This is a genomic window from Cellulomonas cellasea (genome assembly GCF_030372105.1).
GTDB lineage: Bacteria > Actinomycetota > Actinomycetes > Actinomycetales > Cellulomonadaceae > Cellulomonas_A > Cellulomonas_A cellasea_A.
Window position 1 is genome coordinate 115,344 of the sequence record NZ_JAUDBQ010000001.1, and the last position, 57,671, is coordinate 173,014.

General features: G+C 74.3%; 45 protein-coding genes and 2 tRNA genes (2 of these 47 cut by a window edge). 22 read left to right on the forward strand and 25 right to left on the reverse strand.

Annotation, left to right across the window (positions count from 1 at the left end):
* A protein-coding gene (locus QUV83_RS00490; protein ID WP_289561623.1) for a glycosyltransferase crosses the window boundary here: on the reverse strand, positions 1-645 show its 5' portion. The gene continues 309 nt to the left of window position 1, outside the view; 645 of the gene's 954 nt are visible here — the first part of the coding sequence; the start codon lies at positions 643-645; the stop codon falls past the left edge of the window.
* Positions 646-883: 238 nt separating this feature from the next.
* On the opposite strand from QUV83_RS00490, the gene rfbF reads away from it, so the two are divergent.
* The 17 genes from rfbF (at position 884) to QUV83_RS00575 (ending at position 21,991) form a co-directional block, all read left to right on the forward strand.
* A complete protein-coding gene (gene rfbF, locus QUV83_RS00495; protein WP_289561624.1) occupies positions 884-1,690 on the forward strand; it encodes a glucose-1-phosphate cytidylyltransferase in 807 nt (268 codons plus the stop codon).
* Positions 1,678-2,721: an NAD-dependent epimerase/dehydratase family protein gene (locus tag QUV83_RS00500; protein WP_289561625.1), complete on the forward strand. Its 1,044-nt coding sequence runs from the start codon at positions 1,678-1,680 to the stop codon at positions 2,719-2,721. Before rfbF ends, QUV83_RS00500 begins: the two co-directional genes overlap by 13 nt.
* A gap of 17 nt (positions 2,722-2,738) precedes the next feature.
* Positions 2,739-3,260 carry a dTDP-4-dehydrorhamnose 3,5-epimerase family protein gene (locus QUV83_RS00505; RefSeq protein ID WP_289561626.1) on the forward strand — a complete coding sequence of 174 codons (522 nt, stop codon included), beginning with the start codon at positions 2,739-2,741 and terminating at the stop codon, positions 3,258-3,260.
* Positions 3,257-4,552 (forward strand): NAD(P)H-dependent oxidoreductase, encoded by a 1,296-nt coding sequence (locus tag QUV83_RS00510; RefSeq protein ID WP_289561627.1) that lies wholly within the window; start codon positions 3,257-3,259, stop codon positions 4,550-4,552. Before QUV83_RS00505 ends, QUV83_RS00510 begins: the two co-directional genes overlap by 4 nt.
* A complete protein-coding gene (locus QUV83_RS00515) occupies positions 4,549-5,637 on the forward strand; it encodes a glycosyltransferase WbsX family protein (protein WP_289561628.1) in 1,089 nt (362 codons plus the stop codon). Before QUV83_RS00510 ends, QUV83_RS00515 begins: the two co-directional genes overlap by 4 nt.
* Complete coding sequence (locus QUV83_RS00520; RefSeq protein WP_289561629.1) at positions 5,630-6,715, forward strand: glycosyltransferase family 4 protein; 1,086 nt, start codon at positions 5,630-5,632, stop codon at positions 6,713-6,715. Before QUV83_RS00515 ends, QUV83_RS00520 begins: the two co-directional genes overlap by 8 nt.
* The gene (locus QUV83_RS00525; RefSeq protein ID WP_289561630.1) at positions 6,712-7,593 is read left to right on the forward strand and encodes a hypothetical protein; all 882 of its coding nucleotides are present in this window, start codon (positions 6,712-6,714) and stop codon (positions 7,591-7,593) included. Before QUV83_RS00520 ends, QUV83_RS00525 begins: the two co-directional genes overlap by 4 nt.
* On the forward strand, positions 7,590-8,648 hold the full coding sequence (locus tag QUV83_RS00530) for a glycosyltransferase family 2 protein (RefSeq protein WP_289561631.1): 1,059 nt from the start codon (positions 7,590-7,592) through the stop codon (positions 8,646-8,648). Before QUV83_RS00525 ends, QUV83_RS00530 begins: the two co-directional genes overlap by 4 nt.
* On the forward strand, positions 8,645-9,877 hold the full coding sequence (locus tag QUV83_RS00535) for an ABC transporter ATP-binding protein (RefSeq protein ID WP_289561632.1): 1,233 nt from the start codon (positions 8,645-8,647) through the stop codon (positions 9,875-9,877). Before QUV83_RS00530 ends, QUV83_RS00535 begins: the two co-directional genes overlap by 4 nt.
* A 3-nt stretch (positions 9,878-9,880) precedes the next feature.
* A complete protein-coding gene (locus QUV83_RS00540; protein WP_289561633.1) occupies positions 9,881-10,702 on the forward strand; it encodes an ABC transporter permease in 822 nt (273 codons plus the stop codon).
* A gap of 1 nt (position 10,703) precedes the next feature.
* Positions 10,704-13,928 (forward strand): discoidin domain-containing protein, encoded by a 3,225-nt coding sequence (locus tag QUV83_RS00545; protein WP_289561634.1) that lies wholly within the window; start codon positions 10,704-10,706, stop codon positions 13,926-13,928.
* A 25-nt stretch (positions 13,929-13,953) separates the two neighbouring features.
* Positions 13,954-14,889, forward strand: coding sequence for a glycosyltransferase (locus tag QUV83_RS00550; protein WP_289561635.1), 936 nt, complete (start codon positions 13,954-13,956; stop codon positions 14,887-14,889).
* Positions 14,886-16,028, forward strand: a complete 1,143-nt coding sequence (locus QUV83_RS00555; protein ID WP_289561636.1) for a glycosyltransferase family 4 protein — start codon at positions 14,886-14,888, stop codon at positions 16,026-16,028. Before QUV83_RS00550 ends, QUV83_RS00555 begins: the two co-directional genes overlap by 4 nt.
* Before the next feature lie 95 nt (positions 16,029-16,123).
* A complete protein-coding gene (locus QUV83_RS00560; RefSeq protein WP_289561637.1) occupies positions 16,124-18,271 on the forward strand; it encodes a glycosyltransferase in 2,148 nt (715 codons plus the stop codon).
* On the forward strand, positions 18,268-19,683 hold the full coding sequence (locus QUV83_RS00565; RefSeq protein ID WP_289561638.1) for an O-antigen ligase family protein: 1,416 nt from the start codon (positions 18,268-18,270) through the stop codon (positions 19,681-19,683). The genes QUV83_RS00560 and QUV83_RS00565 overlap by 4 nt, the downstream gene beginning before the upstream one ends.
* On the forward strand, positions 19,680-20,702 hold the full coding sequence (locus QUV83_RS00570; RefSeq protein ID WP_289561639.1) for a glycosyltransferase family 4 protein: 1,023 nt from the start codon (positions 19,680-19,682) through the stop codon (positions 20,700-20,702). Before QUV83_RS00565 ends, QUV83_RS00570 begins: the two co-directional genes overlap by 4 nt.
* The gene (locus tag QUV83_RS00575) at positions 20,699-21,991 is read left to right on the forward strand and encodes a glycosyltransferase (RefSeq protein WP_289561640.1); all 1,293 of its coding nucleotides are present in this window, start codon (positions 20,699-20,701) and stop codon (positions 21,989-21,991) included. The genes QUV83_RS00570 and QUV83_RS00575 overlap by 4 nt, the downstream gene beginning before the upstream one ends.
* Here the strand turns inward: QUV83_RS00575 and QUV83_RS00580 are convergent.
* The 8 genes from QUV83_RS00580 to glmU form a co-directional block, all read right to left on the reverse strand.
* Entirely contained in the window at positions 21,948-23,132 is a 1,185-nt protein-coding gene (locus QUV83_RS00580) for a glycosyltransferase (RefSeq protein WP_289561641.1), read from the reverse strand. The two genes, QUV83_RS00575 and QUV83_RS00580, sit on opposite strands and share 44 nt — an antisense overlap.
* Positions 23,129-24,703, reverse strand: a complete 1,575-nt coding sequence (locus QUV83_RS00585) for a tyrosine-protein kinase domain-containing protein (RefSeq protein WP_289561642.1) — start codon at positions 24,701-24,703, stop codon at positions 23,129-23,131. Before QUV83_RS00585 ends, QUV83_RS00580 begins: the two co-directional genes overlap by 4 nt.
* 31 nt (positions 24,704-24,734) lie before the next feature.
* Positions 24,735-25,859, reverse strand: coding sequence for a glycosyltransferase (locus QUV83_RS00590; protein WP_289561643.1), 1,125 nt, complete (start codon positions 25,857-25,859; stop codon positions 24,735-24,737).
* Positions 25,849-27,390 (reverse strand): sugar transferase, encoded by a 1,542-nt coding sequence (locus tag QUV83_RS00595; RefSeq protein ID WP_289561644.1) that lies wholly within the window; start codon positions 27,388-27,390, stop codon positions 25,849-25,851. The genes QUV83_RS00590 and QUV83_RS00595 overlap by 11 nt, the downstream gene beginning before the upstream one ends.
* Positions 27,391-27,548: 158 nt before the next feature.
* Positions 27,549-28,166: an aminoacyl-tRNA hydrolase gene (gene pth, locus QUV83_RS00600; protein ID WP_289561645.1), complete on the reverse strand. Its 618-nt coding sequence runs from the start codon at positions 28,164-28,166 to the stop codon at positions 27,549-27,551.
* 121 nt (positions 28,167-28,287) lie between these two features.
* Positions 28,288-28,908, reverse strand: a complete 621-nt coding sequence (locus QUV83_RS00605; protein WP_289561646.1) for a 50S ribosomal protein L25/general stress protein Ctc — start codon at positions 28,906-28,908, stop codon at positions 28,288-28,290.
* Between the two features lie 272 nt (positions 28,909-29,180).
* Positions 29,181-30,164 (reverse strand): ribose-phosphate diphosphokinase, encoded by a 984-nt coding sequence (locus tag QUV83_RS00610; RefSeq protein WP_289561647.1) that lies wholly within the window; start codon positions 30,162-30,164, stop codon positions 29,181-29,183.
* Positions 30,161-31,810, reverse strand: coding sequence for a bifunctional UDP-N-acetylglucosamine diphosphorylase/glucosamine-1-phosphate N-acetyltransferase GlmU (gene glmU, locus QUV83_RS00615; RefSeq protein ID WP_289561648.1), 1,650 nt, complete (start codon positions 31,808-31,810; stop codon positions 30,161-30,163). Before glmU ends, QUV83_RS00610 begins: the two co-directional genes overlap by 4 nt.
* 443 nt (positions 31,811-32,253) lie before the next feature.
* Here glmU and QUV83_RS00620 point away from each other — a divergent pair, with 443 nt between their 5' ends.
* Complete coding sequence (locus tag QUV83_RS00620) at positions 32,254-35,628, forward strand: beta-glucosidase (RefSeq protein ID WP_289561649.1); 3,375 nt, start codon at positions 32,254-32,256, stop codon at positions 35,626-35,628.
* A gap of 70 nt (positions 35,629-35,698) precedes the next feature.
* On the opposite strand, the gene QUV83_RS00625 is transcribed toward QUV83_RS00620, so the two are convergent.
* Positions 35,699-35,770 (reverse strand) — tRNA-Gln (locus QUV83_RS00625).
* 119 nt (positions 35,771-35,889) lie between these two features.
* Between QUV83_RS00625 and QUV83_RS00630 the strand changes: the two genes are divergently transcribed.
* Both QUV83_RS00630 and QUV83_RS00635 read left to right on the forward strand, forming a co-directional pair.
* Positions 35,890-36,489: a TetR/AcrR family transcriptional regulator gene (locus tag QUV83_RS00630; RefSeq protein WP_289561650.1), complete on the forward strand. Its 600-nt coding sequence runs from the start codon at positions 35,890-35,892 to the stop codon at positions 36,487-36,489.
* A gap of 143 nt (positions 36,490-36,632) precedes the next feature.
* On the forward strand, positions 36,633-37,124 hold the full coding sequence (locus QUV83_RS00635; RefSeq protein WP_289562117.1) for a MarR family winged helix-turn-helix transcriptional regulator: 492 nt from the start codon (positions 36,633-36,635) through the stop codon (positions 37,122-37,124).
* Positions 37,125-37,164: 40 nt separating this feature from the next.
* Here QUV83_RS00635 and QUV83_RS00640 read toward each other — a convergent pair whose 3' ends face one another.
* The 9 genes from QUV83_RS00640 to QUV83_RS00680 all read right to left on the reverse strand — a co-directional run bounded on the left by QUV83_RS00640 (position 37,165) and on the right by QUV83_RS00680 (position 49,358).
* Positions 37,165-38,772, reverse strand: a complete 1,608-nt coding sequence (locus QUV83_RS00640) for a hypothetical protein (protein ID WP_289561651.1) — start codon at positions 38,770-38,772, stop codon at positions 37,165-37,167.
* Positions 38,742-40,574, reverse strand: coding sequence for an ABC-F family ATP-binding cassette domain-containing protein (locus QUV83_RS00645; RefSeq protein ID WP_289561652.1), 1,833 nt, complete (start codon positions 40,572-40,574; stop codon positions 38,742-38,744). Before QUV83_RS00645 ends, QUV83_RS00640 begins: the two co-directional genes overlap by 31 nt.
* Before the next feature lie 97 nt (positions 40,575-40,671).
* Positions 40,672-41,616 carry a 4-(cytidine 5'-diphospho)-2-C-methyl-D-erythritol kinase gene (locus QUV83_RS00650; RefSeq protein ID WP_289561653.1) on the reverse strand — a complete coding sequence of 315 codons (945 nt, stop codon included), beginning with the start codon at positions 41,614-41,616 and terminating at the stop codon, positions 40,672-40,674.
* The gene (rsmA, locus tag QUV83_RS00655; RefSeq protein WP_289561654.1) at positions 41,613-42,539 is read right to left on the reverse strand and encodes a 16S rRNA (adenine(1518)-N(6)/adenine(1519)-N(6))-dimethyltransferase RsmA; all 927 of its coding nucleotides are present in this window, start codon (positions 42,537-42,539) and stop codon (positions 41,613-41,615) included. The genes QUV83_RS00650 and rsmA overlap by 4 nt, the downstream gene beginning before the upstream one ends.
* A gap of 96 nt (positions 42,540-42,635) precedes the next feature.
* Entirely contained in the window at positions 42,636-43,739 is a 1,104-nt protein-coding gene (locus QUV83_RS00660; protein WP_289561655.1) for a resuscitation-promoting factor, read from the reverse strand.
* A gap of 387 nt (positions 43,740-44,126) precedes the next feature.
* Positions 44,127-45,281, reverse strand: coding sequence for a ubiquitin-like domain-containing protein (locus tag QUV83_RS00665; RefSeq protein ID WP_289562119.1), 1,155 nt, complete (start codon positions 45,279-45,281; stop codon positions 44,127-44,129).
* Positions 45,282-45,526: 245 nt separating this feature from the next.
* Complete coding sequence (locus tag QUV83_RS00670; RefSeq protein ID WP_289561656.1) at positions 45,527-46,471, reverse strand: TatD family hydrolase; 945 nt, start codon at positions 46,469-46,471, stop codon at positions 45,527-45,529.
* Entirely contained in the window at positions 46,468-48,096 is a 1,629-nt protein-coding gene (gene metG / locus QUV83_RS00675) for a methionine--tRNA ligase (RefSeq protein ID WP_289561657.1), read from the reverse strand. Before metG ends, QUV83_RS00670 begins: the two co-directional genes overlap by 4 nt.
* An 80-nt stretch (positions 48,097-48,176) precedes the next feature.
* Complete coding sequence (locus QUV83_RS00680) at positions 48,177-49,358, reverse strand: aminotransferase class I/II-fold pyridoxal phosphate-dependent enzyme (protein ID WP_289561658.1); 1,182 nt, start codon at positions 49,356-49,358, stop codon at positions 48,177-48,179.
* 141 nt (positions 49,359-49,499) lie between these two features.
* Between QUV83_RS00680 and QUV83_RS00685 the strand changes: the two genes are divergently transcribed.
* A complete protein-coding gene (locus QUV83_RS00685) occupies positions 49,500-50,108 on the forward strand; it encodes an isochorismatase family protein (protein WP_289561659.1) in 609 nt (202 codons plus the stop codon).
* 25 nt (positions 50,109-50,133) lie between these two features.
* Here the strand turns inward: QUV83_RS00685 and rsmI are convergent, their stop codons facing one another.
* Positions 50,134-51,033, reverse strand: a complete 900-nt coding sequence (gene rsmI, locus QUV83_RS00690; protein ID WP_436231856.1) for a 16S rRNA (cytidine(1402)-2'-O)-methyltransferase — start codon at positions 51,031-51,033, stop codon at positions 50,134-50,136.
* 151 nt (positions 51,034-51,184) lie between these two features.
* Between rsmI and QUV83_RS00695 the strand changes: the two genes are divergently transcribed.
* A complete protein-coding gene (locus tag QUV83_RS00695) occupies positions 51,185-52,987 on the forward strand; it encodes a dolichyl-phosphate-mannose--protein mannosyltransferase (protein ID WP_436231857.1) in 1,803 nt (600 codons plus the stop codon).
* Positions 52,988-53,020: 33 nt separating this feature from the next.
* On the opposite strand, the gene QUV83_RS00700 is transcribed toward QUV83_RS00695, so the two are convergent.
* The 5 genes from QUV83_RS00700 to QUV83_RS00720 form a co-directional block, all read right to left on the reverse strand.
* Complete coding sequence (locus QUV83_RS00700; protein ID WP_289561661.1) at positions 53,021-54,538, reverse strand: family 20 glycosylhydrolase; 1,518 nt, start codon at positions 54,536-54,538, stop codon at positions 53,021-53,023.
* 191 nt (positions 54,539-54,729) lie between these two features.
* Positions 54,730-54,805, reverse strand: a tRNA-Ala gene (locus QUV83_RS00705).
* A 51-nt stretch (positions 54,806-54,856) separates the two neighbouring features.
* A complete protein-coding gene (locus QUV83_RS00710) occupies positions 54,857-55,987 on the reverse strand; it encodes a hypothetical protein (protein WP_289561662.1) in 1,131 nt (376 codons plus the stop codon).
* Between the two features lie 102 nt (positions 55,988-56,089).
* Complete coding sequence (locus QUV83_RS00715; RefSeq protein ID WP_289561663.1) at positions 56,090-56,686, reverse strand: GNAT family N-acetyltransferase; 597 nt, start codon at positions 56,684-56,686, stop codon at positions 56,090-56,092.
* Positions 56,686-57,671: the 3' portion of a molybdopterin molybdotransferase MoeA gene (locus QUV83_RS00720; protein ID WP_289561664.1), read on the reverse strand. It continues 244 nt past the right edge of the window; the window shows 986 of its 1,230 coding nt (coding positions 245-1,230); its start codon lies off the right edge, out of view; its stop codon occupies positions 56,686-56,688. Before QUV83_RS00720 ends, QUV83_RS00715 begins: the two co-directional genes overlap by 1 nt.

Sequence of the window (57,671 nt, forward strand, 5' to 3'; positions counted from 1 at the left end):
GAGCCCAGCGCGGAGCCGGACGTGCACCAGCGCCTCGTCGGCGTAGGCCAACGGCACGCCGCTCAACTGGATCCGCCAGCACAGGTCGGTGTCCTCGAGGCAGCGCAGCGCCTCGTCGAACCCGCCCACGCGGCGGAACAGGTCCGCCCGCACCCCCATGTTGCCGGCCCCGGCATGCCGTAGGCCCGGCAGCAGCGTCGACTCCTGCAGGCCGTCGGACTGCGGCAGGACGCGCGACGCGAGCACGTCGGGTGTGTTCAGCCGGGTGCCGTCGAGGCGGCCGGCGACGAAGCCGTGCCGGGCCAGCGCGTCGAACATCGACTGCACCCAGCCGTCCGCGACCACGTCGTCGGCGTCGCAGAAGGCCAGGCTCCGGCCGCGTGCCGCCTGGGCGCCCGTGTTGCGGGCGGCCGCCGCGCCGCGCCGCGCCGACGCGTCCACGACCCGCAGTCCGGGCAGCCGGCCAGCGAAGGCCCGCGCGACGTCGACGGTGTCGTCATGCGAGCCGTTGTCCGCGAGGACGACCTCCCACGCGCAGGTCGCGCGCTGCCCCGCCAAGGCGGCGAGTTGTGCCGGCAGGGTGGCGGCGGCGTCGTAGGCGGCGATCACCACCGACAGGTCGACACCGTCGTCTGACACACCCATCGCCATCCCCCCGGACGTCACACGGCTGCCCACCCGCGTCAGGGGGCGGCCGTCGGGTCATTCTGCGCACAAGACTCCCCCGCAGCGCCACTAACGCGACACCTCGGACACTGCCGGTCGCGCGGCCACCCACTTCCCGACGCGCCCGATTTCAGACTGTCAGGCATGGTTTGATGGCAATCGCCCGGATACCCTCGAGCAGATGCGCGATCCGCCCACCCTGCTCCTAGGAGGCCACATGAGCGCCGATCCCGCCCAGATCCCCGTCGTCATCCTGTGCGGCGGCATGGGCACCCGCCTGCGCGAGGCGAGCGAGAAGCTGCCCAAGCCACTCGTCGACATCGGCGGCCGCCCCATCCTCTGGCACATCATGAAGGCCTACGGGAACCACGGCTTCCGCCGGTTCGTGCTGGCCCTCGGGTACAAGAGCGACCTGATCAAGCAGTACTTCCTCGACTACCACCACCTCACCTCGGACTTCACGCTGAACCTGCGCAGTCCCGAGACCCCCGTCTTCCACAACACGGCGGGCGACGAGGACTGGGAGATCACCTTCGTCGAGACGGGCCTGACCACCGCGACAGCCGCCCGCATCCGCCGGGTCGCGCCGCACCTGGACGCCGACCGCTTCGCGCTCACCTACGGCGACGGCATCAGCGACGTGGACATCACCGCCGCGCTCGCCCACCACCTGGCCCAGGGCCGCCTCGGCACCCTCACCGGCGTGCACCCCTCCAGCCGCTACGGCGAGATGCGGGTCGAGGGCGCCACGGTCGTGGAGTTCAACGAGAAGCCCACGCTCGCCGACGGCTGGGTCAACGGCGGCTTCTTCCTCTTCGAGCGCGAGTTCGTCGACAAGTACCTCGACGACGACCCGACGGTGATGCTCGAGACCTCCCCCCTGCAGCAGCTGGCCCGCGACCGCGAGCTGAGCGTCTACGAGCACGAGGGGTTCTGGATGGGCATGGACACGTTCCGCGACTGGACCGAGCTGAACGGCCTGTGGGACAGCGGCCGCGCGCCCTGGAAGACGTGGGAGGACTGAGCGTGCGGGTGCTGGTCACCGGAACAGAGGGCTATCTGGGCAGCCTGCTCACCCCGACGCTGACGGCGCGAGGCGACGAGGTCACGGGCCTGGACACGGGCTACTACCGGTCGGGATGGCTGTGCCACTCGGGTGGCGAGCAGCCGCGCACACTGGTCAAGGATGTCCGCCACGTCACCGCCGAGGACCTCGCCGGCCAGGACGCGGTGGTGCACCTGGCCGAGCTGTCGAACGACCCGATCGGGGACCTGATCGGGGACGTCACCGCCGACATCAACCACCACGGCACGGTGCGCCTGGCCCGCATGGCCAAGGCCGCGGGCGTGGAGCGGTTCGTGCACATGTCCTCCTGCAGCGTGTACGGGGTGGCCGCCGGCGTCGTCGACGAGGACAGCCCCATCGACCCGCAGACCGCCTACGCCCGGTGCAAGGCGCTCGTCGAGCGGGATGTCGGCGCGCTGGCCGACGACTCCTTCAGCCCCACGTTCCTGCGCAATGCGACGGCGTTCGGCGCCTCGCCCCGGATGCGCTTCGACATCGTGCTGAACAACCTCGCGGGCCTCGCCTGGACCACCCACCGGATCGCCATGACCAGCGACGGGACGCCGTGGCGGCCGCTGGTGCACGGGCTCGACATCGCCAAGGCGGTGCGCGCCGTGCTCGACGCGCCCCGGGAGGCGGTGCACGGCCAGGTGCTCAACGTCGGCAGCGAGCGCAACACGTGCACGGTGCGCGAGGTCGCGGAGATCGTCGCCGCCGAGTTCGCGGGCTGCGACCTCGCCTTCGGGCCGCCGAGCGCCGACAACCGCAGCTACCGGGTGTCCTTCGAGAAGATCCGCGACGTGCTGCCCGGCTACGACGCCGACTGGGACGTGGCCGCCGGCGCCGCCCAACTGCACCGGGTGTTCGAGGCGGTCGCCCTCGACGACGAGACGTTCACCGGGCGCGGGCACACCCGCCTCAAGCAGATCGAGCACCTGCTCAAGACCGGCCAGGTCGACGAGCGGCTGTTCTGGACGGGGACGCTGTGAGGTACACGAGGACGGCCGTGGACGGCGTACTGCTCGTCGACCTGGAGCCGCATGCCGACGACCGGGGGTTCTTCGCCCGGGCCTTCGACGCCGCCGAGTTCGCCCGCAACGGGTTGGACGCGCACGTCGCCCAGGCGAACGTCTCCTTCAACCACCGGGCGGGCACGGTGCGCGGCATGCACCGGCAGATCCCCCCGCACGCCGAGGGCAAGCTCGTGCGCTGCACGGCGGGGGCGATCGTCGACGTGGCCCTGGACGTCCGCCCCGGCTCGCCCACCCACGGGCAGCACGTCATGGCCGAGCTCAGCGCGGCCAACCGCACCGCGCTCTTCGTGCCGCCCTACGTCGCCCACGGGTACCAGACCCTCGTCGACGACACGGAGGTGGTCTACCAGGTCAGCGGGCCGTATGTGCCCGGCGCCGAGCAGGGCTTCCGCTATGACGACGAGGCGTTCGCGATCGTGTGGCCGCTGCCGGTGACTGTGGTGTCGGCCAAGGACGCGGCGTGGCCGCTGGCCGACGAGCAGGTGGCGCGATGATCGTCACCGACACGCTGCTGCGCCAACGCCAGGTGGACGGCCGCCCGGTGCGCGTCGCGATCGTGGGCGCGGGGTTCATGGGCCGCGGCCTGGTCAACCAGATCGTCAACTCGGTGCCCGGCATGCAGGTGTCGGTGATCGTCGCCCGCCAACCCGAGCAGGGCGTGCGCGCCTTCGTCGAAGCCGGGCTGGACGAGGTGCGGGAGGTCGACAGCCCCGCCGCGCTGGACCGGGCCGCCGCCGCCGGGGTCGCTGCCGTCACGGCCGACCCCACCACCGCGACCCGCGCGCACTGCGTCGACGTGGTGGTGGACGTGACCGGCGCCGTGGAGCATGGCGCCCGGGTGGCCGTCGAGTGCATCGCGCAGGGCAAGCACCTGGTGCTGATGAACGCCGAGGTGGACGCCACAGTGGGCCCTGAGCTGGCGCGCCGCGCCGAGGCCGCGGGCATCGTCTACACGGGCTGCGACGGCGACCAGCCGGGGGTGCAGCTCAACCTGCACCGGTTCGTGCGGGGCATCGGGTTGACCCCGCTCGTCGCGGGCAACGTCAAAGGCCTGCAGGACCCGTACCGCACGCCCACCACGCAGCGCCCGTTCGCGGAGCGCTGGGGGCAGGACGCCCACATGGTCACGAGCTTCGCGGACGGCACCAAGATCAGCGTCGAGCAGGCCATCGTCGCCAACGCCACCGGGATGACAGTGCACCGGCGCGGCATGCTCGGCCGGGACCACGCCGGGCACGTCGACGAGCTGACCTCGCGGTACGACGTGGACGAGCTGCGCGCGATGGGCGGGGCCGTCGACTACGTCGTGGGCGCGCAGCCCGGGCCCGGCGTGTACGTGCTGGCGACCCATGACGACCCGCGCCAGCGGCACTACCTGGAGCTCTACAAGCTCGGGACCGGCCCGCTGTACAGCTTCTACGCGCCGTACCACCTGTGCCACTTCGAGGTGCCGACCACCATCGCGCGGGCGGCGCTGCTGGGCGACGCGGCTATCCGGCCTCTCGGGGCCCCGGTGGTGGAAGTCGTCGCCACCGCCAAACGCGACCTGCCGGCGGGCGCCGTGCTCGACGGGCTGGGCGGCTACGACTACTACGGCCAGGCGGAGACGGCGCCCATCACCCGCCGCGAGCGCCTGCTGCCAGTGGGCGTCGCCGAGGGCTGCGTGCTGCGCGAGGACGTGAAGCAGGACGCGACGCTCACCTATGACGACGTGGACCTGCCGCCCGGGCGGCTCGTCGACCTGCTGCGCGCCGAGCAGGCCATGATGTCGAAGGGGGCTCGATGACCGCGCTGCTGGCCCGGGCTGTCGCCTTCTACCTGCCGCAGTACCACCCCGTCCCGGAGAACGACGAGTGGTGGGGTCCCGGCTTCACCGAGTGGACCAACACCGCGCGCGCCCGCCCGCTGTTCCCCGGGCACCGGCAGCCCACCCTGCCCGCCGACCTCGGCTTCTACGACCTGCGCCTGCCCGAGGCCCGCGCGGCGCAGAGCGCGCTGGCCCGCGAGCACGGCGTCGAGGCGTTCGTGTACTGGCACTACTGGTTCGGCAACGGCTCGCGCATGCTGGAGCGGCCGTTCGCGGAGGTGCTCAAGACGGGCGAGCCGGGGATCTCGTTCTGCCTCGCGTGGGCGAACCAGACGTGGAGCGGCATCTGGCACGGCGCCGCCGACCGCGTGCTCAAGGAGCAGCTCTACCCGGGGCCGGAGGACGAGCGCGCGCACTTCGAGGCGGTGCTGCCGGCGTTCCGCGACGAGCGCTACCTGCGCGTCGACGACCGCCCGGTCTTCTACGTCTTCCGCCCCGAGGACCTGCCCGACGCGGCGGCGTTCGTCGACAGGTGGCAGTCCATGGCCCGGGCGGCGGGGCTGCCGGGCCTCTACCTGGTGGCCGAGGTGGCCGACCTGCTGGGCGGCGGGCCGCGGTTCTCCGGTGTCGACTCGGCGGGCTTCGACGCGGGCGCGTACATCCGCATGCCGGTCAACGTCACGCGACTGGCCACGCTGCGGATGCGCGCCGCGCGCAAGCTGCTGCGCTGGCCGGAGATCTACCCGCATGCCCCGCTGCCCGCACCGCTGCCGCCGACGTCGGCCCGGCTCCAGCCGAGCGTCTTCCCCAACTGGGACAACACCCCGCGCTCGGGCCGCCGCGGGCTCGCGATCACGGGCTCGTCCCCCGAGGTGTTCGGCAGGCATGTGCGCCAGGCCGTCTCCACGCTCGCCGACCGCCCCGAGCAGGAGCGGTTCCTGTGGGTGAAGTCGTGGAACGAGTGGGCCGAGGGCAACCACCTGGAGCCGGACCTGCGGCATGGGCGCGGCTGGCTCGAGGCCCTGCGGGACGGGTTGACCGGGAGCGGGGTGGCCGGTGGGTGAGCCGCTGCGCATCGCGATGGTCAGCTACTACCTGCCCTCGGGCAGCAAGATCGGCGTCGGCCACCAGGCGCATGCGCTGGCCTGCGAGCTGAGCCGCCGCGGGCATCAGGTCGACATGATCAGTGAGTGCCCGCCGGTCGAGGGCGCGCCGTACGCGCACCGCCGGGTGCGGCTGCACGGCCCGCTGCGCACCTTCCGGTTCGCGCAGGCGGTCCGGCGCCTGGACCTGTCCTCCTACGACGTGCTGCACGCGCACGGCGACGACTACTGGCTGTGGCGCCGGCGCGCCGCGCTGCATGTGCGGACTGTGCACGGGTCCTGCTTCGAGGAGGCGCGGCGGATCCGCGGGGCCAAGGAGCGCCTGCGGATGGTGCTGCTCGGGCTCAGCGAGGTGCTGGCCGCGGTCGTGGCCGACCGCACCGTCGTGGTGTCCCCGCACACCCGCCGGTGGGTGCCGCGCTCGCACGCCACCATCCCCAACGGGGTGGACGCGCGGTTCCACCCGGAGCCGCTGGAGCGCGCCGACCACCCGGTGATCCTGTTCGTGGGCGCCTGGCACGGCCGCAAGCGCGGCGCGGAGCTCGCCGCCGCCTTCACCCAGCATGTGCTGCCCCGGCGCCCGGACGCCGAGCTGTGGATGGTCGCCCGGGACGCCCCCGAGCAGCCGGGCCCCGGCATCCGCGTGCTGGGCGCGCTGACCGACGAGGAGCTGGCGGCGGCCTACCGGTCGGCCTGGCTGTTCTGCCTGCCGTCGTCGTATGAGGGCTTCGGCATCCCGTACGCGGAGGCGATGGCCTCGGGGCTGCCCGTGGTGGCGACCCCCAACCCCGGCGCGAGGTATGTCACCGACCGCGGGCGCGCCGGGGCGCTGGTCGCCCTGGACCGGATCGGGCCGCGGCTCGCGGACCTGCTCGACGACGCCCCCGCCCGGAAGGCGCTCACCGCGGCCGGGTTGGCGCGCTCCGCTCAGTTCACCCTCGCCGCGGTGGCCGACCAATACGAGGCGCTGTTCGCCGAGCGGCGCCCGGCCCCCGGAACGAGGGCGGCGCGCGCGCTGCCACGGAGCCGGACGGCATGAGCGGTCGCCTGCGCCTGGGCGCCTACGTGCTGGCCGCCGACCCGACCTGGGTGCGGTCGAGCGTGCTGCGCTACTACGCGCGGCTCGACGTGCTGGTGGTGTCCGTCCCGGTGGACGGCCGCGGCTGGACGGGCGCGCCGGTGTCCGCGCAGACCGCGCTCGACCTGATCCGGGAGATCGACACCCGGGGCATCGTGCGCGTCGTCACCGGGTCGTGGGTGCGGCCCGAGGACCCGCTCGCGGCCGACACCGCGCAACGCAACGACGCCCTCGCCGCTGTCGGCACGGACGTGGACTGGGTGCTGCAGCTCGACACCGACGAGCTGCTGCCCAGCGTCGAGGCCCTGGAGCGCGTGCTGCAGGTCGCGGGCGAGCGGGGCATCGACGCCGTCGAGTGGCCGATGCGGGTGCTGTACCGCAGGCTCCGCGACGGCGGGTACCTGCAGGTGGTCGGCGCGGACGGCGCCGTCTTCCACGAGTACCCGGCGCCGGTGGCGGTGCGGCCCGGCGCCCGGTTGGCGCACTGCCGCCGGACGGGGGGCGAGTTCCTCCGCCCGGTGGTGCGCGGCGACGTGACGTCCGTGCAGGTGACCCGGGCTCCGGAGCCGGGCGAGGTCCGCGTCGAGCTGCTCGACGCGGACGAGGCCATCGTGCACAACTCCTGGGCCCGCGCCCCGCTGTCGGTGCGGCGCAAGATCGCCTCGTGGGGGCACCACGCGGGCTGGCGCTCCACCGCCTACTACTGGACCCACTGGTGGCCCGCGGCCTGGTTGTGGCGGGGCCAGCGGCGCCTGCACCCGTTCGAGCCGGCGCTGTGGCCGCGGCTGGCCGCCGCGCCGCCGGGCATGGGCGCCCTGCTCCTGGAGGCGGACCGGTGACCGGGCTGCTGCCGGGCCCCGACGCGTCCGCGGCGCCGGCCTCCTCTCCCGCCGCCGGGGCGGTGATCGACACCCTGCACGTGGTGGTGCTGAGCTGGCATGGCCGCGAGGACACGCTGCGCTGCGTCGCGTCCGTGCTGGCGGATGGCCTGGCGCCCCACCAGGTGCTCGTCGTCGACAACGGCTCCGGCGACGGCCTCGAGCAGGCGCTGCGGGCGTTCGACGCCCGAGTGCGGTTCGAGCAGACCGGGGCGAACCTCGGCTTCACCGGCGGCATGAACCACGGGATCCGGGCCTGCCTGGCGCGGGGCGCGGGGCTGGTGTGCGTGCTCAACAACGACACCCAGGTCACCCCGGGGATGTTCGCGGCGCTCGTCCGCCATGCGGCGCCGGGCACTGCTGTGAGCCCTGAGGTCCGCTACCTGGACGAGCCGGAGGCCGTGTGGTTCGGCGGCGGGGTGGTCGAGGCCGATCGCGGTTGGCCCCGCCACCTCACGCCCGCCGAGCTGGCCCGGGACGACGCCGCCGACCCGACCCGCGTGCTGCGCGAGTCCCAGACCCTCGCCGGGTGCTGCGTGCTCGCGCCCGCGGAGACCTGGCGGGCCGTGGGGCTCTTCGACCCCCAGTACTTCCTGCTCTTCGAGGACGCTGACTGGAGCGCCCGGGCCCGCGCGCACGGGATCCGCCTGGCGGTGGCGCGGGACGCGGTGCTGCTGCACGCCGTCTCCGCGTCGTTCACCGGGCCCGGCCGGCTGCTCTCGTCCTACTACTACGCGCGCAACGCCATGCGGTTCACGCGCCTGCGGGTCACCCGGCGCCCGGCGCCGCGGCTGCGCTTCATCCGCGACCAGCTCGCCCGGCCCACGGCGCGCCGCATCCGCTCGGGCGAGGTGCGCGGCGGGGTGTGGGAGGCGCTGTTCACCGCCGCGGGCCTGGCCGCCGACGCCCTGCGGCGCTACGGCCCCGCGCCCGGCCCTGTGCTCCGCTGGGCGCGCCGCGCCGCGACTCCACCCCCCGCACCCCCTGCCCCCGACGACGGGACGAGGACACCATGACCACACCGACGAGGACGACGACGAGCAGGACCCCGGCCATCCAGGTCCGCGGCCTGTCCAAGCACTACCGGATCGCGCTGGACGATCGCCCCGCCACCGCGGGCGAGGCGATGCTGCGCCGGCTCAGGCGCCCGTTCCACCGCGCCGCGCAGGAGCGCTTCACCGCGTTGGACGGCCTCGACTTCGACATCGAGCAGGGCTCCGCCGTGGGCATCCTGGGCCGCAACGGCGCGGGCAAGAGCACGCTGCTGAAGCTGCTCACCCGGGTCGCGGCGCCCTCGGAGGGCCAGATCCGCCTGCGGGGGCGCGTCGGCAGCCTGCTGGAGGTGGGCACCGGGTTCCACCCCGAGCTCACCGGCCGGGAGAACGTCTACCTCAACGGCACGCTGCTGGGCATGCGGCGCGGGGAGATCCAGCGCCGCTTCGACGAGATCGTCGACTTCTCCGGGGTGGAGAAGTTCCTCGACACCCCGGTCAAGCGGTACTCGTCGGGCATGTACGTGCGCCTGGCCTTCGCCGTCGCCGCGCACCTCGACACCGAGATCCTCGCCATCGACGAGGTGCTGGCCGTGGGCGACGCGGAGTTCCAGGCCAAGTGCATCGACCGGATGCGCCGATCCGCGCAGGACGGGCGCACCGTGCTGTACGTCAGCCACCAGGTGCAGACCGTCACCGCGCTGTGCTCCACGGCGCTGTACCTGGAGAACGGCCGGCTGGTGATGCAGGGCGACGTGGACGAGGCGATCGAGCTGTACCGCACCAGCAGGGACCGGGCGGTGCTGGCGCCCACGGACATCGAGCGCCGGGCGGGCACCGGCGAGCTGCGGATCACCTCGGCCACCGTGTCGAGCCCGCTGTACCGCACCACCGAGGACAAGGCCATCGAGCTGGTGGTCGGCGCCAACCCGTCGTTCATCGGCAAGTACTTCGTCTCGTGCCACGTCAACGACCGCAACGGGACCACGATCCTGCAGTGCGACTCGCGCGTGAGCGGGATGTGGCTCGACGCCGCGCTCGACCAGAAGATCGTGCTCACCATCCGCTCGCCCTGGCTCAAGCCCGGCGAGTACTCGGTGGACCTGTACGTGTGCGCGTCCGGGGTGCTCGACGCGTTCGAGGGCGCCGGCCGGTTCGAGATCCACCCGGTGCTGCCGTATGAGCACGCGGTGTCCGACGAGGGCCTCGCGAACGGCCTCGTGCTCGCCGACTTCGGCTACGAGAGGCGTTGAGGCATGCCCCGCATGATCGTCATCAACCCGCCCGGACGCCTGCCGCTGCCCAGCCGCCGCGAGCTGTGGGAGGCCCGCGAGGTGTTCTGGCGGTTCGGGGTGCGCGACCTCAAGCTCCGCTACCGGCAGACGGTCCTCGGGGTGGGGTGGGTGGTGCTGCAGCCGCTGCTGAGCGCCGGCATCTTCTCCATCGTCTTCGGCCGCATCGCCGAGCTGCCGAGCGACGGGGTGCCGTACTTCGTGTTCAGCTTCGCGGGCATGCTGTGCTGGACGCTGTTCAGCGGGATCGTCACCCGCGCGGCGCCGTCGCTGGTGAGCAACCAGGCGCTGGTGTCGAAGGTGTTCTTCCCGCGGGTGCTCGTGCCGCTGTCCTCGGTGCTGTCCGTGGCCGTGGACGTGCTCGTCGCCGGGGTGCTGATGGCCGGGATGCTCGCCGTGACGGGCATCTGGCCCGGGTGGCCGCTGCTGCTGCTGCCGCTGTGGATCGTGCTGGTGGCGCTGCTCGCCTCCGGCATCGGACTGGCCGCCTCCGCGCTGATGGTCAGCTACCGCGACATCCAGTACATCGTCCCGTTCGCCCTGCAGACGCTGCTGTACGCGAGCCCGCTGGCGTACTCGCTGTCCGCTGTCGGCGAGGACTTCCGCTGGCTCTTCGACCTCAATCCCCTGACGTGGCTGCTCGAGGGGTTCCGCTGGTCGCTGCTCGGCCTGGAGCAGCCCGCCCCCTGGCAGTTCGTCGCGGCGGTGGTGACGAGCGTCGGCGTCTTCGTGGGCGGCATGCTCGTCTTCTCGAAGATGGAACGCGGCTTCGCGGACGTGATCTGAGATGGCGGCTCCTCAGCGGACCCCGGCCCGGCGGCGCCGAGTCCTGACGTCGGGCGCCTTGGCCCTGCTGGTCGGGCTGGCCGGCGTCGGCGCCTGGCAGATGCGCGGCTCCCCGCCGCCGGACGCGCCCGTCACGGTCAAGGCCCCCGGCGCGGAGGCGGCCCCCCTGTGCGGCGTGGCCGACGTGGGCCGGTACTCGGCGCTCGCCGGGGACCCCCCGACGGACGTGGTGGACACCGTGGTGGCCGACTTCACCGTCGACGGGGCGCCGCCTCACGCGCTGGCCGCCGACGGCGACGACATCGTGGCCCTCGCCGCCGACGACGAGGGGCTCACCGTCCTCCGCCTCGGCCCGGACGGCTCCGAGGTCGGGCGGTTCACGTCGCCCACCCCGCCGGGCGGCCGCACGCCGTCCTCGTTCGCGCCGGTGGGCGACGGGGTGGTGGCCCTCCCGACCAGCCGCTCCGACCAGAGCGCGGTGGTGGGACTCGGCGGCGACGGCTCGACGGTGTGGACCCTCGGCCTGGACCACCTGGGGCGCGGCGCCGTCACGGCGGTCATCGGCTGGTCGGCGGGTGTCGACGGCGCCGCGGCGGCGGTGGCCTTCGCCGACTCCCCGCAGTTGGCCCTGATCTCCGCCGACGGCGCCCTGGTGGAGCCGGACGGCCCCGAGATCGGCGGCGAGGCGTTCTTCCCGCAGGTCGACGGCACACTGGTGGCGCGCGCGGACGATGATGACGACGGGGTGCGGCTCAGCCGCTGGTCGGCGGCCGGGGAACTGCTCAGGGAGTTCGGCGGCCCCGTGGAGGGCGCCGCGAACGGCGGCCCCGCCGAGCTGGAACGGCCCACCGGCGTGGCCGTGGGGCCGCACGGCGGGCTGCTCGTGGCCGGGCCCCGGTACCGCGTCGTCGAGGTGGGCGACGATGGCGTGTGGCGGCGGGTGGGGCTGTCCGGCCAGGGCCAGGCCGCGGTGTTCGACTTCGCGGAGCAGAGCCCGCTGATCCGCTCCGGTGACGACTTCTACTTCGTGTCCTCCGACGAGGACGGCGGCGCGAGCCTGTCCCGGGTCGACGTGCCGGCCATGGACGCGCTGCTCGACTCCCCGGTGACCTACGACATCAACCACGCCTCGAGCCTGGACCGCCTCGGCTTCGGGGCAGGGCTCGTCACGGACACCCCCTACGGCTACTTCGGCCCCGGCGAGGAGCCGGCGGTCCACGTCGAGTTCGACAGCTGGTGGGGCGCGGTGTCCGCCGACTACGAGCTGCGCTACCGCGTCACCGGCGACCCGTGGGCCGAGCCTCCCGTGGAGGCCGTCACCGGCACGCTCGACCTGCCCGAGGACGGCGGCCGCGCCGCCCTCGACCTGCCGCCGGCGCGGCCCGGACCCTATGACGTGCACGCCGAGCTCGTGGACCGGGTCACCGGCGAGGTGCGCACCGCGACCTGCCTGCGCTACGCCGTGGGCGCGCTCGGCGCGGACTTCGACCCCGCGGGGCTGGCCGACGGCGCGGACTGGGGCGGCGCGCAGCCGCTGCGCGGCGTGCAGCTCGCCGACCAGCTCGGCATCGGGTCGTACCGCGTCCAGCTCGCGTTCGGCGACCTGGTCCCCGACCTCGGGGCCACGCCGGCGGTGTCGGCGCTCGACCTGGACGCGCTGCCCGGGGCCGAGCCCGACGACCCGTTCGCCGAGATCGCGGAGGCGTCCGCTGTGGCCGCGCGGAGCGGGGTGCGGCTGTACGTCCAAGTCGGCCAGGGCGGCGAGGCCGAGCACCAAGCGGTGCAGGACGGGACGTGGGGCGCATGGGCGGGCGCCATCGCCGAGGCGTTCGCCGCCGGGGCGCCCGACGTGAGCCTGTGGGCGCCGTGGAACGAGCCCAACAACACCGGGTTCGGGGACGGCGGCGAGTACGCCCGCGATGTGCTGGCCCCGTTCGCGCAGGCGGTCAAGGCCGCCGCCCCCGGCGCCCAGGTCATCGGCGGGAACGCCCTCAACCTGGTGGTCCCGTGGTACCAGCAGGTCATCGACGCGGGCGGCTGCGCGTCGCTCGACATCGTCGGCATCCACCCGTACACGGGCTTCAACCGCTCCTGGGACGAGGAGGGCGCGGACGGCCCGCTCGGCCAGATCGAGGAGCTGAACGCGGCACTCGAGGGCTGCGGGTCGCCGCCGGTGTGGAACACCGAGTCGGGCTGGTGGTCCGACGGGCCGGGCAACCACTGGGCGCAGGGACATGACGTCGCCCGCACGCTGCTGTGGTCGCGCGCTCTGGGAGTCGAGGAGTGGACGTACTTCTTCAGCGAGGGCGGCTGGGGTGAGGGCGGGTTCTCCTGGTCGCTGCTGCAGGTGGACAGCTTTGTGAAGCCAGGCGCCCTGGCGATGGCCACCGTCGCCGGGCTCCTGGAGGACCGGCCTCCACCCACGGTCGTCGACGCGGCCGTGCCCCACACCCACGTGATGCAGGTGGGCGAGCGCCCGGGCGGCGACGATCGGCTGACGGCCGTGTGGACGGACGACCTGGTCATGGAGGCGCAGGCCACCGCCGACCAGGACGTGACGCTCACCCTCACCGACGTGTACGGCGCCACCCGCGAGGTCGACGCGACGGCCGACGAGCCGATCACCCTGCCCGTGAGCGGCTCGCCTGTGTTCATCTCCGCGCCCAGCGGCGCCGAGGTCGCCATCACCACAGACGAGCCCGCCGGCCCCAACCTGCTCGCCGACGGCCAAGTCAGCGCCAGCTCCACCGGCGAGGACACCGACCCGGCCGCCGTGATCGCCCCCGACGGCGCCGGCGCCACACCCTGGCGCGCGGGCGCACGCACCGGCGACGGCTCGCTCGACCTGAGCCCGTGGCTGCAGGTCGACCTCCCGGAGCCCGCCACCATCGACCGGGTCGCGGTGGAGAGCGCCGGGCTGCGGTGCTGCACGTCGGCGCTGCGCGAGTACACCGTGAGCGTGCAGGGAGCCGATGGCGAGTGGACCGAGGTCGCGTCGAGCACCGGCCTGTTCTTCGAGCGCACCTCGCTCGTGCGGTTCGAGCCCGTCGAGGCCCAGGCCGTGCGCGTCCAGGTGCCCACCACCACCGAGCGCGGCGTGCGCGTGCCGCGGCTCAACTACTCCGGGCAGACGGGCGGGCTGCACCCCGCCTGGTCCCCGGTGGTCCCCGAGACGAGCTGGCCCGCGTCAGTCGTCTCGCTCGCGGCCTACGGGCCGCCCTCCTGAACGACTTCGGCGACGGGACCATGACATGGCAGCGACGAGCGGCATCCGGGCGACAGTGGGCGTGCCGGTCTTCAACGGCGAGCGGTACCTGGCCCAGGCGCTCGCCTCGGTGCGCGAGCAGGATGTGGCGGACCTCGAGATCGTGATCTCGGACAACGGCTCCACTGACGGCACCGAGGAGATCTGCCGGGACGCCGCGCGCGCCGACCAGCGCATCCGCTACCACCGCCACGACGCCAACCGGGGTGGGGCGTGGAACTTCAACCACGTCCTCAGCCTGGCCCGGGCGCCATATTTCACCTGGGCCGCCGCCGACGACATCCGACGGCCCGCCTTCGTGCGGCGCTGCCTCGAGGCCTTCGCGGAGTCCGACCCGGCGACGGTGCTGGTCTACCCCCGCACCCAGATCATCGACGCGCAGGGGCAGATCACCGAGGACCTCAACGACGCCGGCCTGGGCTGCGACGAGCCGCGCCCGCATCAGCGCATGGCGCACTTCCTGCGCGCGCAGGCGGCGCACATCTTCTACGGGCTGCACCGCACAGACGCGCTGCGCAGCACGCGGGGCATCCGGCGCACCGTCGGCAACGACATGGTGATCCTCACCGAGCTGGCCTGCCGGGGGCCCTTCGCGCTGGTCCCCGAGCAGCTCTTCTGGCAGCGGCGGCACAGCGAGCAGTTCTCGGCGCGGCGCGAGGGGCAGGTCGCCTGGCATGCGCCCGACGCGGCGGTGCGCTTCGCGTTCCCGCACACGAAGGTGAGCTGGGAGCTGTGCGCGGCCGTCACGTCCTCGCCCCTGACCGCCGCGGAGCGGGCCCGCTGCCTGGCCACGGTGCCCATCGCGTGGACCCTGCCCCGGTGGCGCGGCCCCGCCTCGGATGTGCGCACCGCCTTGGGCGTCCGTCCCCGCACGGCGGCCGCCCCGCGCGACGCCGCCCAGGCCCACGGCGCCGCCCGATGAGCGCGCGCGTGGACGTGCACGTGCTCACGCCGGGCGACCACTTCTCGCCGCGCACCGGCTCGGCCATCCCCACGGTGGTGGACGGCCTGTGCCGCGCCGCTCCCCCGGGCGCCCCACGGCCCCGTGCGGTGGTGGCGCGCGGGACGTACCCCGAGCGGTACACCAGCGCCGACGTGCTCGACTACGCGCCGGTGGGCGCCCGGCCATGGGACCGGTACGCCGACCTGGCCCTCGCCCGGACCGCCGGCGCCCGCCCCGGGCTGCGCCGCACCCTGCGCCCCACCCTCGCCGAGCAGGCGATGTGGCCGGCGTCCGTGGTGTTGGCGCACAACGCCCCCCAGCTCGTGCCGCTGGTCCGCGCGCCGCACCGCGCCGTGCTGTACGCCCACAACCTGCTGCTGCGCACCTACACCCGTCGCGAGGTGGGCCGGGTGCTCGGCGGCGTCCACGCCATCGTCTGCGTGAGCCGGTCGCTCGCCGAGCAGACCTGCGAGCATCTGCCGGCCACGCTCGCCGACCGCGTGCGGGTGGTGCCCAACGGGGTGGACGCGCGGCAGTTCCACCCGCGCTCCGACCCCACGCGCGGCGAGCGGCTGCGGGTGACGTTCGTGGGCCGGATGATCCGCGACAAGGGCGCCGACGTGCTGCTCGACGCTGTGGCGCTGCTGCGCCGCCAGGACGTGGCAGTCACCTTGGTGGGCAGCCAGAACTTCGACGCTGGAGCAGCCCCGTCGGCCTATGAGCGGGACCTGCGCGCCCGTGCGGCACAGCTCGGCGACCGGGTGCGGCTGCGGCCGTTCGCGCCCCGCGCCGAGGTCGCCGAGCTGTGCCGCGACTCGGATGTGCTGGTGGTCCCCTCCCGCTGGGCCGAGCCGTTCGCCCTGACGGTGCTCGAGGGCATGGCCAGCGGTGTGCCGGTGGTCGCCAGCCGCATCGGCGGGATCCCCGAGGTGATGGGGCAGGCCGGTGTGCTGGTCCGCCCCGGCGACCCCGTCGAGCTCGCGGCGGTGATCGACGCGCTGGCCGCCGACGAGGCCTGGCGGCAGCGGCTCGGCGCCGAGGCCCGGGCGTGGGCGCAGGAGCACGACTGGGCCTGGTCGCGCCGACACCTCGACGCCGTGCTCGCCGGGATCGCGTGATGGCCCCCGCCGCGCCGCCCACGCTCCGCCAGCGCCTGCGGGGCCGGCTGGCGCCGAGCCGTCGCGCAATGCCCGATCTGGGGCATTATGTCCCGATGAGGATCCTGCGGATCTCCCACAGCGCTGTCGTCGACGAGTGGCGCCACCGCGAGCGCGCGATCCGCTCCCACGGGCTCCGGGTCCACCTGCTCTCGGCGCGCCGCTGGGATGAGGGAGGCCGTGTCGTCGCCCTGGAGCCCCGCCCCGGTGAGGACGTGCGCGGGGTGCGCACCTTCGGCCGGCACCCCAACCTGTTCGTCTACGACCCGGTGGCGCTGTGGCGCGCGCTGGGCGCCCAGTGGGATGTGGTCGACATCCACGAGGAGCCGTACTCGCTGGCCACAGCGGAGGTGCTGGCCCTGCTCGCGCTGCGCCGCCGGCGCACGCCCGTCGTGCTGTACTCCGCCCAGAACATCGTCAAGCGGTTCCCGCCGCCGTTCGCCTGGCTGGAGCGCCGCGCGCTGCGCCGCGCCGCGGCCCTGTCGGCGTGCAACACCCAGGCCGCGCGGATCGCCCGGTCGCGCGGCCTGGCCGGCCCGGCGCGGGTGATCGGCCTCGGCGTGGACCTCACGCGCTTCAGCCCGCCCGACACACGCCGTCGCGACCACACGACCCAGCCCGCGGCGGTGCTGCGGGTCGGCTACATCGGCAGGCTGGCGCCGCACAAGGGCGTCGACGTGCTGCTCGAGGCCGCCGCGCTCGACCCCCGCATGCGCGTCGAGATCGCCGGCGCCGGGCCCTCCCAGCCGGCGCTGCGCACCCGTGCGGCGCAGCCGGACCTCGCCGGACGCGTGCGGTTCCTGGGCCACCTCACACCGGGCGCCCTCGCCGAGCTGTACCGGGAGGTCGACGTGCTCGCGGCGCCCTCGCTGCCCACCGCCGGCTGGCTCGAGCAGTTCTGCCGGGTGGCGGTGGAGGCGATGGCCAGCGGCTGCGTCGTCGTCGCCTCGCACACCGGGGCGCTGCCCGACGTGGTCGGCGACGCGGGGCTCCTGGTCCCGCCCGCAGACCCCGCCGCGCTGGCCCAGGCGATCGCGCGCGTGGTCGACGAGCCCGGCCTGGCTCCCAAGCTGCGCGAACGTGGGCTCGACCGCGCCCGGGAGTACTCGTGGGAGCGGATCGGCGCGCAGTACGTCGAGCTGTACGCCGAGGCGGCGCCTGCCCGCGACGGCGTGGCCGGCGCCGGAGACGGGGACGGGGACGGGGACGGCAAAGTCGCCCGCACGCACGGCCGGCGCGCCGAGCGGGCCGCCACCCGCACCGGGGACCGTCCCTCACCCGAGGTCGTCGTCATCGCCTACGGCGCGCCCGCGCTGCTCGAGCGGTGCCTCGCCACACTGGGCGACCCGCAGGACGGCGCCCGTCCGCCCGTGCTGGTGGTGGACAACTCCAGCGACCGGCGCGTGCGGGCCGTCGCCACGGCCGCCGGCGCGGAGTACCTCGACCCCGGGGCCAACCTCGGCTTCGCGGGCGCGGTGAACCTCGCGCTGGGGCGCCGCGCCGACGCTGGCTCCCGGTCGGACCTGCTCCTGCTCAACCCGGACGCGGCCGTCGAGCCCGAGGGGATCCGCGAGCTGCAGCGTGCGCTGCACGCCGAGCCGGGCCTCGCGGCGGTGGCGCCCACACAGCATGACGGGGACGGGGAGCCGGCCCAGGTCGCCTGGCCGTTCCCCTCACCGGTCCGCGCCTGGCTGCAGGCGCTGGGCCTGGGTCGCCTGAGCCAGCGGGAGGACTTCATGATCGGCTCGGTGCTGCTGCTCAACGGCGAGGCCCTCGACGAGGTCGGGACCTTCGACGACGACTTCTTCCTCTACAGCGAGGAGACCGACTGGCAGTACCGCGCCCGCCAGGCGGGGTGGCGCGCGGCGCTCGTCCCGTCGGTCGTCGCCACACATGTCGGCGGCGCCACGAGCACCGATCCGGTGCGCCGCGAGACCCACTTCCACGCCTCCCAGGAGCGCTACCTGCGCAAACACCACGGGCGGCGTGGCTGGGCCTCCGCCCGGGCCGCCATGCTGCTCGGCGTCGCCGCGCGGGCGGCCCTGCTGCGGGGCCCGCGCGGGCGTGACGCGCGGCGGCGCGGCGTGCTGTACCTGCGCGGCCCACTGCACGTGGAGGCTGCCTTGTTCGACGCCACGCCCCCGGGGCCGCCGGGCCGCAGGCGCCATGGCCGCCACCTCGACCGCGCGGACCTCCCGTCATGACAGCGCCCGGGCTGGCCGATCCCGCCGACGCCGCACTCGACGGCGCCACCCTCGACGACGTCCAGCGCGCCGACAGGGTGTCCGCCGCACGCGACGCGCTCCGCCGTCAGCGGCTCCGCCGCGGCGCGGCCCTGGGCCTGACCGCCCTCGGGATCATGCTCGGCGCCCTCGTCGCCGAGCGCCCGCTGCTCCTGGTGCTGGTCGGGTCGGCGGTGCTCGCCGTGGGGCTCACGCTGCGCCAGCCGGCGGCCGTGCCGGTGCTCGCGATGCCCGCCCTCATCCTCATCAACCGGGTGGGCGACGCGGCCGGCGGGCTGTCCATCTCCGACCTCGTCCTGTTCGCCGCGCTGTGGCCCGCGCTGCTCCTCGGCGCCCGGCCGCTGAGCGCCCCCTTGCGGTCGATGCTGTGGGCGTCGGCGGTGTACCAGGCGCTCGTGCTGTTCACGGTGATCGCGAACCCCTACGCCGCCAACACCACCGAGTGGTTCCACTCGTGGCTGCTGATCGCCGGCGCGCTCCTCGTCGGGTGGGCCGCCGGCGCGTCGGGGCACGGGCCGCTGGCCCTCGGCCTCTACGTCGGCGCAGCCGCCTGTGTGGCGGTCGTGACCTGCTCCGCGTGGCTCGTGGCGGCGGCGGACGGCAACTACGGCCCGGTCTTCCTCGGCGAGCCGCTGATGATGCACAAGAACTACCTGGGCTGCGTGCTCGCGTTCGCGGCGCTGATCGTCTACGCGCGGCCGCGCTGGCTGCGGTGGCGTGACGGCTGGTGCCTGGCGCTGCTGGCGCTCTTCCTGGTGGCGATCCTCGCCTCGCAGTCCCGGCAGGCGATGATCGGGCTGGCCCTGGCGGTCGCCGTCGTGGCGCTGCGCCCGGATCCGACCCGCAGGCGCTCGAAGCTCGTGCTGGTCGCCGGCGTGGCCGTCACCGTCAGCGTGGTCTCCCTGGTGCGGGACCAGATCGAGTCCGGGGACCTGCACAACTCCGCGAACCAGCGTCTCGCCTGGTTCGAGCAGTCGGTGGCGATCTGGCAGCAGCACCCCGTCTTCGGCGCCGGGCTGCGCTGGTGGTACACGGACCGCTTCCCCGAGCGCTTCCAGCCGCCGAACGCCGAGTTCGAGGTGGTGTCCTCGGCGGGCGCGGTGGGGCTGGTGGGGTGGGTGCTGCTGGTGGTGGTGTGCCTGGTGGCGCTGTGGCGGGTCGACCCGAGGTTCGGCACGCTCGCGTTCGCGATGGTGCTGATGCGGTTCACGCAGGGGCAGTTCGACCTGTTCTGGGTCGCCGCGCAGGTCTCCATCCCGTTCGTTGTGGCGGGCGTGTGCCTGGGCGCCCAGGCGCACGCCGAGCGCCGCGCGGAGGATCATCCGGAGGATCGCGCCCTCGACCCGCCGCGTCCGCGAGAGGCCGCCTGGTGAGCCCCGTCGACGTCGCGCACGTGGTCTGCACCGAAGCGTTCGCGGGAGTGGAGCGCTACGTCGCGACGCTGGCCCGGGAGCAGGACGCGCGCGGCATGCGGGTGCAGGTGCTGGGCGGGGCCCCGGAGCGGATGCGCGCCGAGTTGGCTGGCGGCGGTGTGGGCTGGTCGCCGGCGGCGACCCCGTGGCATGCCGTGCGTGGGCTGATGGCCCTGCGCGGCCTGCGGCTCGTGCACGCGCATATGACGGCCGCGGAGTCCGCCGCCGTCGTGGGCGCCCGTGCCCCGATCGTCGTCACCCGGCACTTCGCGGGGCGCCGGGGCTCGACGCCGCCCGCGCGGCTGGCCGGGCGCGTGGTGGCCCGCCGAGTCGCCGACCAGGTCGCGATCAGCTCGTTCGTGGCCCAGCGCATCGAGGGCCCGTCCACGGTGATCCACCCGGGTGTGCGCCCGCAGCCGGCTGGCGCCGGCGGGTCGCGGGAGCCCGTGGTGCTCGTGGCCCAGCGCCTGGAGGCCGAGAAGCGCACCGACCTCGCCCTGCGGATGTGGGCCGCCTCCGGGCTCGCGGCACATGGCTGGCGGTTGCAGGTCGCCGGCGAGGGAGCGCTGCTGGGCGAGCTGCGACGGCTGGCCGTCGAGTTGGGGGTGGCTGGGTCGTGCGACTTCCTGGGCGCGCGGGCCGACATCGCCGACCTCATGGCCCGGGCGGGGGTGTTCCTGGCGCCCCGGCCCGACGAGCCGTATGGGCTGTCGGTCGTGGAGGCGATGGCGCACGGCCTGCCCGTCGTGGCGGCAGCGGGCGGCGGGCACGACGAGACGGTCGGCGCGAGCCCGCTCGCCACCCTCGTCGACGCGGCCGAGCCCGACGGCGCGGGAGCGGCCCTCGCCGCGCTGGCGGGGGATCCGGGCCGCCGCGCCGCCTACGGCGAGGACCTGCGACGGCTGCAGCGCCGCCAGTTCACCGTGGCGGCCCACGCCGCGCGCCTGGAGGCCGTCTATCGCGCGGCGGTGCTGCGATGACCGGGGAGGCCGCCACCGCGGGCGACGCGCCGCTGATCGACGCGCCGCTGATCGACGCCCCCTTGATCGATGAGGCGCCGGAGCGTGGCGACGACGCCCCGCACCCGGCCGTGCACGGCGGCCACGACCTCGTCGTCGCGTCCTTGGAGCCGTGGGACGAGGTGTGGCGCCGCAACCAGCACCTGCTCGCGGGCCTCCTGCGTGCCGACCCCGCGCTGCGTGTGCTGCTGCTCGAGCCGCCCGCCGACCCGCTGCACGACCTGCGCCGGGGGGCTCGGGTCAGCCCGGGCCGGCGGCTGCGCGCGATCGGGCCCGACGAGGGCGGCGCCCCGGGCCGGCTGTGGGCGCTGCGTCCCACCAAGTGGCTCCCCCGCCGGGTCGACCCCCTGGGCGACCTGCGGCGGGCCCGCGGCGTCCAGGGGGTCGCGCGGCGACTGGGGATGTCCTCGCCGCTGCTGTGGGTCAACGATCCCGCCGCGGCCACACTGTTGGAGGCGACCGGCTGGCCGGCGCTGTACGACGTCACCGACGACTGGCTGCTCGCGTCCCGGAGCCCGCGCCAGACGGCGACGCTGCGGGCCCAGGAGCAGGTGCTGCTGACACGGTGCGCGGAGGTGACGGTGTGCTCACCCGCGCTGGCCGCCGCCAAGGGCGCCCTGCGGCCGGTGACCCTCGTCCCGAACGGGGTCGACGTCGCGCGGTACCGCGCCCGTGCGGACCGCCCCCCAGCGCTGCCCGAGGGGCCGTGCGCGGTGTACGTGGGCACGGCGCACCCGGATCGGATGGACGTCGAGTTGTGCGTCGAGCTCGCCGAGCGGCTCACCGCCGGGGGCAGCGGGACGCTGGTTTTGGTGGGCCCGGTGCTGCTGGAGGCCGCCGACGTGGTGCGCCTCGAGCGGGCCGGGGCGCGCCTGCTGGGCCCGCGGCCGTCCGCCCAGGTGCCCGGCTACCTGCAGCACGCCGACGTGCTGGTGGTGCCGCACCTGGTGGACGACTTCACCGACTCACTCGACCCGCTCAAGCTCTACGAGTACCTGGCGGTGGGGCGACCGGTGGTGAGCACCCCGGTGGCCGGGTTCCGCGACCTGACTCCGTCCACGCGCGTGCGGGTGGCCGAGCGCCCGGCCTTCACGGCGGCGGTGGTCGAGGCGCTCCGCTCGGCGCCCGACGACGGGCTGGCGGCGGCGGGCGGGCTCGTGCCGGTGCCGACGTGGGACCAGCGGGTGCGGGAGATGGCGCTCGTGCTCAGCCGCGTGGCCGCGACGCGAGGAGCTCCCACACGCGCGTGACCTCGTCGGCGGTCCGGTCGACGCCGAAGCGCGAGCGGACGTCATCCCAGGCCGCCCGGGCCCGCAGCCGCGCGACGGCCGGGTCCCGCAGCACCTCGTCCACCGCGCGGGCCATGCCCGCCACGTCGTGCGGCTCCACCAGCTCGCACCACGACGACCCGTCGGGCGTGTACGCGATCTCCTCCACCCCGCCGCCCCGTGTCGCGACCACCGGGACGCCGCGGGCCATCGCCTCGACGATCACCTGGCCGAAGGGCTCGGGGACGGGTGAGGCGTGCACCAGGACGCTCAGGCCGTCGAGCTCGGGCGCCGGGTCCTCGACCCACCCGGTGAACTCGAGCCGGTCGCCCAGCGCGAGCCGATCGGCCAGCTCGCGCACCCGGGCCTCATAGCCCCGCTCGGCGAACAGGGCGGCGCCCACCACCCGGAACCGCGCCTTCGGATGGCCCTCGGCGATCTCCGCACACGCCTGGACGAACTCGAGCTGGCCTTTGGTGGGGCTGATCCGGCCCACCAGCCCCACCACCGCCGGGGAGGGCTCGAGGCGCTCGTCGGGGTCGGCGACGACCTGCTCGGGGGCGAGCCCCGGATGCGCCAGCGTCCAGCCGCGCGGCAGCGGCAGCAGGGTGCTCGCGGTGGCCCGCGAGTTCACCAGCACATGGTCGGGCCCGTGCCGCGCGGCCCAGCGGAACATCCGGGCCACACGCGCGGGCAGGTAGTCGTCGCTGATCCTGTCGTGCACGTGCCACACCAGCGGGAGACGGGTGAGCCGGGCCGCCGGCCAGGCCAGGAGGTCTGCCTTGAGCGAGGTCGCGTGGACCACGTCCGGGCGCAGGGAGCGCAGCAGCCACGCGAGGCGCAGCACGAACGGCGCCGTCCGCGCGGCCGACGCCCCGGCCCGCCACGCCGACCTCCCCACCGCGTGGCGGTCGGCGCCCCCCACCCCCGGGGCCAGCGGCAGGACGCGCACCTGGACGCCCAGGCGCTCCAGCCGGGCGACGAGCGGCCCGTCCGCGAACAGCACCACGATCACGCGCACGCGCGCGGGGTCCACTGCCGCGCACAGCCGCATGAGCGCCAGCTCCGCGCCCCCGAGCTGGCCGGTGTGGTCCAGCACCACCACGCGGGCGGGTCGGCTCATGGGGTGTCCAGCAGCACCGCGTCCCGCTCGCGGCTGCGCTCCGGCACGGGCTGGGCGACCACCGTGTCCCCCGTGAACCCGTAGGTGGCGGCGTACTCGGAGCGACGCGACGAGGCGGGGCCCTCCAGGACGACGCCCAGCAGTCGCGCGTTCGCCGCCCGCAGGCGGTCCGCGGACTCCTCGATCGCGGTGATCTCGGTGTGCCCGATGGTCGCGGCGAGCACCACCCCGTCGGCATACGCCCCGATGATCGTGGCGTCGGCGGCGACGAGCATGGGCGGCGCGTCGATGACGACCACGTCGACCGTCGCCCGCAGCTGCTCGACCAGGTCCCGCACGGTGTCGCTGGCGAGGTAGTCGGCCGGGTCGAGCTCGGTGCGCAACGCGGGCAGCACCCGCAGGTGCGGGATGCGGGTGGGCTGCGGCGCGTGGTCGCCCAGGTCCACGTCCACGTCCACCCCGTCGCGCCAGCCCGGGTCGCCCTCCGCGGCGGGCAGCAGCGCGTTCAGCCGGGGTTGGCGCAGGTCCCCCGACAGCGCCACCACGCTGCGCCCGCTCAGCGCCCATGACGCCGCCAGGTTCGCCGTGATGAAGCTCCGCGGCGCCTCCAAGTCGGCGGCCGTCACCACGATGACGATGCCCGGGCGCCCCTCCACGGCCGCCTGCACCGCGGTGCGCAGCTCGCGGACGGACTGGGTGTACGACGTCGCGGTGCGGATCGCCACGGGCAGGTCGCCACTGTGCGCATGGGCCCGATGCGCGGCCGACGCGCCCGTGAGCCGCGCCAGCACCGGCGAGCCGGAGGCACGCCGGGCGCCGCCGGCCGTGCGCAGCTTGGTGTCGAGGGTGCGCCGGGCGACGGCGAGCCCGATCCCCAGCAGCAGGCCGCCGAGCAGCGCGATCAGGTAGACCAGGGACGCCGGCAAGCTGGTGAGCGTGGCGGTGACGGCGTTCTGCCGGATGGACGCCGGGGCGGCGATGAGCTGGGCCTGCGAGACCTGCGCCGAGAGCGTCTGGTACTGGTCCATGCTGGCCGCGTACTGCGCCTCGATCAGCCCGTCCGCGGCCTCCGCGGCGCGGGTGGCGTTCACGGCCGCCTGCCGCTGGGCGATCGACTCCCCCAGCACGGCGAGGCGCTCCTGCATTGAGACGACGCCGCTGTCGTACTGGGCCTGCAGCGCCGCGACGTAGGCGCCCGCGACGGCGTTCGCGATCTCGACGGCCTGTGTCGGCGAGCTGCTCGACGCGTCGACAGCCACCCGGTCGGCGACGTCGGGGACGTATCCGCCCGTGACGTGCCGGGCGAGGTCGTCGGCGCGTGTCCCCTGCCCTAGCTCCTCGGCGGCCGCCGAGGTGACCGCCGGGCTGGTGACCAGGCTCGGGTCGGTGTCGAGCCGCACACCGGCGGCGGTGAGGGTCTCCGCGTCGACGAGCTGCACGGTGGCGGTGGCGACGTGCACGGGGACCTGGCGTTCCAGGTGCCACCAGGCGCCGACGAGCGCCGCGGCGACGGCGATGAGGACGAGCCAGCGGCTGAACCAGATCGTGCGGAACAGCTCCTGAAGTGTCATGGGGCACCTTCCTGGGGTGGCGGGGTCGCACTCACAGCTGGCACAGCTCCTCCTCGACCACTGCCCGCAGCCGGGCGACGAAGCGAGGCGCCGCGAACGCGTCCGCGTGGTCCCGCAGGGCGCTCGCGGACCACGGGCGGCGGAGCGCGCAATCGACCGCGCGCGCCACGGGCTCAGGCTCGGGGATGTCGAAGAACTCGCCGGTGACGTGCTCCCTGACGGTGTCGAGGTAGCCGCCGTCACGCAGCACCACCGCGGGCCGCCCGAAGGCGGCGGCCTCGAGCGGGGACAGGCCGTAGTCCTCGAAGGAGGCCGCCACGAGGGCCGAGCAGTTCCCGTACAGCCATCTCAGCTCGGCGTCGCTGACCCGCCCGAGCAGCCTGGCGCCGTGGATCGGCTGGGCGAGCCGCTCGAGCCGGCCGCGGTCCGGGCCCTCGCCCACCACCACGAGCCGGGCGCCGAGCCGCTGCGCCGCCCGCAGCACCACGTCCACGTTCTTGTAGGGGAGCAGCCGGGCCACGCACAGCAGGAACCCGCCCTCGACGCCCGGTGGCGGCGTCGACGGGCCGTCGGGCAGCAGCGCGGGCGGCGGCGGCAGCACCTCGGCGTCGATGCCGTAGACCTCCCGCACTGATCGGGCCGTGACGGACGAGTTCGCCAGGTACCTGTCGGCGCTGAGCGCGGCGCGCCGGTCCCAGGCGCGCAGCGAGGGCGCGAGCGCGTCCAGCGAGCGGGCCGCGACCCACCGTCGCAGACCCCTGCGGTTGTGCGCCGCCCCGAGGTACCGCTCGGACTGGTAGAGCCAGCGCGCGGGCGCGTGGCAGTAGACGACCTTGCGCCCGGTCGACCGGAAGCCGTGCGCCCAGCCCGTGGAGCTCGCCAGCAGCACCTCCGACTCGATCGGCGGCGTGGCGGACACCGCCGAGGCGAGGAACGGCAGCCCCAGCCGGTGGTGGCGCCGCACGACGCCGAACCTGTCGAGGCGCGTGGTCCGCAGGTCCACCGCGCCGAACTCGGGGAACGTCCCCTCCGGGTCGTACAGCGAGGTGTGCATCGGCGCCCCGGGGAAGCCCTCCACCATCGCCAGGGCGACCCGCTCGGCGCCGCCGCGCTGCGTGGCGTAGTCATGGGCGAGCGCCACCCGGTCAGCGCCCACCGCGCCCGCTCACCACCACGTTGACGGTCTTCCACATGATCATGAGGTCGAGGGCGATGGACCAGTTCTCGACGTACCGCAGGTCCAGCTTCACCGCCTCCTTCCACGGGAGGTCGGTGCGCCCGCTGATCTGCCACAGGCCCGTCAGGCCGGGTTTGACCAGCAGCCGCCGTCCGACGGAGTCGCCGTACTGGGCGACCTCGTGGGGCAGCGGCGGGCGGGGCCCCACCAGTGCCATCTCCCCGCGCAGCACGTTGAGGAGCTGCGGCAGCTCGTCGATCGAGTGTTTGCGCAGGAACCGTCCCACCCGAGTGACCCGGGGGTCGACGTCGAGCTTGAACAGCGGCCCGTCGGCCTGGTTGTCGAGCCGCAGGGCCGCCTGCTGGGCCTCGGCGTCCACGACCATGCTGCGGAACTTCAGCATCTTGAACGTGCGGCCGCCCTTCCCCACCCGGGTCTGGTGGAAGAGCGCCGGCCCGGGGCTGGTCACCCGGACGACCACCGCCACGACTAGCAGCACGGGCGTCAGCACCACCAACGCGCCGAGGGCGCAGCCCAGGTCGAACATGCGCTTGAGCGTGACCCGGGGCCCGCGCGACTCGGCCCGGCGCACGTGGATGAGGGACAGGCCGGCGGTCGGCTCGAGCATCACCCGGGGGCCGAAGACCTCGACCAGCCCGGGCGCCACCACGAGGCTGGCGCCGGTGCGCTCAAGCGCCCAGGAGAGCCGGCGCAGCGCCTGCCCGGTCAGGTCCGAGCCGGCGACGATGACCACGTCGAAGTCTCCGTCGACCACCACCTGCGGGATGTCCGAGAGCGACCCGAGCACCGGGACGCCGACCTCGGGGCCGGGGACGGCGAGCGCCGGCACGCACAGCCCGGCGATCTGGTACCCGTGCTGCGGCGCGGCGCGGAGGTCCGCGACGAGCCTGTCGATCGCGGCGACGTCGCCCACCACGAGGGTGCGGCGCATCGCCTCCCCACCGCTGCGCCGCCGGTGCAGCCCGCGCCGGTTGAGGTGCCGGGCCCCGGCCAGGGCCCCCATCATCAGCGGCAGCGCGCCGAAGACGACGGTGCGCGGCACCTCGGCGTCGAAGCCGACGGCGAACAGGGCGAGCGTCGCGGCGGTGAGGACCCCGGCGCGCAACACCGCTTGGAACTCCAGGGGCCCGTCGCCCAGGTTCGCGCGCTCGTACCCGCGCTCGACGCCGACCATGATCACGAAGAGCAGGCCGATCGACGCCCCCCAGCCGAACTGCAGCAACGTCACCCCGTGCATCGCGAACAGCAGGGCTGTCGGGATGGACAGGCACAGCAGCAGGTCCCGCGCCATGGTCGACCACTGGTACGCCGTCTGCTGCTCGCGCCAGCTCAATCCGGAGCCGGCGGTGGCGCTGCGCCTGACGCGGCGGATGAACGGCTGGCTCGACGCCCACGACACGCGTGGGCCGGCCGCTGGCCGACGACGCTCCTGCGTCGCAGCCTCGACTGCGCTCGCTGATGGCACGTCCCGGTCGTCGATCAGGCTCATGCGTCGCCCCCCGGCAGATGATGTGCCTTGAGGGTATATGGCCCGGTTCGATCGTGTAACACCCAGTTGCCCGAATTCACCCTATTTGCTCGGCGCGTCGTGCGGCGCGTCGCGCTGAGCGGCTCCCCTGCCACGCCCGGCCCGGGAGGCCTGGGCGGCTAGGAGCGGGTGTGGTACTTCAACTGGGCGCGCTCGAGCCCTTCCGTCACGACGAGCTCCACCGCATCCGCGGCGGCGTCCACCAGCCAGGGCAGGTCCTTGCGCTCGGCGGCCGTGAAGTCCCTCAGCACATAGTCCGCGGCATCCATCCGGCCAGGCGGGCGGCCCACGCCGACCCGCACGCGCACATAATCCTTGGTGCCCAACGCCTTCGAGGTGTCGCGCAGCCCGTTGTGGCCGCCCTCGCCCCCGCCGATCTTCAGCTTGATCTCCGCGTACGGGATGTCGAGCTCGTCATGCACCATCACCACGCGCTCGGCCGGCACGTCGTAGTACTGGGCCAGCGCCGCCACCGGGCCGCCGGAGACGTTCATGTAGGTGGTCGGCTTGGCGAGCACCACCCGGGGGCCGGGGGCCCCGCCCGGCAACGTGCCGAGCCGGGCCTCGGCGACTGCCGCCTTCGGCCGCCGCGACAGCAGCCCGCCGCGCGCCCCGAACGTGGCGCCGGTGCGGCTCGCCAACTCGTCGAGCACCATCTGGCCGACGTTGTGCCTGTTGCCCGCGTACTGCGGGCCCGGGTTGCCGAGCCCGACGACGAGCCAGGGTCCCTCCGACATGCGCTTCCTTCCGATCTCCCCGCGACGACGTGCCCGGGCGTGGACGCGACGACGCCCGGCACCGTCGAACGGTACCGGGCGTCGCTGCGCCTGCCGGCCGCCTAGCGGCCGGCAGGGTGGCTCAGGCCTTCTCGGCTGCGGACTCCGCCGACTGCTCGGCGGCCAGCTCGGCGACGGCCGCGTCGGCGGCGATGTCGGCAGCGGACGCCTGCGGCGCCGTGACGGAGATGATCGCGGCGTCGGGGTCGGTGACGAGCACCGCGCCCTCGGGCAGCGGGATGTCGCGGGCGAAGACGATCTCGCCAGCGGCGACACCCGTGATGGAGACCTCGATCTCGCGCGGCAGGTTCGTCGCCTCGGCCTCGAGCGCCAGGGTCTGCAGGTCGAAGATGTGGATCGTGCCCGGCTCGGGCTCGCCCACGACGACGATCGGGACCTCGACGGAGACCTTCTCGCCCTTCTTCACGATGAGCAGGTCGACGTGCTCGATGACGTTGCGGACCGGCTCGCGCTGGACGTCCTTGGCGATCGCGAGGGTCTTCTCACCGTCGAGCTCGATCGCGAACAGCGCGTTCGCCTGCTTGAGGGCGAGCATCGTCTCGTGGCCCGGCAGGGCGACGTGCAGCGGGTCGGTGCCGTGCCCGTAGAGGACGGCGGGGATCTGGTGCGCACGGCGCAGGCGGCGCGCCGCGCCCTTGCCGAACTCGGAACGGGCGGTGGCGACGAGCTTGACCTCGGACACGATGACTCCCAGAAAGCAGACGATGAATGGTGACGAAGCTGAGTGGTGGCCTCGACGCGGGGCGCAGGACGGGCACGCGGAGGCGGCAACCGCCCAGTCGATCACGGACCCGGAGGCTGGTCGCTGCGCTGTCCCGCGGTGCGTGAGCACCCGCCGGACTACTCGCGGAACCAGGCCTTCGGCGTCCCTCGCCGGGGCAACCTGATGATCCTACCCGGCCTGGGTGCTTCCCCCAAGCCGGGTCGTGCCGCCTGAGGCGGCGCCAGGCAGGATCAGGCCTGGCCGTCGAACAACGACGTGACAGAGCCGTCGTCGAAGACCTCGCGGATGGCACGCGCCAGCAGCGGCGCGATGGACAGCACGGTGAGCTTGTCGAAGCGGCGCTCATCCGGGATCGGCAAGGTGTCCGTGATGATGACCTCACGGGCGCCGCACTGCTGCAGGCGGTCGATCGCCGGGTCGGAGAGCACACCGTGCGTCGCCGCGACGATGACGTCCTTGGCGCCCGCCTCCATGAGCACGCGCACCGCTCCGGAGATGGTGCCGGCCGTGTCGATGAGGTCGTCCACGAGCACGCAGCTGCGGCCCTCGACGTCGCCGACCACGCGGTTCGCCACGGTGCGGTTCGGGCGTGAGATGTCACGCGTCTTGTGCACGAAGGCCAGCGGCCCGCCGCCCAGCTTGGCGGCCCACTGCTCGGCCACGCGGATGCGGCCGGCGTCCGGGGAGACGACAGTCACGTTCGACGTGTCGACCCGGGTGCGGACGTACTCGGTGAGGATCGGCATGGCCCACAGGTGGTCCACCGGGCCGTCGAAGAAGCCCTGGATCTGCGCGGCGTGCAGGTCCACGCTCATCAGCCGGTCGGCGCCGGCGGTCTTGAACAGGTCCGCCATGAGGCGGGCCGAGATCGGCTCGCGGCCACGGTGCTTCTTGTCCTGCCGCGCGTAGCCGTAGAACGGCGCGACCACGGTGATGGTCTTCGCGGAGGCGCGCTTCAGGGCGTCGACCATGAGCAGCTGCTCCATGATCCACTGGTTGATCGGCGCCGCGTGGCTCTGCAGGACGAACGCGTCCGAGCCGCGGATCGACTCGCCGAAGCGGACGTAGATCTCGCCGTTCGCGAAGTCGTACGCGGTGGTGGGAACGAGTTCGCTGCCCAGTTCTTCGGCGACGGAAGCGGCAAGGTCGGTGTGGGCCCGGCCTGAGATGAGGACGAGCCTCCGCTCACCGTCAGGGGAGACGATCCCGGTCATCGTGCGGAGTCCTTCGTGTTCGTTGGTGCGTCAGGCAGCTCAGTCGGCTGGTCGGGCAGCGTGGGGGGCGGGGTGGGGACCGGGCCGGTGGAGGCGCTCTGGGCGCGCCCCCGCTCGGCGCGCGCCTGCGGCGAGAGCTCGTCCGGCTGGCCGCCGAGCGCGCGCTCGGCGGCCGCGGCGGCGGGTGTGCCGGCGCGGGCCCGCACCACCCAGCCCTCGATGTTGCGCTGGGCGCCGCTGCTCACCGCGAGGGCGCCCGGGGGGACGTCACGCCGGATGACGCTGCCGGCGCCGGTGTACGCGCCATCGCCCACCGTGACCGGCGCGACGAACATGTTGTCCGAGCCGGTGCGGGCGTAGGAGCCGATCGTCGTGTGGTGCTTGTTCACGCCGTCGTAGTTGACGAACACCGACGCGGCGCCGATGTTCGTCTCCTCGCCGATGGTCGCGTCGCCCACGTAGGACAGGTGCGGCACCTTGGAGCCGGCGCCGATCTGCGCGTTCTTCGTCTCGACGAATGTGCCGATCTTGCCGTGGGCGCCCAGCACAGTCCCGGGCCGCAGGTAGGCGAACGGGCCCACCGTGGCCCCCTCGCCGATCACCGCGAGCGAGCCGTGGGTGCGCACCACAGAAGCGCCGGCGCCCACCTCGACGTCCGCGAGGGTGGTGTCGGGGCCGACCGTGGCGCCCTCCCCCACCGACGTGGCGCCGTGGAGCTGGGTGCCGGGCAGCAGCGTGACGTCGCGCGCCAGGTCCACGTCCACGTCGACCCAGGTCGTCGCCGGGTCCACGACGGTGACCCCCGCGCGCATCCAGTCGTCGAGGATCCGGCGGTTGAGCTCGGCGCGCAGCGTGGCGAGCTGCACGCGGTCGTTGACGCCCTCGACGAGCAGCGGGTCGTCGGTGCGCAGCGCGCGCACCCGGCCGCCGTCCTCGCGGGCGATGGCCAGCACGTCCGTCAGGTACACCTCGCCCTGCGCGTTGTCCCGGCCGAGCCGGCCGAGCGCGCCGCGCAGCACCGTGGAGTCGAAGACGTACACCGAGGAGTTGATCTCGCGGATCGCGCGCTGGTCGGCGTCGGCGTCCTTCTCCTCGACGATGCCCGTCACGTCGCCCGTCGCCGGGTCGCGCAGCACGCGGCCGTAGCCCGTGGGGTCGTCGACCTCGGTGGTGAGCACCGTCACCGCGTCGTCGTCGGCCACGTGGGCGGCGAGGAGCTCGGCGAGGGTGCCGCCGTCGAGCAGCGGGATGTCCCCCGCGAGCACCACGACGGGGCCCTCGACGCGCACGCCTGCGACGGCGCCGGTGGCCGGCAGCCCCTCGCCGGCACGTGCGGCATCGGCCTGGGCCGCGGCGTCGAGCACCGAGAGGGCGCACTGGACGGCCCGGCCAGTGCCCGGCACGTCGTCCTGGTCGGCGATCAGCGCCTGCGGGTCGACCTCGCGGGCGTGGGCGGCGACGAGCTCGCGCTCGTGGCGCACGACCACCGCGACGCGGCCTGGGTCGAGCTCACGTGCGGCGGTCAGGGCGTGGCCGAGCATGCTGCGGCCAGCCAGAGTATGCAAAACCTTGGGTGTCGCCGAACGCATCCGTGTGCCTTCGCCGGCGGCGAGGACGATGACGGCTGCTGGGCGGGGGGTGGTCACCTGTGGGTGCTCCCGTCGGATCTGCCCGAGCTGTCGGGCGGCGGATCTTGCGCACCAGCACTCTACCGCCGCGAGGGCTGGCGCTCGTTCAGCCGGTGGGCTGACCCGGCACTTCACCACGTCCTGTGATCATGCGCACGTCGATGCGCTCGGCCCCGGCCCGGCGCCGTTCGGCGCTTCGCGCGGTTTGTCACTAAATGTTACGTTGAGCCCAGCGGCTGCCGGCTCCCCTCAGCAGCGGCCGCATCACGGCAGCCCGCCGCTCGAGCCGTCCGAGGCTGGACGCTCCCGTCGGGCGGAGCCCGTCAGGTGCGTGGCCCACAGTGGCCCTCACCCACTTCCCCCGCTCAGCGCCAGGCCTGGCCACGACGGCCGCCCGGCGAAGCCGCAGGCCGCCCACGGTGGCCGCGATGCGCCGTCAGCGGCGCTCTGGAGGTTTGGCGATGGAGCCATGGCAGTCCCATGTCACGCGAGGGCGCTCCGCCCCGCCGCACCGACGACTCCGCAGGCTCGCGCGCAGGTCGACCGCCGCGACCCTCGCCCTGGTGGTGATGGCCACCGGCCTGACGACGATGGCCACGTCGGCCACCGCCCAGGACGAGCCGTGGATGAACACCGACCTGTCGCCCGACGAGCGCGCCGACCTGCTCGCCGACGCGATGACCCTCGACCAGAAGCTCACGCTGTTCAACGGCAGCGGCGCAGGGGCCACGGCGATCCCCGAGCTGGGCGTCCCCGCACGCCGGGAGATCGACGGCGCCACCGGCGTGATCGTCGCGGACGTCCCGACGACGGCCTTCCCGGCGGGCGCCTCGCTCGCCTCCACATGGAACCCCGACCTGGCGCAGGCCTTCGGCCGCCAGGCGGGGCTCGAGACCCACCTCACGGGATTCTCGGGCTGGGCGGGCCCGTCGAGCGACCTGGTGCGCAGCCCGTTCAACGGCCGCCAGTGGGCCACCTACGGCGAGGACCCGCTGCTCGCGGGGCTGATGCCCGGCAACGTGATCGCCGGGGTCAACCAGACGAACGACACCAACGGCGTCTACTCGCTGCCCAAGCACTACGTCGCCAACAACCAGGAGACCCAGCGCACCACGCTGGACGCCGTGCTGGACGAGCGCACGCTCCGGGAGGTCTACGTCCGCACCTGGGAGTCGCTGGTCGAGGCGGAGCCCGGCGCGGTCATGTGCGCGTTCCCCCGCGTGAACGGGACGCACGCCTGCGAGAACCCGAACCTGCTGTGGGACATCCTCAAGGGCGAGCTCGGGTACCCCGGGTGGGTGTCCTCCGACTTCAACGCGTGCACCACCCTCGAGGCGTACAACCTCGGCGCGGACGTGTGCGGCCCGGGCTTCCCCGACTTCGCCACGTTCACCGCGGCAGTCGAGGACGGGACGATCACCCCGGAGCGGTTCGAGGACATGGTGCACCGCATCCTGCGCTCGTACTTCAAGGACGGGATCATCGACCACCCGCCCGTCGGCAGCCTGGAGAACCCGAAGCCGGCGACGCCGCCGCTCTCGGACGAGGTCGTGGCGGCGGGTGACGAGACGGCGTACCGCATCGCCGTCGACGGGTCGGTGCTGCTGCGCAACGAGGACGGGGCGCTGCCGCTGGAGGCCGACGAGCTCGACTCGATCGCCGTGATCGGCGAGGCCGCGGACCGGTACCTCACCGGGTTCGGCAGCGACATCGTCGTCGACCCGACGCAGTTGACGACCATCCTGGACGGCATCGCCGACCGGGCCGGGAGCGGCGTGGCGGTCACGCACGTCGACGGCGCCGACCCGGTGCGCCCGGGCGACCTGATGCCCGGCGACCCGCCGGTCCCGTCCGGGGTGCTGCAGCCGTCCACCGGCTCCGGTCCCGGGCTCTGGGCCGAGTGGTTCACCACGTCCGACTTCAGCGGCACGCCCAACACGACCCGGGTCGAGGACCAGGTCAACTGGGCGGAGGGGCTCGCCGCGGTGTTCGGCCAGTTCGGGTACAACCCGTCCCCCGCGCCGAAGCTGCCCGACGCGTTCCTCGGCGCGCCGAACCCGTCGGTCCGCTGGTCGGGGACGCTGAACCCGACGGAGACGGGCCCCTACCAGCTCGGCGTGACGGTGCTGGGCCAGGTGACGTTGTCGGTGGACGGCCAGGAGGTCCTCACGGCCGACGCCGACACCATCCAGACGCTGTCCACCGAGCTCGAGCTCACCGCCGGGCAGAGCTACGACATCGTCATCGAGTACGTCGCCGACGCGCCGAACCAGTGCTGCCCGGGGACCACGTCGGAGATCGGCCCCACCATCCGGTTCTCCTGGGTCCCGCCGAACGGCAACGCCTCACCGCAGATCCAGGAGGCCGTCGGGGCCGCCGCGACGTCCGACGTCGCGGTGATCGTCGCCAACGACTACATGGGCGAGTCCCTCGACCGCGGCAACCTGGGGCTGTTCCAAGACATGAGCCTGCTGATCGAGTCGGTGGCCGCGGTCAACCCCAACGTCGTCGTCGTGCTCGCCACGGGGGCGCCGGTGGAGATGCCCTGGCTGGACAGCGTCCCAGCGGTGTTCGAGTCCTGGTATCCGGGCCAGCAGCAGGGCAGCGCCATCGCCGCGCTGCTGTTCGGCGACGAGGACTTCAGCGGTCGGCTGCCGATCACGTGGCCGGCGTCGGAGGAGCAGGTCGTCGACGAGATCGGCCTGGCGAACCCCTACCTCGACGTCAACGTCCCCGACATCACCGTCGACTACACCGACGGCGTCTTCGTCGGCTACCGGGCCTACGACGAGCTGGGCGTGGAGCCGCTGTTCCCGTTCGGGCACGGGCTGTCGTACTCGTCGTTCGCGTACGACAACCTCCAGGTCACCGGCCCGCGGGCCCGGCAGAACGAGGGGCCGGACACGTCCGAGCCGGGGCTGGTGAGCGTCGACGTGACGAACACCGGCACGTTCACCTCCACCGAGGTGGTGCAGGTCTACAACGGCCGGCTGCCCACCGATCGGGCCGTGACACCGCCGCAGGCGCTGCTCGGCTGGGGCCGGGTGACCTTGGCGCCCGGGGAGACCGCCACCGTCGAGGTGCCCATCGAGCTCTACACGCCCCAGCACGTGCTGGCGTACTGGGACACGGAGTTCGGCTACTGGATCACCCCGACGGGGACCACCGACCTGTATGTCGGCTCGTCGTCGCGGGATGTGCGGCTGACCTCGACCCTCGAGGTCCGCGAGCCGCTGGAGCCGGACACCACGCCGCCGACGTTCGAGCTGACCGGGTTCACTGACGGCGGGCTCTACGGCGTGGGCGGCACGATCGACTGGGGCCTGACGGTCGACGACCCGACGGCCACCGTCGTCGCGACGCTCGACGGCCAGCCGATCGACCTGTCGGTCCCGCTCGAGCTGTGGCGCCTGGACCTGGGCCAGCACACGCTGGTCGTGACGGCCACGGACCCGTCCGGCAACTCCACCACCGAGACCTTCAGGTTCTATCTGAAGACCTCGCTCCGGGACCTCGACCTCATGCTGCAGCACTTCGAGGACACCGGGGTCGTCGACCCGGTGGACGTCGTCGCCCTGCGGAACACGCTCTTCCGCGTGCGCGCGGTCGAGGCCAGGGGCAATGACGCGGGGGCTGTCGTGCTGCTGCGGACGATGCGGGCCGAGGTGCTGGCACTCAACCTCGCCGACGACGCCGAGGCGGCGCTGCTGCGCAGCATCGACGCCATCATCGTCGAGCTCGGCGGGACGCCACCGGGGGCGGGCGCCGCGGCACGCGCGGAGCTCGACGGCCTGGCCGTGGAGCCCGAGGACGAGGGCGAGCTGCTGCGCGAGTAGCGGCCCGCGGAGGGAGAGGCCATGCCGTGTCGGGGCGCCAGCAGGTGGCGCCCCGACACGGCGGCGCTTGCTCCGCCCCCAGGATTCGAACCCGGACCGCAAGGCACCAAAGGCCTGCGTGCTGCCGTTACACCAGGGCGGACCGGCCCACACCGCCGCCCGCAGAGGGGGTGATGTGCGCCTCGGCAGACCAGTCTGCCAGGCCACGCACGGCATGATGTCCTCGTGGCCACCGACGCGAGACGACAAACGCGCCCCCGGATGACCGGCGTGGAGCGACGAGAGCAGCTGATCGACGTCAGCCGTGTCCTTTTCGCCGAGAAGGGCTTCGACGGGACGAGCGTCGAGGAGATCGCCTCCCGGGCCAAGGTCTCCAAGCCTGTCGTGTACGAGCACTTCGGCGGCAAGGAGGGCATCTACGCGGTCGTCGTGGACCGCGAGATCCAGCACCTCACCAACGCGCTGACCTCGGCCCTGGACGGCGGCGGCCACCCGAAGGTGCTCGTCGAGCGGATGGCGATGACGCTGCTGAACTACATCGAGAACTCCACGGACGGCTTCCAGATCCTGGTGCGGGACTCCCCTGTCGCGCAGGCCACCGGCACGTTCTCCAGCCTCATCGGCGACGTCGCGACCCAGGTGGAGCACCGGCTCGGCGACCAGTTCAAGAAGCAGGGCCTGGACCCCAAGTCCGCGCCGATCTACGCGCAGATGCTGGTCGGGATGGTGGCGCTCACCGGGCAGTACTGGCTCGACGCGCGCAGCCCCGGCAAGGCGGAGGTCGCGGCGCACCTGGTGAACCTCGCGTGGAACGGGCTGTCGGGCCTGGAGCGCCGGCCGCGGCTGGCCAGCGCGCCGTGAGCGGGCGCCGTTATCTCGACGGCGAGTAATCTCAGCGCATGGCGGCAGGCAGCACTCCGGCGGACGACGCCGACGACAGGGACGCGACGGCGACCGCGGGGCAGCGCGTCAGCGCCACGGCGGGCCCCGGGCCCGAGGGCGGGATGCGCGACGAGGTCGACCGGATCGTCACGGCCTGGGAGCGCGAGCGCCCCGACCTGGACGTCACACCGCTCACGGTGCTGTCCCGCGTCAGCCGGCTCGCCCGGCACCTGGACTTGGCGCGCCGCGCGGTGTTCGCGCGGCATGGCCTGGAGACGTGGGAGTTCGACGTGCTCTCGGCGCTGCGCCGCGCGGGCGCGCCGTACCGGCTCTCCCCCGGCGCCCTGCTGACGCAGACGCTGGTGACGAGCGGGACGATGACCAACCGCATCGACCGGCTGACCCAGCGTGGCTTCGTGTCCCGGATGCCCTCCCCGGAGGACCGGCGCGGGGTGCTCGTCGAGCTCACCGACCTGGGCCGCACGCGTGTGGACGGCGCCCTCGCCGACCTGCTCGACGAGGAGCGCACCCTGCTGGCCGGCCTGGCCGACGAGGACCGGGCCCGGCTCGCTGACCTGCTGCGCAGCGTGGTCGCCCCGTTCGACGCCCACTAGCCCTTCGACGCCCACTAGCCCCTGCGACGGCCATGAGCCGTCACGGCAGCCGTTCCCACAACCCGACGTGGTGGTTGCGGCCCGCCTGGGCGAACTCCCCGCGCAGCCACTCCTCGAGCGCGGGGCTCATCTCGTTCCGGGAGAGCTGGTTCGTCAGCAGCGCGCCGCGCGCGTCGGCCAGCTGCGCCCAGATGACGCGCTCGTCGGGCGGCAGCCCCGCGGGCGGTCCTGCGGGCGGTCCTGCGCCCCGGGCCGCGCGGGCGTCCGCGGCGGCCAGCTCGGGGGTCGGGCTGCCCTCGTCGAGGGCCAGCCGGAGCCCGAAGATGTCCACCACGTCGGGGCAGCCCGCCCGGATCTGCCGCCTGCTCGCGTCGGCCGCGGCGAGCACCGACGGCGTGGCGCTCCATGTGCACTCGTGCTCCCGGGCGAAGGCCGCCAGCGGCTCGTTGGCGAGGGGCCGTCCCCAGCCGGGCGCCACGGCGCCGGAGACCGCCAGCGGCACCGCCAACACCGCGCCTGCCGCGATGGCCCACGGGTGGGCCTGCGTGGGCAGCCGCGCGGCCAGGCGGCCGGCGCCCGCCCCGAGCAGCAGGCACAGCGCGGGCCCCACGAACGCGGTGTAGTGCGTGCCCCAACTCGGCGCCACGAGCAGCAGCGCCATCTGGGCCAGGGCCAGCAGCCCCCACCACACCGGGTCGGACCAGTCCCTCGGCCGCACGCGGGCGTAGACGGCGCGGGCCACCGGCGCCGCGCACAGGGCCAGGAGCAGCAGTCCGCCCGCGACGGCGAGGGCGTGCCCGATGGTGGGGCCGGTGAGCGCCACCGGGGACACGAGCGTGCCGATCCGCTCCAGGGCGCCCGTCGGGTTGGCCTCGCGGCCCCGCTGGATCGCGACGATGTTCCGCCAGGCCGCCGACGGGTCCGCCACCGCGAGGGCCAGCGCCGGGCTGAGCCCCACCACGCACCACAGCGCCCCGCGGCCGACGGCGCGCACTCCCGCCCGGGCCCCGACCAGCGCGCCCAGCACCAGCACGTCGGCGGCGCCCCACAGCTTGAACGCGACGGCCAGCCCGGCCATCGCCCCCGCCACCCGCACCGCTCGGGGAGCCGGCCCGGCCCGGTCGCCCGGGGCCCGGCGCAACCCGAGCAGGGCGACCAGCACGCACACGTTGAGCAGCGGCTCGAGGTACACCGTCCGCTCGGCGATCGTGATCGTGCCCCACGCGGCGTACAGCGCCCCGCCGACGACTGCCGCCGTCCACCCGCGCGGACGCAGGATCATCGCGACGAGCACGGCGTTCACGGCGCCGACCAGCACCACCGCGACCCGCGCGGCGGCCAGCGCCCAGGAGTCGCCGACCAAGCCCGCCACCGCCGCGAACGGCGCCAGGGCCACCACGACGCCGCCCGGCTGCAGGAAGGTGAAGTCCGTGTACGGCAGGTCGCCCGCGAGCAGGTGCTGCGCCGCGGCGAGGTGCACGCCGTCGTCGTAGCCGATCACCCCGCGCAACGACCCCCGGTGCAGCACCGGGCCCAGGCGCATGGCCACCGCGAGGCAGCCGAGGATGAGTGCCAGGACGACGAGCCCGCGGCTGCCCGACCGCGGGGCCGGCAGCGCTACCCGGCGCTCTCCGCCGCCGCCAGCCACAGCTCCTCGAGCGCGTCGCGCTCCTCGGCGAGGGCCCGCAGCTCGGCGTCGAGCCGCTGGACCGCCTGGTGGTCGGTGGCCTGGGCGGCCATCTTCTCGTGCAGGCGCGCCTCGAGCTCGGCGATCTTGCCGAGCCGGCGCTCGACGCGCTGCACCTCCTTGCGGGCGGCGCGCTGGTCGGCTGCGCTGGGCGCGGGCTGCGCGTCGTCGGCCGCGCTCGACGGCGCCCCGCTGGGTGCGGCCGCCGGGCGCGCGGTCCCGGGCGCGGCGCGGCGCAGCTCGAGGTACTGCTCCACCCCGCCCGGCAGGTCGCGGATGGCGCCGTCGCCCAGCAGGGCCACCTGCCGGTCGCAGACCCGCTCCAGCAGGTACCTGTCGTGCGAGACGACGATGAGCGTGCCCGGCCAGCCGTCGAGCAGGTCCTCGAGCGCGGCCAGGGTGTCGGTGTCGAGGTCGTTCGTGGGCTCGTCGAGGAGCAGCACGTTCGGCTCCCCCACCAGCAGCCGCAGGAGCTGCAGCCGTCGGCGCTCCCCACCCGAGAGGTCCCGCACCGGGGTGCGGGCGCGGTCCTTGGTGAAGCCGAGCCGCTCCACGAGCTGCGCGGCGGTCAGCTCCTTGCCGCCGGCCACGACGGTGCGCTTCTCCCGCTCGACCACCTCGACCACACGCAGGTCGGCGAGCTCGTCGAGGTCCTCCACGTCCTGCGTGAGCTCGGCCACCTGCACCGTCTTGCCCCGCTTGACCCGGCCCGACGTGGGCTCCAGCCGCCCGGCGAGCAGGCGCAGCAGCGTCGTCTTGCCCGCGCCGTTGACCCCGACGATGCCGTACCGGTCGCCCGGGCCCAGCCGCCAGGTCACGTCGTCGAGCAGCGCCCGGCCGCGCACGGCAGGGCTGTCGGCGGTGGCGGGCTCGTCGAAGCGGAGGGTGACGTCCTCCAGGTCCAGCACGTCCTTGCCGAGCCGGCTGGTGGCCATCCGGGTCAGCTCGAGCTGGTCGCGGGGCGCCGGCTCGTCGGCGATGAGCTCGGTGGCGGCGTCGATGCGGAACTTCGGCTTGGAGGTGCGGGCCGGGGCGCCGCGGCGCAGCCACGCGAGCTCCTTGCGCAGCAGGTTCTGCCGCTTCTCCTCCGTGACGGCCGCCGTGCGCGCCCGCTCCGCGCGGGCCAGCACGTAGGCGGCGTACCCGCCCTCGTACCCCTCGACGCCGCCGTCGTTGACCTCCCACATGCGCGTGCACACCGCGTCGAGGAACCAGCGGTCGTGGGTGACGACCACCAGTGCCCCGTTGCCGCGCGCGTACCGCTCGGCCAGGTGCTCGGCGAGCCAGGCGACCCCCTCGACGTCCAGGTGGTTGGTGGGCTCGTCGAGCGCCAGCACCTCGTCGTCGCGCACCAGCAGCCGGGCCAGCGCGACACGGCGGCGCTGCCCGCCGGAGAGCGTGGCGACGTCGTCGTCGAAGGACAGGTCGGCCAGCAGCCCGGCGTGCACCGAGCGGATCCGGGGGTCGGTGGCCCAGGTGTGCTCGTCGGCGTCCCCGTGCACCAGGTCCCGCACCGTCTTCCCGGCGGGCAGCTCGTCCCGCTGGTCGAGCACGGCGACGCGCACGCTGCCCGCGCGGGTCACACGGCCGGAGTCGGGCGCCTGGATGCCGGCCAGCACGCGCAGCAGCGTGGACTTGCCGGCGCCGTTGGGGCCGACCACCCCGACGCGCATGCCGTCGTCGAGCCCGAGGCTCACCTCGTCGAGGAGCGTGCGGGTGCCGAGCGTGAGCGAGACGGAGTCCGCTCCGAGCAGGTGGGCCATCGAGCTCTTTCCATGGGGACGGGCGTGCGGTTGTTGGTGGGGCCGGTCCGAGCGGGCGACGGGGCGCCTGCCTGTCGATGCCGTGCCGCCTCCGATGCTACGGCGACGGGCTGGCGATGACCCGCGCCCCCGGGACGGGCCCGACGGCGGTGAGCACCGTGTCGGCGACGCCGGCCGCGGTCAGCGCCGCGCCTATCACCTGCGCGTGGGCCCGGCTGCGCGCCAGCGCCGCCACTGTCGGCCCCGAGCCGGACACGAGGACGCCCAGGGCGCCCACGTCATCCGCCGCCGCGAGGGTCTCGGCCAGCTCGGGCGCCAGCTCGAGGGCCGCGGGCTGCAGGTCGTTGCGCAGCGCGCGCCCGAGCGCCGTCGCGTCGCCCGCGCGGAGCGCCTGCAGCAGCTCCAGGTCGCTGTCCGGGCCGAAGGCGCCGGAGCCCGCGCCGGCCAAGGCGTCGAACTCCGCGTAGACGCGCGCCGTCGACAGGCCCACGTCCCGCACGGCGAAGACCCAGTGGTACTCGCCGCGGCTGAGCGCGGGCGTCAGCACGTCGCCCCGGCCCGATCCGATCGCGGTGTGCCCAACCAGCCCGAACGGCACGTCCGAGCCGAGGCCCGCGGCCAGCTCGTGCAGCTGGTCGCGGCTGAGCCCGGCGCCCCAGAACGCGTCGCAGGCGAGCAGGGCCGCCGCCGCGTCCGCCGATCCGCCCGCCATCCCTCCGGCCACCGGCACCGACTTCTCGATGTGCAGGTGCACGCCGTCGTCGATGCCCGCGAACTCCGCGAGGGCGCGCGCCGCGCGCAAAGCCAGGTTCGTCTCGTCCGTGGGCACCAGGTGCGCCTGCGGGCCGCTGACCGAGAGCGTCAGGCCGTCCCCGGGGGTCGCCACGACGTCCTCGTACACCGACACCGCCTGGAACACGGTCACCAGGGGGTGGTAGCCGTCGGGCTCGCGGGCGCCGACGCGCAGCCCCAAGTTCACCTTGCCGGGCGCGCGGACCCGGACCTCGGGCTGGCTGCCGATCTCGACGCGGGGCTGGGTCACGGCTCCACTGTGCCAGGTCCGCCCACGGGCGGCCCGGACTGCTCCACCGGCCCCGGCTCGGCGCCGGCCTGTTCGGCGAGCTGTGCCGCGATCCGCGCGAAGCCGTCGATGTCCACCCGCTCGCCACGGGTCTGCGGGTCGATGCCCGCGCCCTCCAACGCGCGCACGGCCGCCTGTGGGGAGCCGGCCAGCGGGGCCAGTGCCGCGCGGAGCATCTTGCGGCGCTGCGCGAACGCGGCGTCGACCACCGCGAAGACCTGCTGCCGGGTGGCGGACGTCACCGGCGGCTCCCGCCGGTCCATGCGCACCAGCGCCGAGTCCACGTTCGGCGCCGGCCAGAAGACGTTGCGGCCCACGGTGGCGGTGCGGCGGGCCGAGGCGTACCAGGCGACCTTCGCGGACGGCACCCCGTAGACGCGGCTGCCGGGGGGCGCGGCCAGGCGGTCGGCAACCTCCGCCTGCACCATCACCAGCACGCGCTCGAGGCTCGGGAACCGCTCGAGGAAGGTCAGCAGCACCGGCACCGAGACGTTGTACGGGAGGTTCGCGACGAGCGCGGTGGGCGGCGGGCCCGGCAGCTCGTGCACCTCCAGCGCGTCGGCCCCGACGACCGTCAGGTCGGCCTCGCCGGGGACATGCGCGGCGACGGTGCCCGGCAGCAGGCCCGCGAGCACCGGGTCGATCTCCACGGCGACGACGCTGGCCCCCGCCTCCAGCAGCCCGAGCGTCAGCGAGCCGAGCCCCGGCCCGACCTCGACGACCCGCTCGCCCGCTGTCACGTCGGCCTGGCGCACGATCTTGCGGACCGTGCCCCCGTCGAGCACGAAGTTCTGTCCGAGGGTCTTGGTGGGGCGGATGCCCGCCCGTGCGGCCAGCTCGCGGATCTCCGCGGGACCGAGCAGGGGTCCGGCGGTGGCAGTCATGCCCCAGAGCCTAACGGCCCGCGCCGGAGACGCCGCGAGCGCGCACTCCCCGGAGGGTGTGCGCGCTCGCGACAGGGTGCTGCGATGCCGCGTCCGTCAGCTGAACAGGCGTGAGCCGCAGTGCGGCCACTGCCCGGCGCCCGAGCGGTTGTAGAGCATCTTCGCGCGGGCCGTCTGCTCGTCGGCGGACGCCTGCGAGGGCAGGCCCGTGCCGCCGACGGCCTGCCACGTGGCCACCGAGAACTGGTACAGCCCGTGGTACTTGCCGGTCGCGGAGACGATCGACGCGTTGCCGCCCGACTCGCACTTCGCCAGCGCGGCCCAGTTCAACGAGTCGGCGGCGCCGCCCGCGGTGATGGCGCTGCCCGACGACGAGGACGCCGCGGCCCGCTTCTTGGTGCCCACCTTGACGACCTCGTCGACCGGGGCCTGGGCCACCGTGTCGGAGAGGGTCTCGCGGGCCGTCTCCACGCCGTCCACAGTGGTGACGCGGTCGACGACGGTGCGGACACCGGCGACGCCCTGGGTGACGACGGCCTTCTGGCCGACGTAGCGCGACGCGTCGTCCTGCGTCACGGTGCCGAAGGCGATCTCGCTGGTGGTGGTGACCTCCTCGACGGTCACGCGGCTCACGACGACGGACACACGGCCCGCGTCGGTGCGGGTGACGGTCACGGTGTCGTGCTCGCCGAGCGTGATGCCCAGGCCGTCGAGGGCGTCCCCGACGGTGGTGGAACCGTCGTCGACGGTGAGTGTCTGGCCGTCCACGACCACGTCGGCGGGGCCGTCCAGGGTCAGTTCGAGCGACAGCTCGGGGCGGCCGTCGGCGGTGGAGCGGGTGGCCAGGAGCCGCACATCGGCGCCGCGCGACGCCAGCGTCTCGAGGGCCTCGTCGGCGGTGAGCGCCGTGGTCCACACGCTCTCGGCGGTCCCATCGGTCTGCACGTCGATCTGGCGTGCGTGCCGGACGACGATCTCGGCGCCGTCCTGCAGGGCCCCCAGGGGGGCGACCAGGTCACGCTCGGATATCTCGATGTCCTTCTCGTCGAGGAGCCCCTCGACGCTGCCGGACCAGGTGGTCACGGTCGTGGTCTCGCCGTTCACGTCCAGCGAGACGGTTTTGTGGGCGGCGGCTGCGACGGCGGTGCCGGAGCCGACCAGCAGGACTGCTGTCGCCGCGACGACGGCGCGGAATCGCATGGAGCGGAAGGGGGCCGAGCCGGTGGCCCGGCGGCGGGGGGCGGCGCTCTCGGAAGCGTCCGTGGAGGGGGATTGAGTCGAGGAAGTCACGCGTTTCCAGACGTCGGAGTTCCCGGGCACGGGGAGACGGTGCGGCCTCAGACAGGCCCCAACGACGACGTCGACCGACCGGCCGCACGACGATGTGCGTCCTCCTGGGAGGCTGCACCCGCTGGTCCGGATCCCCGATCCGGCAGTCACGGCCCGCGGTCACGTGTCGTGAACGAGCCGGCGTCGCCCGCGCGCACACCACCACACAGGTGGCGAACGGCGTTCGAGCGACATAGGACCGTAACTGGTGCGTGACAGATGTGCCAATCGGCGGCTGTCAGCGCGGAGCCCTCGGGGTCAGTACCAGCCCTTGGCCTGGGAGGCGGCCCACGCCCCGCAGGGAGTGCCGTAACGGCCCTCGATGTAGTTCAAACCCCAGGTGATCTGGGTCGCCGGGTTGGTGCGCCAGTCGTCGGCCACAGTGGCCATCTTCGAGCCCGGCAGGGCCTGCGGGATGCCGTAGGCGCCCGACGACTTGTTCTCGGCGTTCACCCGCCAGCCGCTCTCCTTCTTCCACAGCGACAGCAGGCAGGCGAACTCGTCGTCGCCGTACCCCCGCGCCGCCGCGAGCTGCTTGCCGAGCTCCTGCGCGCTGCCCGGCTCCACCACGACGGTGGACGGGTCGGGGAGCTCCTGGGTGCCGACCCGGACGACCTGCGTCACGGGCGCCACCGTCACGACGGACGCCACGACGGTCCGCTCGACGACGGCGCCGCCCACGATCGACAGCGAGTACGTGGTGGTCCGCACCCCGGCCTTGCCCTTGGTCTTGACGACCTTGTTGCCCTTGACGAGCGCCGGGTCCTCGACCTCTTCGACCTCGAAGGGCACGACCTCGGTCTGCGTCTCCCCGCCCACGCTGGCGCGGGTGACCAGGACGACCAAACCGTCCACGGCCGTCGCGTCCAGCGGCACCGAGACCTGGTCGCCCTCCTCGAGCACCAGGCCGATCTCGCGCAGCGCCTCGCGGACCGTGGGCGCGCTGGTCACGCCGTCGATGACCTGCCCGTCCACCGCGAGGTGGATCGTCTTCTGGGTGGAGACCCGCAGCGGCTCCCGGCCGAGCGACGCCGAGCGCGACGCCGACAGCAGCGTGTCCCCGCCGCGCAGCCCCAGGCCGTCCACCGCCTCGCCCACCGTCAGCGCGGTGGTCCACACGCGCTGCTCCGAGCCGTCGATCACCACGTCGAGCTCACGCCCGTGCCGCACCACGACCTGGGAGTTGTTCCTCACCGGCTCGTCGACGCCCGGCGCGACCAAGTCGCGCTCGCCAACCTCGATGCCGCCGCCGGCGAGCACGTCGCCCACGGTGCGGCCGAACGCGCTGACCTCGACGGTCTGCCCGTCGAGGTCCACGGTGACGGTCTTGTGCAGCACGGCGAAGGCGCTGGTGCCGCCTGCGACGAGGGCCAGGACGAGCGCCTGGGCGCCGAGCCGGGCCACGCGGGATATGCCGGAGGCCTCGCGAGCCGAGCGCTCCTGGGCCTCGCGCAGCGCCGCACGCTCGCGCCGCGTCTGCGGCTGCGCGTCGTGCTGGGGCACCGGTGCTCCTCGTGCTGGGGGAAGTGGCAGCGGACGTCGCTGCCGGTCGGCCGCACCGACCGTAACCGATCCGTGACGCTAGCGGGTAGCCGACAGCGGCCTGATCGGCGGGTTCTCACCCGACCCTCACTCCTGTGGCGGCGCCCCGAACGGGCTCACCAGGGGCCGTAGACGTCCTGTGAGGTCGCCGCGATGGCCGCGCACACGTCGGCCAAGTCCCGGTCCAGCGTCGCGGCGACGTGGCGCACGGTGTGCGGCAGCAGGTACGGCGAGTTCGGCCGGCCGCGGTACGGGTGCGGCGTCAGATACGGCGCGTCAGTCTCCACGAGCACCCGGTCGAGCGGCGTGGCCCGCAGGGCCTCCCGGAGCCCGTCGTTCGCCTTGAACGTGACGGGCCCCGCGAACGACAGGTACCAGCCGTGCTCGGCGCACACGGCGGCCATCTGCGCGTCGCCCGAGTAGCAGTGGAACACCGTGCGCTCGGGCGCGCCGTCCCGCAGCAGCACGTCGATGACGTCCTGGTGCGCGTCACGGTCGTGGATCTGCAGGGCCAGGCCCAGCTCCTTGGCGAGCGCGATATGCGCCCGGAACGCCTCGACCTGCGCCCGGCGGCCGGCCGGCCCGGCGCGGAAGAAGTCCAGCCCGGTCTCGCCGATCGCGCGGACCCGCTCGTTGCCACGGGCCAGCTCCGCGATCCGGGAGATCGCCGCGTCGAGGGGCACGTCGTGCCGGGCCTCGGGCGCCGGATCCAGGCCGTCCGGGGCCACCTCGCGGACGCCCGCGTGCAGCACCGCCTCGTTCGGGTGCACTGCGAGCGCCCCCAGCAGCGTGCGGTCCCCCGCGGCGGCCCGCTCGCGCAGCAGCGCGTCAGTCCACGCGGCGGCGTCCAGGTCGCAGCCGACCTGCACCATGCGCGTCACCCCGACGGCGGCCGCGGCTGCTAGGTGATCGTCGAGCGTGCGCGGGGCGCCTCCCCCGTCACCGTCCCCGGGCACGTCGAAGGACAGCACGCTCTCGAGGTGCGTGTGGTTGTCGACGACGGGCACGGGCAACGGCTCGGGGGCGGCGGGCCATCCCCGTTCGCGCGTGCGTCGGCTCACTGCTCAGCCGGCTCCTCGATGCGCGGGAACAGCGACGCGCCCTTGGTGACGACGGTCCCGGGACGCAGCTGGCCCCAGCGCGCGGCGGCGTCGACCGGCTGCAGCGCGAGCGCGCCCAGCGCCGGCTCGGCGCCCAGCGACTCCCACAGCGCGGCGGCGGCCTTCGGGGTCACCGGGTGCAGCAGCACCGCGAGCGCGCGCAGCGCCTCGGCGGCCGTGACCAGGATCGTCGCGAGCCGCCCGCCCTGGACTGCGGCGCCGTCGGGGCCGACCTCGGCCGGGTCCTTGGCGACCTTCCACGGCTCCTGCTCGGTGATGTACCCGTTCGTCGCCTCGACGAGCGTCCACACCGCCGCGATCGCCTCATGCAGCGCGAGCCGGTCGATGGCGTCCTCGGCGTCCGTCACGGCGCGCGCCGCCACGGCCGCGAGCGCCTCCTCGGCGTCGGACTGCGGGCCCGGCGTCGGCAGCACCCCGCCGTAGTACTTGCCGATCATCGCCGCGACGCGCGAGGCCAGGTTGCCGAACCCGTTCGCGAGCTCAGCCTGGTAGCGGGCGGCCAGGTCCTCCCAGGAGAACGACCCGTCCTGCCCGAAGGCGATGGACCGCAGGAAGTAGTAGCGGAACGCGTCCGAGCCGAACGTGTCGATGATCTGGCTGGGCGCGATGCCGGTGAGCTTGGTCTTGCTCATCTTCTCGCCGCCCACCAGCAGCCAGCCGTGCGCGAAGACCTGCCCGGGCAGCGGCAGCCCGGCGGCCATCAGCATGGCCGGCCAGATCACCGCGTGGAAGCGCAGGATGTCCTTGCCGACCAGGTGCACGTTCGCCGGCCAGGTGCGCTCGAAGCGGGCCTTCTCCTCCGGGTCGTCGGAGTCGACGCCGATGGCCGTGGCGTAGTTCAGCAGCGCGTCGAACCACACGTACAGCACGTGCGTGGTGTCCCACGGGATCGGGATGCCCCAGTCGAACGTGTTCCGGGAGATCGACAGGTCCTGCAGGCCCTGCTTGACGAACGCGATGACCTCGTTGCGCGCGCTGGCCGGCTGCACGAAGTCGGGGTTCTGCTCGTAGAAGTCGAGCAGCCGCTGCGTGTACGCGCTCATCCGGAAGAAGTAGTTCTGCTCGGAGAGCATCTCCACGGGGCGGCCGTGGATGGCGCAGACCTTCTGGCCCGCGTACTCGCCGGTCCCGTCCACCAGGTCGCCGGGCAGCTTGTACTCCTCGCAGCCCACGCAGTACGGGCCCTCGTAGGAGCCGGCGTAGATCTCGCCCTTGTCCTTGAGGTCCTGGATGAATGCCTGCACCCGCTCGGTGTGGCGCGGCTGCGTGGTGCGGATGAAGTCGTCGTTGCGCACGTCGAGCGTCTCGAGCACGGGCTTCCAGGCGTCCTCGACCAGGCGGTCGGCCCACTCCTGCGGGCTGACGCCGTTCGCCTCGGCGGTGCGCATGACCTTCTGGCCGTGCTCGTCCGTCCCGGTCAGGAACCACACGGGCTCCTGGCGCTGGCGGTGCCAGCGGGTGATGACGTCCGCCGCCACCGTCGTGTACGCGTGCCCGATGTGGGGGGCGTCGTTCACGTAGTAGATCGGGGTCGTCAGGTAGAAGGTCGAGCGCGCGTCGGGCATGGGTTCATCGTAGGACCGCCGCCAGGGCAGTCTCCCTGTCATTTCACGGGTCGGCCCCGCGTCGGTCGCAGCGCCGCCCGTCAGAGCCGGGTCAGCCCGCGGCGCAGCCCTCGCACGGCCTGCGCGATGCGCTGCTCGTTCTCGATCAGCGCGAACCGCACGTGCCCGTCGCCGCCCGGGCCGAAGCCGACGCCGGGCGAGACCGCGACGTCGCATTCGCGCACCAGGTGCTGGGCGAACTCGATTGAGCCCATGTCCGCGTACGGCTCCGGGATCTTGGCCCAGGCGAACATCGTGCCCTTGGGCTTGAGGATGTCCCAGCCGATGCGCCCCAGGCCGTCGACGAGGGCGTCACGCCGCGCCTCGTAGACCTTGTTGAGCTCGCGCGGGTAGTCGGCCGCCTCGTTGAGCGTGACCGTCGCGGCGATCTGGATGGGCTGGAAGGTGCCGTAGTCCAGGTAGCTCTTGAGCTTGGCCAGCGCGCCGACCACATCCGGCCGCCCGACGAGGAACGCGACGCGCCAGCCGGCCATCGAGAAGGACTTGGTCATCGAGTACAGCTCGACGGCCACCTCCTTGGCGCCCTCGCACTGCAGGATCGACGGGGGGCTCCACCCGTCGAAGCACATGTCGCCGTAGGCCAGGTCGTGCACCAGCACCACGTCCCGCTCGCGGGCCCAGTCGACCAGCCTCTGCAGGTCCGCGAGCTCGACGGTGGTGGTCGTGGGGTTGTGCGGGAACGACAGCACCACCACGCGCGGCTTGGGCCAGCCCAGCTCCCACGCCTCCATCACGCGGTCGATGTACCCGGCGCCGTCGTCCCCGTCGCCGATGGGCACCTGGCGCGCGTCGGCGCCCGCGAAGTACGGGCCCCAGATGTGGATCGGGTAGCTGGGCGTCGGCACGATCGCCGCGTCACCGGGCTGCAGCAGCACCCACATGAGGTGGCTGAACCCCTCCTTGGCGCCGATGGTGGACAGCACCTCGGTGTCCGGGTCCAGCGCGACGCCGAAGCGGCGCGAGTACAGGTCGGCCACGGCCTGGCGCAGCTTGGGCAGCCCGCGTGAGGAGGAGTACCTGTGGTTGCGGGTGTTCGCCGCCGCCTCGGCCAGCTTGTCCACGGCGACCTGCGGGCTGGGCAGGTCCGGGTTGCCGAAGCCCAGGTCGATGACGTCGCGCCCCTCGCGGCGGGCCTCGAGCTTGAGCGAGTCGATGATCGTGAACACGTAGGGCGGCAGGCCCGGGATGCGACGGAACTCCATGCCCGGACGCTAGACCCGCAGGCGGCGCGGCGGCCAGGGCTTTCGCCGCGGCCAGGGCATCCGCGACGCGCCGAGGGCTGACTCCCCGCGCCGAACCTGAGAGGCTGGCCAGGAGCGACCGCACCACCTCAGGAGACCCCCATGCCCGGCCCCACCCCCGCCCCCGCCAGCACGCGCACGCACCGTGCGCTCCTGGTCGTCGACGTGCAGCCCACGTTCTGCGAGGGCGGCGCGCTCGGCGTCGAGGGCGGCAACGCCGTGGCCGAGGCGATCGCCGCCTACGCCGCCCAGAACCGCCACCGCTACGACCTCGTCGTCACCACCCAGGACTGGCACATCGACCCGGGCGCCCACTTCAGCGAGGCCCCGGACTTCATCGACACCTGGCCGCCGCACGGCGTGGCGGGCACCGCCGAGGCCGAGCTGCACCCCGCGCTGGCCGGGCTCCGGCCCGATGCCAGCGTCAAGAAGGGCGAGTACGCCGCGGCCTACTCGGGGTTCGAGGCGGTGGACGCCGAGGGCCGCTCACTGGCGGCACTGCTCGACGCCGGGCAGGTGACGGATGTCGACGTGGTGGGCATCGCCGAGTCGCACTGCGTGAAGGCCACGACGCTCGACGCCCTCACCCTCGGGCTGCGGGCCCGCGTGCTCACCGACCTCACCGTGCCGGTCACCCCCGAGCAGGGCCTGCAGGCCCGGCAGGCGATGTCCGCCGCGGGCGCCGAGCTGGTCGCCTCCCAGGACGCCTGAGCCGGCCGGCGAACCGCGGGGGCCGTCAGCGCTTGCGGGCGGCGAGGGCCGCGGCGTAGAGGTCGCGCTTGGGCACCTGGGCGGCCTCGGCCACCTCGGACACCGCGTCCTTGAGCCGCTCCCCGGCATCCGCCCGGGCGAGCACCTCCGCGACCAGGTCCGCGGTGGACACCGCTGCCCGGCCCACGTCCCCGCCCACCACCACGGCGATCTCGCCGCGCACCTCCCCGGCCCGCGCCCAGGCCAGCAGATCCCCGAGCGGGCCGCGGCGGACCTCCTCATACGTCTTGGTCAACTCGCGGCACACGGCGGCGGGCCGCTCCGCGCCGAAGGCCTCGGACATCGCCGCGAGGGTGTCCGCCAGCCGGTGCGGCGCCTCGAAGAAGACGAGCGTGCGGCGCTCGGTGGCGAGCTCGGCCAGGGCCCGCGCCCGCTCGCCGGGCTTGCGGGGCGGGAAGCCCTCGAAGCAGAACCGGTCGGTCGGCAGCCCGGAGAGCGCCAACGCGGTGAGCACGGCGCTGGGCCCGGGCGCGGCGGTCACCGGCAGCCCGGCCGCGACGGCCGCCTCCACCACCCGGAACCCGGGGTCGGACACCGCGGGCATGCCCGCGTCGGTGACCACCAGGACGGTGCCGCCCCCGGCGACCACCTCCAACAGGTCTCCGGCCCGCTCGGCCTCGTTGTGCTCGTGGTAGCTGACCACGCGCCCGCCGATCACCACGCCCATCCGGGACGCGAGCCCTCGCAGCCGCCGGGTGTCCTCCGCGGCGACCACATCAGCCTCGGCGAGCAGCCGGCGCAGGTGCAGCGACGCGTCCTCCACATCGCCGATGGGCGTCGCGGCGAGCACGAGGCGGCCGGTCGTGGCGCCGTGCCCGGGCGCCGTGGGGACGGAGGCCGGCGTGGGGGTCGTGGGGGTGCTCACGCGTCCCAGCCTGCCACCCCCGGCGTCCTCGCCCGTCGCCTGCCCGCCGGGGCCCTGCTCCCACCGGAGCCACGTTCGCGAAGCCGCCCCGGGCGCCGCGGCGCAGACGAGGCATCTGGGCACTGTCGGCGGCGGTGTCGCCCCGCCTAACATGACCCGCGTGCCGCGTACACCCGAGGATGACGCCACCCGCCAGAACGGCCACGCGCCGGTCGGCCCCGCTGGCGTTCCCACCGCTGTGGAGGTCGACGCGGCGCACCCCCGCGCCATCGACGAGCCGGCCGGCGACGACGCCGGCCCGCCGCCGTGGCCGCCGACGGATGACGGCGCCCACGACGAGCGCACCGCCGACGAGGAGCTGCCCCTGCCCACCGTCGAGCGCCTGCGCCGCAGGCTGCTCGGCGAGCGCACGCTGCTGCTCGACGCCACCCCGCGCGCCCGGCTGACCGGCTGGCTGTGGGCCCTGGCCGTCACCGCGCTGGCCGCCGTGCTGCGCTTCGTGCGGCTTGGCACCCCGCACAGCCTCGTCTTCGACGAGACCTACTACGTCAAGGACGCGTTCTCGCTGCTGACCCAGGGCTATGAGGCCCAGTGGGGCGAGGAGCCGAACCCGGCGTTCGAGGCGGGCGACACGAGCATGCTCGGCGTCGACCCGTCGTATGTGGTGCATCCGCCGGTGGGCAAGTGGCTCATCGGGTGGGGCATCGAGCTCGGCGGCGGCGCGGGCAACTCGGCGGCGTGGCGGCTCGCGGCCGCCATCGTCGGCACGTTGAGCGTGCTGCTGATGGTGCGCATCGCCCGGCGGCTGTTCGCCTCGAACGCGCTGGGGGTCACGGCGGGGCTGCTGCTCGCCGTCGACGGCGCCGCGATCGTGGGCTCGCGCATCAGCCTGCTCGACGGCTTCGTGATGTTCTTCGCGCTGGCCGCGTTCGGGGCGCTGATCCTCGACCGCGAGCAGGCCAGACGGCGCCTCGCGGACCGCACGGCGGTGATCCTCGACGCGGGCGGCACGCTCGGCTGGGGCCCAGGGCTCGGCGTCCGCTGGTGGCGGCTCGCGGCCGCGGTGCTGCTGGGCCTGTGCATCGGCACCAAGTGGTCTGGCCTCTACTTCCTGGCGGTCTTCGGCCTGATGACCGTCGCGTGGGACGCCACGGCCCGCCGCGCGGCAGGCGTCCGGAACTGGCCGCTGGCCACGTTCGTGCGGGACGCCGTCCCCGCGGGCATCGCCATGGTGGGCATCGCCGCCGTCACGTATGTGGCCTCGTGGGCGTCATGGTTCCGCACCCCGCAGGCCTACCTGCGCCAGTGGGCGGCCGAGAACCCGGATCAGGGCGTCCAGTGGCTGCCCGAGGCCCTGCGCTCGCTGGTGAAGTACCACCAGGACATGTGGGGGTTCCACCGCGGCCTGACGTCGGAGCACACCTACTCGGCGCATCCGCTGGGCTGGATCGTGCAGTGGCGGCCCACGTCCTACTGGTACCCGAGCGAGGTCTCCTCGTTGTCGGGCGACGCCGCGCGCGAGGCCTGCGGGGCCGACTCCTGCGCGCAGGCGATCACGTCGCTCGGCAACCCGCTGCTGTGGTGGGCCGGCGCGGCGGCGATCCTCGTCGCGCTGGTGTGGCTCGTGTGGCAGCGCGACTGGCGCGCGGGCGCGGTGCTGTCCGGCATCGTCGCCGGGTGGCTCCCCTGGTTCCTGTACGCCGAGCGCACCATCTTCACGTTCTACTCGGTGGCGTTCGTGCCGTGGGTGGTGCTCACCCTGACCTACGTGCTGGGCCTCGTGGTGGGGCCGCCCGACGGCGACCGCCGGGCCCGGCGGCAGGCCATCGGGTGGGCGGCGGCCTTCGTGGCGCTGATCGTGGCGGTGAGCGCGTTCTTCTACCCGATCTGGACGGCGTGGGTCATCCCGTACGACTTCTGGCGCATGCACATGTGGCTGACGAGCTGGATCTGACGCGCCGGCCGGGCGGGCCCGCCTAGCCCTGGCTCACAGGGCCCAGTCGACCTGCGGGGACGGGTGCCAGGGGAATCCGGCCCGCTCCCAGAACACTGGCTGGTGGGCCACGCGGGCGCGGAACCCCTCCCAAGAGCGGCGCTCGGGGACCGACCATGCGACCTCCGCCACGGCGGCCAGCCGGGGCAGCAGCATGCGCAGCAACGAGTCCAGGTCGTGCAGCGTCTCGCTCCACACGGCCGCCTCGACACCGATCACGGCGCCGGGGTCCACGCCCTCGACCAGGGTGGACGGCTCCCAGTCGTAGGCGTCCCGCAGCTCGATGTGCCCGGCCCACTCCAGGCCCAACTCGGTGGAGGCGTCGTACTTCATGTCCAGGTAGACCCGCGACCCCGGGGACATCAGCAGCCGCGCCCCGGACGCCACCGCGTCCCGGACCGCCTGCAGGTCGGGCCGTGTGTCCCAGAGCTGCACGATCGCTCCGGGCGGGAGCGGGACGCCCGCGGCCTCCTGCCAGCCGACCACCGTCTTGCCCGTCGCCTGGACCACCTTGGCCGCGGCCTCGATCAGCTCTGTGTACTCGGCGCGCTCCATCGTGAGCACCTCGTCGCCGCCCAGGTGCAGGTACGGCCCGGCGGTGAGCTGCGCGGCGTCGGTCAGCACATCCTCGACGAACCCCTGGGTCGCCGGGAGGGCGGCCGTCAGGCGGCTGAAGCCGACCTCGAGGCCCACATGCCGGGGCGGGGCCTCACCGGACGGGTTGAGCTCGGGGTAGGCGCGCAGCGCGGCGTTGACGTGGCCGGGCAGGTCGATCTCCGGCACCAGCGTGACGCCCCGCGCGGACGCGTAGCTGGTCAGGTCGCGCAGGTCCGCGACCGTCAGGCGCCCGCCGCGCCCGCCGGTCACCGCGCCCTCCGCGGCCTCCTCCACGAGTCGTGGCCGCGACGGCGTCTCCAGCCGCCACGCCTGGTCGTCCGTGAGGTGCAGGTGCAGCATGTTGAGCTTGTAGTGCGCCATCAGCGAGATGACGACCTTGATCTCGTCCGGGGTGAAGAAGCTCCGCGCGATGTCGAGGGACAGCCCGCGCCAGCGGTAGCGCGGCACATCCTCCACGCGCACCGCGCGCGCCCGCAGCAGCCCGTCCGGGCCGGGGCGCAGCAACTGCTGGAACGTCAGGAAGCCCGCGAGCAGGCCCTCGGTGGTGGGCGCGGAGACCTGCGCCCGGCCGGGGCCGACCTCCAGCCGGTAGCTCTGCGCGGCGGTCGCCGCCCGGTCGGCCTCCGGGGTGCTCTCAGGCGCGGGCACCTGCGCGTCGGGCGTGACCCGCAGCACGAGGACGTCCTCGCCGCGCACCGCCCCGCCATGCCCGCGCACCTCGACCGCCCGGTGGGTCAGCCGGCCGAGCAAGTCGCCGGCCAGGACCCCGACCGACATCTCGTCCGGGCTGTCGCCCACCAGGATGACGAGCCTGGGCCCCAGCACGAACTCCTCGGCGTCGAGGGGCTCGCACCGGAGCGGCTGCGGGATGAGCTCAATGGCGTCAGGCTGCACGGCGCCCCTCTCGGTCGGGGCGGCGCCGGGGCGCCGCTGGCCGACATCCTCGCATCGCGGCGCTCGGAGAGAAAGGGGTTGTGATGTGCGTTTTCGCGATCCTCCGTGGGACGCCACGCCTGGTCAGCGACCTCCAGAGACGACTCAACCCTGCCCGCCTCAGCGGCGGACAGGGTTGGCGTCGAACTCGGTGGTGGAGCTGAGGGGATTCGAACCCCTGACCTTCTCATTGCGAACGAGACGCGCTACCAACTGCGCCACAGCCCCTCGAGCGGCTCAAACATTAGCACCCGAGCGGGGTGCATCGCGAACTCGCCGCTACTCCCCCGCGGCGCGTCGCCGCGCGAGGATCTCGTCGAGGTTCATCGACCCCGTGGTGGTCGCGGGCTGCTCGATCGGCGTGCGGCCGCCCTCGACGTCGGCGGCCGTGCGGCTCACCCCGTCGGCGTCCAGCGTGGAGCCACGCAGCCCGGCGTCGGCGGCCGGCTGCGCCGCGGCGGTGGAGCCCTCGACGTCGCCGAGCGGGGCGGGCTCCCGGCGGGGGGCCGAGGCCTTGAGCGTGTAGGTGGGGCGCGGCACCGGCACCGGCGACCAGGCGTCCTCGTCCTCGTCAGCGGCTGCGTCGCCCGTGCGGGCGGTGTCCGTCCGGGCGCTGCGGCGCACCACCGGGATGGTCCCGCTCGCCGCGCTCGGCGTGGCCGTCGCGGTGGCAGGGCCCTCGACGTTGTCGAGGATGCGGGCGAAGACCTCGGTGTGCGCCTCGGAGGGCCGCACCGCGTGCCCGGTGACGGCAGGCGCCTGCGCGGTGGCACGGGCGGGCGGCAGCGCGCGCTCATGCAGCTTGCGCTCCCACTCGGCGTCGGCGGCGTGCCCCGACACCACGGCGCGGCGGCCCAGCACCAGCACGGACCCCAACAGCACCGTGGGAGCCACACCGGCGAGCACCGTGACGGTGGTCAGCCCCGCGACGGCCCAGCCCGCGACGCTCGCCGCCAGCAGCGCCAGCGCCAGCACGGCACGACGGCGCGCAGCGGCGCCCCGTCGGGCGACGGCCGCCGCATGCGCGGCGCGCTGCTGCGCGGCACGACGGGCAGCGTCTGCGCTGATCCTGTCCTGAGTCCCGTGAGGTCGATCCACGGCCATGCCTCCGTTCGCACCGCCGGACGCCCCGAGCGGGATCCCCCGACCCGGGGTGAGCAACTTGACCCGCTGTTCGGCGACCGTCGAGCAGTCAGCCGAGGCAGTGAGCAGAACAGGTGTCGAGCGCTCCCTGCGCGGGCTCCGGCGACGAGGCCGGTCCGCGACGGCGAGCACCCGCAGCGCGCCCGAGTGGCGGTCGTCGATCCGCGCCTCGAGGAGCTGTTGGCGATGCCGCAGCCGGTGCGGCATCAAGTACGCGCCCCACAGGCCGACCACCGCGAGGGTGACGAGGCCTGCAGGAGTGTCCACGTCATGACGGTAGGGGCAGGCCCGTCACCACTCGGGGATCGACCTCGGCGTGTCGCGCTCCCCCTCCGCCAACACGCCGACGCGCCCGGGTATGAGCGGCTTTCAGCGTCGTGCCCGCCACCGCGCGAGCAGGCCGCCCGGCGGCAGCTCCTCGACGGTCAGGGCGAACGTCCGGTGGTCGCACCACTCGTCGCCGATGTGCAGGTAGCGCTCGCGGACGCCCTCGTCCCGGAAGCCGAGCTTCTCGACGACGCGCAGCGACGGCCCGTTCTCGGGGCGGATGTTGACCTCCACCCGGTGCAGCCCGAGGGCCCCGAAGCAGTGGTCGCTCGCCATCGCCACGGCCGTGGGGATGATGCCCCGGCCGGCGACGTGCCGCGACACCCAGTACCCGATGGACGCCGAGCGCAGCGACCCGTACGCGATCCCCGCGACGGTGAGCTGCCCGACGAGCCGCCCCTGGTAGTCCACGGCGAAGGGCAGCGCCGTGCCCGATCGCGCCTGCCGGTTGAGCGACCGCACGAACTCCCCGAACGAGGGCCGCGGCCCGTGCAACGGCACAGGCGACGTCGCGTCCCACGGCTCGAGCCACGCGCTGTTCTGCGCGCGCAAGGCCATCCACGCCTGGGCGTCACGCCTGCGCAGCGGCCGCAGCCGCACGTCGCCGTCGGCGAGCACCACCGGCCAACCCGGCGCCATCAGCCCTCCAGCACCAGGCAGTGCACCCGCTGGCCCGGACGCACAGCGGTGTCCTGCTCGCCGACCACCGCGAGCGCGTTGGCCCGGGACAGCGCGGTCACCGACGGCACCCCCGGGTCGCCCACCGGGGTGACCTCGTACCCGTCGTCGGGGGATCCGACCACCAGCGCCGGCACGAACTGCCGCAGCCCCGGCGGGGAGGCCCAGCCGACAGTGGCCTCGGCGGTGACGGACGGCCGGAAGAGGTCGGCGTGCCCGGCCATGGCCCGCAACGCCGGGCGCACGAACACCTCGAAGGACACCTGGGCCGCCACGGGGTGGCCCTGCAACGCGAAGATCGGGACGGCGCCGTCACCGCCCAGGCCGGCGACAGTGCCGAAGCCGTGCCGGTGGCCGGGGGTCATCGCGACATGGTCGAAGCGCACGGTGCCGAGCGGGGCGAGGACATCCTTGACCGTGTCGTGCGCGTACTCGCTCAGGCCTCCGGTGGTGAGGATCAAGTCGGCGCGGACCAGCTGGTCCTCCAGCGCCTCACGCAGGGTGGCCCGGTCGTCGGAGACGATGCCGACCCGCCGGGCGGAGGCGCCCGCGTCGCGCACCGCCGTCTCCAGCGCATGCCCGTCGGCCTCGTACACCCGCCCCTCGCGGCGCGGGGAGCCGGGCTCGACGAGGTCGTCGCCGACCGAGACGATCACCACCCGCGGTGTGGGGTGCACACGGATCCGGCCGCGCCCGAGCGTCGCCGCCAGGGCGAGCTGGCGGGCGCCCAGCCGGACTCCCGCCGCCAGGACCACATCGCCCGCGCGGGCGTCCGATCCCGGCAGCCGCACATGCTGCCCGGGCACGGCGGGCCGTTGCAGCGCCACCCGGGCCGCGCCCCGGTCCGTCTCCTCCACCGGGACCACCGCGTCGGCGCCCTGCGGCAGCGGCGCCCCGGAGGCGATCCGCACCGCCTGGCCGGGGGCCAACCGCAGCGCCGCCGGCG

Bases quoted from the DNA above. Each gene is read 5' to 3' on its own strand.
- QUV83_RS00680 (WP_289561658.1), bottom strand. From the start codon at position 49,358: ATGGAGTTCCGTCGCATCCCGGGCCTGCCGCCCTACGTGTTCACGATC.
- QUV83_RS00645 (WP_289561652.1), bottom strand. From the start codon at position 40,574: ATGGCCCACCTGCTCGGAGCGGACTCCGTCTCGCTCACGCTCGGCACC.
- QUV83_RS00685 (WP_289561659.1), top strand. From the start codon at position 49,500: ATGCCCGGCCCCACCCCCGCCCCCGCCAGCACGCGCACGCACCGTGCG.
- QUV83_RS00510 (WP_289561627.1), top strand. From the start codon at position 3,257: ATGATCGTCACCGACACGCTGCTGCGCCAACGCCAGGTGGACGGCCGC.
- QUV83_RS00630 (WP_289561650.1), top strand. From the start codon at position 35,890: ATGACCGGCGTGGAGCGACGAGAGCAGCTGATCGACGTCAGCCGTGTC.
- QUV83_RS00635 (WP_289562117.1), top strand. From the start codon at position 36,633: ATGCGCGACGAGGTCGACCGGATCGTCACGGCCTGGGAGCGCGAGCGC.
- pth (WP_289561645.1), bottom strand. From the start codon at position 28,166: ATGTCGGAGGGACCCTGGCTCGTCGTCGGGCTCGGCAACCCGGGCCCG.
- QUV83_RS00585 (WP_289561642.1), bottom strand. From the start codon at position 24,703: ATGACACTTCAGGAGCTGTTCCGCACGATCTGGTTCAGCCGCTGGCTC.
- QUV83_RS00565 (WP_289561638.1), top strand. From the start codon at position 18,268: ATGACAGCGCCCGGGCTGGCCGATCCCGCCGACGCCGCACTCGACGGC.
- QUV83_RS00715 (WP_289561663.1), bottom strand. From the start codon at position 56,686: ATGGCGCCGGGTTGGCCGGTGGTGCTCGCCGACGGCGACGTGCGGCTG.
- QUV83_RS00580 (WP_289561641.1), bottom strand. From the start codon at position 23,132: ATGAGCCGACCCGCCCGCGTGGTGGTGCTGGACCACACCGGCCAGCTC.
- QUV83_RS00560 (WP_289561637.1), top strand. From the start codon at position 16,124: ATGAGGATCCTGCGGATCTCCCACAGCGCTGTCGTCGACGAGTGGCGC.
- QUV83_RS00595 (WP_289561644.1), bottom strand. From the start codon at position 27,390: ATGAGCCTGATCGACGACCGGGACGTGCCATCAGCGAGCGCAGTCGAG.
- rfbF (WP_289561624.1), top strand. From the start codon at position 884: ATGAGCGCCGATCCCGCCCAGATCCCCGTCGTCATCCTGTGCGGCGGC.
- QUV83_RS00555 (WP_289561636.1), top strand. From the start codon at position 14,886: ATGAGCGCGCGCGTGGACGTGCACGTGCTCACGCCGGGCGACCACTTC.
- metG (WP_289561657.1), bottom strand. From the start codon at position 48,096: ATGCCCGACGCGCGCTCGACCTTCTACCTGACGACCCCGATCTACTAC.
- QUV83_RS00575 (WP_289561640.1), top strand. From the start codon at position 20,699: ATGACCGGGGAGGCCGCCACCGCGGGCGACGCGCCGCTGATCGACGCG.
- QUV83_RS00610 (WP_289561647.1), bottom strand. From the start codon at position 30,164: ATGACCGGGATCGTCTCCCCTGACGGTGAGCGGAGGCTCGTCCTCATC.
- QUV83_RS00620 (WP_289561649.1), top strand. From the start codon at position 32,254: ATGGAGCCATGGCAGTCCCATGTCACGCGAGGGCGCTCCGCCCCGCCG.
- QUV83_RS00550 (WP_289561635.1), top strand. From the start codon at position 13,954: ATGGCAGCGACGAGCGGCATCCGGGCGACAGTGGGCGTGCCGGTCTTC.
- QUV83_RS00535 (WP_289561632.1), top strand. From the start codon at position 8,645: ATGACCACACCGACGAGGACGACGACGAGCAGGACCCCGGCCATCCAG.
- QUV83_RS00695 (WP_436231857.1), top strand. From the start codon at position 51,185: ATGACCCGCGTGCCGCGTACACCCGAGGATGACGCCACCCGCCAGAAC.
- QUV83_RS00545 (WP_289561634.1), top strand. From the start codon at position 10,704: ATGGCGGCTCCTCAGCGGACCCCGGCCCGGCGGCGCCGAGTCCTGACG.
- QUV83_RS00515 (WP_289561628.1), top strand. From the start codon at position 4,549: ATGACCGCGCTGCTGGCCCGGGCTGTCGCCTTCTACCTGCCGCAGTAC.
- QUV83_RS00540 (WP_289561633.1), top strand. From the start codon at position 9,881: ATGCCCCGCATGATCGTCATCAACCCGCCCGGACGCCTGCCGCTGCCC.
- rsmA (WP_289561654.1), bottom strand. From the start codon at position 42,539: ATGACTGCCACCGCCGGACCCCTGCTCGGTCCCGCGGAGATCCGCGAG.
- QUV83_RS00660 (WP_289561655.1), bottom strand. From the start codon at position 43,739: ATGCGATTCCGCGCCGTCGTCGCGGCGACAGCAGTCCTGCTGGTCGGC.
- QUV83_RS00525 (WP_289561630.1), top strand. From the start codon at position 6,712: ATGAGCGGTCGCCTGCGCCTGGGCGCCTACGTGCTGGCCGCCGACCCG.